Raw genomic sequence first — 57671 nt, forward strand, 5'->3', positions numbered from 1 at the left:
TGCTGGCCTTTTTAATGTATCCTATCACTATGTCTTACGACTGATCTTTTTTTTCTGTGTTTTGGGGGGGCACCTGGGTCCCCGCACCGCATGCGACACCCGTTTTTTGCAGTTGCGCTGACACCCATCATCATGAATTCGCACGCCACGCTCGGCATCCTGGGCGGCATGGGCCCCGCCGCCGGTATCGACCTCTGTCGCAAGATCGTCGACCAACACCCGGCCAACCGCGATCAGGATCACATCCCGTTCATCCTGTATTCGGTCCCCCAGATTCCCGACCGCACCGAAGCCCTGCTGCGCGACGGCGCCTCGCCGCTCGACGGTATGCTCGACGGTGTGCACGCGCTCGAACAGGGCGGCGCACTGTGCATTGCGATCGCCTGCAATACCGCCCACGCCTGGCTCGAGGCGCTGCGTCATGAAACGCGTCTGCCGGTGCTCGACGTGGTCGAAGCCGTGGCGGGCGAATTGGCCACCTGCGTCGCCCCCGGCGCGCCCATCGGCCTGATGGCCACCGAAGGCACCCACCACGCCAACGTCTACCGGCCTCGCCTCGAAGCCCTCGGCTATCGCTTTGTCTCGGCTGCCGAACCGTTGGCGCATCAGGCGCTCGTGAACGAAGGCATCCGGCTCACCAAGGCGGGCGACGTACGCCGTGGCGGTGAAGCCCTTGCCATGGCCATGGAGCAACTGCTCGCGGCCGGTGCGCAACGCGTCATTCTGGGCTGCACGGAAATTCCGGTGGCACTCGCCACCTGTGAAACACCCCTCGGCCGCTTCGGCCTCGACGCCTCTGCCGCGCTGGCTCGCACGTGCATCGCCTGGTCGCTCGCGCACGAGACGCCCGCTCACGTCTGACGGCCTCCCGACCTGCCAGTCGCCTTGCAACGTTGCGCCGCCCTCGGTCTGCCGACGGCGGCGATGTTGCAACGCAATGACAAAATCCACGATTGCCACCCCCGCAAGTGACCCGTGCTTGGGTAGACTGACGCTCGCGAGATGATCGTGCCGGCGGGTGTGCCGGTGTTTCGGCATGCACAGGGACCGTTCGACGGGGGTTTCCGGCGCAATATCGGCCAAACGCCAATGCCTGTGCAGGAAGAAAACCCGATCGCCTTGTCAGAAAAAAACCCACAAGGGAAAACCTGTGGAAAGCGGCATGAATCGAGGGTTGCGGCCACCAAAATCGCTGGCGTCTTTGGCTATAATGGCCCACAATCCATCGGACACCTGCCGGACCGAGGTCCGGCCATGAGCGCGTTTGCCTTAACGGGGAAGCACATGAGCGGCAGCGCGCTCGACGTGATGTATGCACAGACAACAACAATGAGTTCAGATCGACTCCCAGCCGGTGTGCCGCTGGTCGAACCTTCGACCCTGACACCGGTACACGCCGAGACCCATCTCTCGGCGCCGGCCCCGGCATTGTCCCGGGCGCTGGTCGAGCTGACCGGCGGACTCTCGGCCCATGTCGCTGCCGACGGCCGTTTCCTTTTCATTGCCGAAGCCTCCTTGCGTCTGCTCGAGTACTCGCGCGAGTACATCGACCACGCCACCCTCTTCGAGCTGACCGGCATCGAAGACGTTCCGCTTCTGCAAGATGCTTTCTCCGCTGCCCAGACGCTCGGCCCCCAACAATGCACGGTTCGCCTGCTGCGTGGCCTGACCGACCGGGTCTGGATGCGCCTGCGCATCGCCCAGTACACCCCCCGTATTGCTGGCGCGAGCGCGTCGTTCCTCGTGCACGGCGAAGACATCACCGCCTTCAAGGAAAACGAAGCGCGCCTGTCCGATCTGGCCGTGCGCGACGCCGTGACCGGACTGGGCAATCGTCAGTACATCCAGCAATGCATCGTCGACGCCATTCAGCACGCCCGTGAAGGCGGCCCGAATTTCGCCGTCGCGCTGCTCGATCTTGACGGCTTCAAGAAGGTCAACGACTCGCTCGGCCACGACGTGGGCGATCAACTGCTGCGCGACGCAGGTCAGCGCCTGATCGCACAGATTCGCGAGACCGACATGGCCGCGCGCATGGGCGGCGACGAGTTCGTGCTGGTACTGCCCGGCTGCGACAACGAGCAAGCGCTCGGCGGCATCATGAAGCGCCTGCTCTCGGCGGTGCAACAGCCGTTCCAGGTAGGCGACCAGCTACTGCACCTGACGACCAGTATCGGCGTATCGTTCTACCCGCAGCACGGCGACTCGGCCGGTTTGCTCATCAAGCACGCCGACGCCGCCATGTACTGCGCGAAGGATCGCGGTCGCAACGGCCTGTTCGTCTACACGGACGACCTGGGCGATCTGCACCGCAAGGCGTTCTCGCTGGAATCGGCCATGTTCGAGGCGATTCACAACGGCGAATTCAGTCTGCACTACCAACCAATCTGCGATCCGATCACGCTGAACGTGAAGGGTGTCGAGGCGCTCATGCGCTGGCATCCGGCACTCGGCCCGGTGTCGCCGGCAGAGTTCATTCCGTTGGCCGAAGCCAACGGTCTGATCAACCTGCTGGGCGGCTGGGCATTGCGTGCGGCCTGCATGCAGCTCGCACGCTGGGACCGCACGCGACTCGACGGCATCTACATGTCGGTCAACGTCTCGGCCCAGCAGTTCCACCATCCGTCGTTCCCGAGCCTCGTCTGGCAGGCGATTGCCGATTCGGGCGTGGAAGGTCACCGGCTGGTGCTCGAAATTACCGAAAGCGTGCTCATGCGCGACCCGGAGCAGGCCAATCTGGTGCTGCGCGAGTTGCAGACGCTGGGCGTGCGCTTTGCCGTGGACGACTTCGGTGCGGGCTATTCGAGTCTGGGATACCTCAAGCGTTTCCCGCTCTCGTCGCTCAAGATCGACCGCAGCTTCGTGAAAGACATGCCCACGTCACCGAACGACCGTACGATTGTGACGGCTGTCCTCGGATTGGCGCGCGAGCTAGGGCTATCGGCAATCGCCGAAGGCGTCGAAACAGAAGAACAACGGCAGATGCTGATCGATCGCGGCTGCCACTCCATCCAGGGCTGGCTGGTGTCGAAGGCCTTGCCTGCGGGAGAACTCGAGGCGGCCTTCGCGAGCGGGCGTCTCAATGTGGATGCCGGCCACTGACCGGACAACCCCGCTACCATGAGCCTGACCAAAGAAAAAACGCTCGAACTGTTATGGCAGCGCATGGCCGAGCGCGGCGACTTCCCGTCGCTGCAACGCTCGGTCACGGGCATTGTGTCCGCCATGCAGAGCGAGAACACGAGTACCGCGGACCTCGCGTCGTCGGTGCTCTCCGACTTCGCGCTCACGCAGAAGGTGATCCGCCTGGCCAACTCCGCCATGTATGCGCCGTTCGGCTGCAACGTGACGACGGTCTCGCGCGCGATCATGATTCTGGGCGTCGACACGATCGGCCACCTGGCCCTCAGCCTGAAACTGCTCGAAGGCTTCGGTGAAGTCGCGGCACGCCGCGACGACATGGCCCGCGAACTCGCACGCGCCACGCTGGCGGGTGCGTTCGCGCGCGACATCACCGCCAAGAACGGTATTCGAGACGGCGAAGAAGCCGTTGTCTGCACGTTGCTGCATCATGTGGCGCGTCTGCTGGTGACGTACTGCTTCCCCGACGAATGGGTGGAGATCCAGGAGGTCGCGGCGACGCAAGGCATCAGCGACAGCGACGCCTGCGAACAGGTGCTGGCCATCTCGTTCCCCGAACTGGCGGAAGCCGCCGCGCGCAAATGGGGCCTGCCGGAGTCGATTGCGACCAGCATGCGTCCGATCGATCTGGAGGGCGACGCCCCGCTCTCGCACGCCGACTGGCTGTGCGCCGTAGCCAACATGTCCAACGAGATGGTGACGGAGCTTACGCGCGGGGCCGACCCGGAGCGTCTGGCCGAACTCGCCGAGCGCTACGCCGACCGTCTGGCACTGGACATCCGCGAAGTCGTTTCCGTGGGCGAAGAGATGGCGCGCGACACGAGCCATCAGGAATTCATTGCCATCAGCACCGGGGCATCGAGCACGCGTCAGCCACCGGCGGGCAAGCCACTGGACTCGGCACGACGTCTTGCCGACGGCCTGTCCGAAGTGCGTGCGGCCACCAGCGAGACGGACGCCGTGGGCCTGCTCAATCTGACGCTCGAAGCGATTCTGCAGTCGCTTGGCTTCGTCAATTGCGCGGCATTCGTGCGCTCGCCTGCCAACAAGGTCTTCGAGATGCGCTTCGGCATTGGCCGCGACGTGCAGCCGTTGCTCGGCCTGACCTTTCCGGAAGCGTTCGAGCCCGATGTATTCCACCTCGCGCTCACCAACGGCCGGGCGATTCTGATCGACAATGCGCGTGAGCCGCGCATCGTCACGCGTATTCCGATGTGGCACCGTCAGCATTTCGCCAATGTGAAGTCCTTCTTCCTGTTGCCGGTTCGCCAGCGCAACCAGACCGTGGCCTTGCTCTACGGCGACTGGGGCGGTGCGCTGTGCGCGGGCGGTATCGGCACGAAGGAAATGGAGTTCCTCCATCACATGGGCGAGGAAATCTCCAGCAAGCTCGAGAGCGTGGCGCAGCAAAACGCCAACACGGGCAGCAATGCCGGGGACTCACTGGCCCGCAAGCCCACCGGCACTACCGGCGCGCGCTGAACGTTGGCGCAGCAAAGCGCCAAACCGCCGACTTCCGGCGGTTTGGCCTTGCGGATGTCCACGCTTGCGCCCATTTCCCCCTTTCATTTTTCGCCGTACCCGATACCCGGGTGCGGCCGTCATGCGTGCGCATTTCGCCGCGAGATCGCAAGCACCACGGCGCGTAGCCACATACGCCTGAGTGTCTCGTCGCCTCATACGACGAACGCAATCTTTAGTATTGCGGAATCGATATGATGCTTGGCGCGCGCACCTCGCCCGCGCTCGGCGCTTGGACAATTCGAACACACCCGCCGACGCCCGATCGCATGATCCCCACGACATCTGCGCGGCGACTTCATGCATCAAACCCTGACGGGACAAGCCTGTCGCGAGGATCCGCCAAATCGGCATACGCAGGCGTACCATGTCGCGATACCGCAGTTTTTCTCCACGGCACCCCGTCGATGGCCTGTCGCGAAGACGATGCCGCCATGCCCCGCGGCTTTTTGACTGCACTCGCTGCGCCCCGGTAAAAAATTTACGCTCGGTTTCGCCATGTAAATCAAATCGTACCGTTGGATCAGGAGAAGCCATGACGCAATCTGCTGCTGTGCCGGTGCATCCGGTCGACGAGCGCCTGCCGCTCCCGAAGTTGTTTACGCTGGGACTGCAACACGTGCTGGTGATGTATGCGGGTGCGGTTGCGGTGCCACTGATCATCGGCGGCGCGCTCAAGATGTCAGTCGATCAGGTGGCGTTTCTGATCAACGCCGACCTCTTCGCCTGCGGCATCGCCACCCTGATTCAGACGCTCGGCCTCTGGATCTTCGGTCTGCGCCTGCCGATCATGATGGGGGTGACGTTCACCGCCGTCACTCCGATGATCGCCATCGGCACCAATCCCGATCTCGGTTTGCTCGACATCTATGGCGCGACGATTGCCGCCGGCTTGATCGGCATTCTCATCGCGCCATTCATCGGCAAGCTGTTGCGGCTCTTCCCTCCGGTCGTTACAGGCACGGTCATCACGGTGATCGGCATCTCGCTCATGGGCGTGGGCATCAACTGGGCGGCGGGTGGCTACGGCAACCCCGATTTCGGCAACCCGCTCTATCTGGGAGTGTCGTTCGCCGTACTCCTGTGCATTCTGTTCATCACCAAGTATGTGCGTGGCTTCTTTGCCAACATCGCGGTGTTGCTGGGCATTCTGTTCGGCACGATCGTGGCGATCATGCTCGGCAAGGTGTCGTTCGCCGGTGTGTCGGAGGCGCCGTGGTTCGGCTTCGTCATGCCGTTCCATTTCGGCGCGCCGCGCTTTGATCCGATTGCCATCGCCACGATGACGCTCGTCATGCTCGTGACCTTCATCGAATCGACGGGCATGTTCCTGGCCGTCGGCGACATCGTGGGACGTCCGGTCGATCAGAAGACGCTTGTGCGCGGTCTTCGCGTCGACGGGCTGGGCACGATGATCGGCGGCATCTTCAACACATTTCCGTACACGTCGTTTTCGCAGAACGTGGGGCTGGTCGGCGTGACGGGCGTCAAGAGCCGCTGGGTGTGTGCGATGGGCGGGCTGATTCTGATCGTGCTGGGCCTCTTTCCGAAGGTGGCGCACGTGGTGGCGTCGGTGCCGCAGTTTGTGCTGGGCGGTGCGGGCATCGTGATGTTCGGCATGGTGACGGCCACGGGCATCAAGATTCTCTCGACCGTGGATCTTTCGAAGAATCGCTACAACCTGTACATCATTGCGATCAGCATCGGCGTGGGGATGATTCCGGTCGCGTCGGACAAGTTCTTCATGAAGCTGCCGCATGCCCTTGCCCCGTTCTTCCATAGTGGCATTCTGCTCGCATCGATCAGCGCAGTACTGCTCAACGCGCACTTCAACGGCTTGCGCAGCGAAGCGGAAGCCAGCGCCCTGGCGCAGGCGGCCGGCAAACAGGCCGACGCCGCACATTGATCGGGGCGTATCGCGTCAGTCGGGCGTTTGCCGGATGCCGGTGCCCGGCTGACGAAGTGACATCGTGAAGTCTTCGGCAGGGCGAGGTGTGATGCGCAATCACGCCTCGACAAGCAGGTCTTTCGCGCGTCGCTTGATCTGACGCAGCACGTCGGCCATGTTCGCGCGGGCGATCTCGGCGTCGTATTGATTTTGCAGATTGAGCCAGCTCTGCGCGTCGACATTGAAGAATGCCCCCAGACGCAACGCCGTGTCGACACTGATCGCACGCTTTCCCAGTACGATTTCATTGATGCGGCGAGGCGGCACATCGATCGCCTTCGCCAGCGCATATTGCGAAATGCCCATCGGGCCCAGCCACTCCTGCGCCAGTATCTCCCCCGGCGTTGCCAGCGGTACTTGTCGGGTCATCTTCAGCCTCTGCATTCGAAATTTTCAATCACAATTAATAACGCAACGCGTTATTAACGCATGACGTTAATGCTAGAGCGAGACGCCGGTCATGTCAATTGAGTGAGGCGGGGTCCACGCCGGGCAGGGGGCCGAAGACATTCCATCGTAGCGAAGTCCCCTTAGTGAAAGTTCCGACTCGATATCGTGAGTTCGCCGAGCATCGACGAGAGATCGACCAGACGGTGCGCGACCAGATGGGTCACGCGCTCCTCGCGTTGCCATACGCCCTCCACGCCCAACAGGGACGACGCCAGCAATTCCTTGCGCTGCGATTCGACCAGATCCGGCCAGACGATCACGTTGATGACACCGGTCTCGTCTTCCAGCGAGACAAATACCGTGCCGTTGGCCGTGCCCGGTCGCTGACGCCCCGTGACGATCCCCACCGTACGCACGCGGCGCCCGTGTATGCCATCGGTCTGCAACTCCTTCGCCGTTCGCACGCGCATTCTCGTCAACTTCTCACGCAGCAGCGACAACGGGTGACGCCGCAACGTCAGCCCGGTACTCGCATAGTCGGCCACGATGTCCTGCCCCTCGGCCATCGGGGGCAACGTCACCTGCTCGTCGGCACTGCCGGGCACCGCGTCGCGTAACGCCGTCGCCCCGAGCAGCGGGGTCGGCGGTTGCCACGCCGCCACCGCCCAACGCGCCTGGCGCCGCCCACCCAGCAACGACGACAGCGCATCGGCCGCCGCCAGCGCATCGAGATCGCGACGCGACAGCGCCGCGCGTGCCGTCAGATCGTCGATGTCGGTGAACGGTCGCTGGCGGCGCGCCCGCTCGATCGCCTCTGCGCCTTCGCCGGACAATCCCTTGACCAGTGAGAGCCCCAACCGCACCGCCGGCCGGCGGGCACTGCCGTAGCGCGTGATCTTCACCTCGGGGCGCGACTCGACATCGCTCACGCAGACATCGATGGCCCGCACCTCGACGCGATGCCGACGCGCGTCCTGCACCAGTTGCGACGCGGAATAGAACCCCATCGGCAGACTGTTGAGCAAGCCGCACAGGAACATCTCCGGCGCGTGACACTTGAGCCAGGCACTCGCATACGCGAGCAACGCGAAGCTCGCCGCGTGGCTCTCCGGAAAGCCGTACTCGCCGAAGCCCTCGATCTGCCGGCAGATGGCCTCGGCGAATTCAAGCGGATAACCGTTCTTCTGCATCCCGCTGACGATGCGTGTCTGGAACTTCTCGAGTCCGCCCTTGCGTTTCCAGGCTGCCATCGAGCGGCGTAGTTGATCGGCGTCTCCGGCCGTGAAGTCGGCCGCGATCATCGCGATCTGCATGACCTGCTCCTGAAAGATCGGCACGCCCAAGGTGCGCTCGAGCGCTTCCTTGATCTCCTCACGCGGGTAGATCACGTCTTCCTTGCCCTGCTTGCGGCGCAGATACGGATGCACCATGCCGCCCTGAATCGGGCCGGGCCGCACGATCGCCACCTCGATCACCAGATCGTAGAACCTCTCCGGTTTCAATCGCGGCAGCATGCTCATCTGCGCCCGCGATTCGATCTGGAAGACGCCCACGGTATCGGCGCGGCGAATCATGCCGTACGTAGCCGGGTCGTCGCGCGGAATGTCCGCCAGCTCCATCGGCTTGCCGCGCCACTCACCGAGCAGATCGAGCGTGCGGCGCAATGCACTGAGCATGCCGAGCGCCAGTACGTCGACCTTGAGCAGCTTGAGCGTCTCGATATCGTCCTTGTCCCATTGAATGACGTAACGCTTCTCCATCGCCGCCGGCGCGATCGGCACGAGCCGCGAAAGCCGGTCGCGCGAGATCACGAAGCCGCCGACGTGCTGCGACAGATGCCGGGGAAAACCAATCAGCCGCGCCACCAGATCGGCCCATAGCCGCGTGGTCGGTGCGTCCGGCGACAGCCCCTGCGCCGCCATGCGCGCGAGCAGATTCTCGCGGCCGTCCCACCACTGCTGGCTCTGCGCAACCTGTTCGACGATCGACAGATCGATGCCCAGCGCCCGCCCGACGTCGCGCACCGCGCTGCGCATGCGGTACGAGATGACCGTCGCGGCCAGCGCCGCCCTGTCGTTGCCGTACTTGTTGTAGATGTACTGGATGACGATCTCGCGCTTCTGATGCTCGAAGTCGACATCGATATCGGGCGGCTCGTTGCGCTCCTTCGACAGGAAACGCCCGAACAGCAACTGCACCTCGTCGGGATTGACCGCCGTGATGCCCAGGCAATAACACACCGCCGAGTTGGCCGCAGACCCCCGCCCCTGACACAGGATGTTCTCGCTGCGCGCAAAACGCACAATGTCGTAGACCGTCAGAAAGTACGGCTCGTACTCCAGCTCTCGAATGAGCTTCAGTTCGCTTTCGATAAGGTTGCGCACCTTCTGCGGCACGCCTTCCGGATAGCGTCGCTTCGCTCCCGCCTCGACTTCCTGGCGCAAATACGTCTCCGGGGTATGGCCGACGGGCACCAGTTCCTCGGGATACTCATAGCGAAGACTGCGCAGATCGAAATGGCAGCGGGAGGCAATGGCGATCGTCTCGGCCAACGCATCGGACGGGTAGCGCCAGGCGAGCCGCAGTCGTGTGCGCAGATGCTGTTCGGCATTGGCCGCCAGCGCCAGTCCGCAGGCCTGCACCGGCTTGCCCAGCCCGATGGCCGTGAGCGTGTCCTGCAACGGCTTGCGCGAACGCACGTGCATGAGGACGTGTCCCGTGGCGACGAGCGGCACGCCGCATTGTGCGGAAAGGCTCCGCAATCGGGCCAGTTGCGCATCGTCGTCGGCACGGTGACAGCGTTCGAGGGCGAGCCAGACACGTCCCTCGCCGAAGGTCTGCTTCGCCCAGCGCGTCTGGGCGAGCACGTGCTCGAGACTTGCGTCGGCGTCGGGCACGAGAATGATCAGGCAGCCCGGCAGGCCCCGCAGATGGGCGTGTTCGGCACGCGGTGCGCTGAAGTCTCGTGCATGCAGACGATAACTGCGATTCGGGCCACGCATGCGCCCGAGCGTAATCATCTCGGAGAGGTTGCCGTAGCCGTCGCGATGCTGCGCGAGCGCCACCAGATGGACGGTACCCAAGGCATTCAGATCGGCGTCGGTCGTCTCCCCCTCTCGTGTGTCCACTCGGGGCGCTGTCCGTGACCGGGACGGCTCGCGAGACGGCACCGCTTCCGGCGTCAGGCGAAACTCGCTGCCGACGATCAGTGACAGCGACGGGTACTTCAGTACCTCGGCCAATGCACGCACCACCCCGGCCAGCGAGCATTCGTCGGTCACCGCCAGCGCGGTGTAGCCCAGATGCGCCGCGCGGGCGATCAGCTCTTCCGGATGCGACGCGCCGCGCTGGAACGAAAAGTTCGACAGGCAATGCAACTCGGCATACGCGGGCAGGCTGCCGTCGTCGGCCTCGCGCAGGGCCGACGGTTCGGCATTGTCGTCATTGGCGGCCAGCCCTTCGGTCGGGCCTTGCCACGGCAGGAAATCGTCGAAATTCATAACATTGCGAACCGGCCCGGCTCAGCCGAACAGGCCATGCAAATACCATGCGGCGTCTGCCCCTTTGACAGGACGCTCGCGAAACACCCACAGCAATGCCCCCGTCGTATCGGCGGCAATGAAGTAGTCGCGCGTGACAGTGCCCGGCTCCCACCATCCCGCCTCGATGCGCTCCGGACCACTCACCAGTTGCAAGACGCCCTGCCGCCACGGACGCTCGTCATGCACGCGCAAGCGCTGCGGCGTGTCGAGCAACCACGCCGGGCGCGGCGGAATCGGCGCCTCGGTCTCGGGCAAATGACGTCCCGTACCGGCGGCGGCACCCTTCGTGGCGGACGCATGACCGCCGGAGACACCGGATGCCACAGCGGCACCGGACGAACCGCGCGAGGCCAATGTCGCTGATGCTCCGGTACCTCCTGCAGTCTTCGATGCGCCCGATGTCCCGCCTGATGTCCCGCTTGATGCGCCGCTTGATGCGCCATAAGGCAGGCTGACAAACGCCGCTTCCGGCCGGTGATCGCCACGGACCTGCAAACGTCGCACGTGCTCGTCGCCCAGACGCGCCGCGATCCGCTCCATCAACTGCACGAAGTCCTGCCGCGCGCGTCCCGGCTCCGGCAACAGCGAGCCGCTTTGCGGCTCGTGCCGGGCCGTCTGCGTGACATCGAGCCGCAACGTCAGCACCGGCGCGACCAGCGGCGAGCGCGCCAACCGCTCCTTGCACAGCGACAACAAGTGCGCCGGTGCCGCACTCGCTTCGGCCAGACGAATATCGAAGCGTGTCGGTGCCAGCGTCTGCCGCCCGAGCGGCTCGTGCTCCAGCACCAGCGTGAGCGCACGCGTGGCCAGTTGGCCGGCGGCGAGCCATCCGGTGAGTTGGGCCAGCAAACGTCGCAGACCGAAGAGCAGCACCTCGACATCGTGCGTAAGCGACGGCAATGGCAACACCGCCTCGAAATGCGGTGGCGCGCGATACCAGGCCGGGGCCTCCGGCGTCTGGCCATAGGCTCGGGAAAGCGCAGCAGGCAATTCGGCGCCGCAGCGGCGCCTCACGCCCGCCGAAGGTAACGCGCGCAACTCGGCCAACGTTGCACAGCCGATCTGCGCGAGCCAGTCGAGCCAAGGCTGCGCCTCGGGCAGCAGCGCAACCGACAGCGAGTCGAGTTGCTGCGGCAAGACGTCCGGCCCCGGCGGCAGCAGCGGCTCGCAGCATCCTACCGACGAAGGCATCCCCGGTAATGTCGATCTGCCCGACGCGGTCGACGTGACCGGCACGATCGAGCGGCGCGACGCCCGCGTCTGCATCGCGGCCTGCATCTGTTGCGGCGTCGGTGCATGCCGATCGACGGGGCTCGACATCGCTTCCCCGGCACGCGCGAGCAGCGCCGCTGCGCTGGCCGTCGCGGCAATGCCCAGCGACGCCCGGTGACCCAGCGCCTCGGCACTCTCGAGCACCTGCGCCGCGAGTGACGCCAGGCCGCCGAACAGCCGCAGACTCGGCGCGGCATCGATCAGCACGCAGGACGGCGAGGCAATCGCGACATCAGGGCCGAAGCGCAGCAACGCCAGCGCCAGCGCTTCGAGCGCGACCTGTTCCGCTGCCTCGTCGCGATCGTGAAAACGTGCCTGCGGCAGCAAGGCCAGCACACCGCCACGACGCATCCCGGTTTGTACGCCGGCCGCCTGCGCCGCTTCGCTCGCCTGCCAGACACGCGACTGCGCCAGCACGACCGTCGTGTCGGCAGACGTGTCGGTGCCGCGAGTCTCCGGCAACCCGGGCTGTGCATCAGCCGGCGTGAACCGGCTGGCCGGGGAGGCGATCTCGAGTGCCAGATACGGCAGATGCAGGGCGATCCAGCAAGCCATACGAGACTCCGGAAGCAGAAACGAAAGACACCGTGGACGGTGCCGGCGAAGGCGCAGGGTCCGGCATGACGGGCACGGCCATGCCGTCGTCCGCCACATCGGCGACACCCGTCACCGGCGGCACGACGCGCGCAAACGGGGCGGGCAGCGTCAGCCAGAGCGGCTCGAGCCGGGGCGGTCCGCGACGCTTGTGGAACTGCACGCCAAGGCGACTCCCCTCACCCACGCTCAGTCCCAGCCGCAGCGGTGCCGCCGAGGCCGTCGTCGCCGCCTCGGGGGGACGCATCACCCAGGCCAGCGTCTCGGCGCCTGCGGCCGCCACCTGAAGCCGCCGGATCTGTTCGGGCGTGGCGGCGGGAAGCCAGGTCAGCACGGCGCCGCAGCACGCACTCTTGAGGGCCTGCTCGACACACCAGAGCATGTCGCGATCTTCCGTCCGGAGACCTCGGGTGCCCCGGGCACCGCGCTGTCGCGTGCCCGGCGACACCTGCCGCGCCGGACGCATCACCACGCTGAGCCAGCGCAGATCGATGCCCCATCCCGCGAGTGCCGGGGCGTAGGGCAACATCGGGGGCGCAATCACCATCACCGGCTTGCCTGCCTGCGTGAGATCGCGCAACGCCGGAGCCAGCAAACGCCACTCGCCGATCCCCGGGCGATCGCTCAGCAACTCCGTCACCGCACCATGCGGCCACCCGGCGCCGGGCAACTCGGCGTCAAGCTCGGCAAAGCCGGAGGCATGACCGGCACGGTGGCAATGCGCCAGTTCGCTGGCACGCCACAGCCCGGCAGGCAAGGAAGAAAGCGGCAGCGTCATCGCACACCCGAATACTGTATGAATGTACAGTATAGCAGTTCGGGGACACTTGACGTGATACCCGTGACCTCGCTTTTCGTCACGCTGCCCCAGTCCCGGCACCTCCCGTGACGATCACGCTTGCGAGCTGGCGCGCGCCCGGCTAACGTTGCGTGATCGAACGAAAACCCGCCCGTCTACCGCATTCATGCCTCTGCCCACCACCGCCACCGCCCCCTTCTGTCCCTCCGAAGTCAAAGGCAGCATCATCGTCAACGCCAGCGATTCGCGCTGGCGCAAACTCAAACGCTTCGCCGGCCCCGGATTGCTCGTCGCCATCGGTTACATGGATCCCGGCAACTGGGCGACGGACATTCAGGCTGGATCGCAATTCGGCTACTCGTTACTCTGGGTCGTGGCGCTGTCGAGCCTCGCAGCCATCTTTCTCCAGATGCTCGCGGCCCGTCTCGGACTGGTTGCCGGACGCGATCTCGCACAAGCGAGCTACGAACGCTACGGTCGCACGGGACGTTTCGTACAGTGGATCACGGCCGAGATTTCGATCATCGCCTGCGACATCGCCGAGGTGCTCGGCTGCGCGCTCGCCTTCAAGCTGCTGCTGGGGGTGCCGATCGCATGGGGCATCGTGCTCACCGCCTTCGACACCATGATCGTGCTCGGCCTGCAGGGCAGGGGCTTCCGACAGATCGAAGCGATCGTCTTCGGGCTGATCGGCACCATGGCTTTCTGCTTCGTGGCCCAGGTCGCGATGGTGCCTCCCGACTGGCACGCCGTGGCCGCAGGTCTCGTGCCCGGTGCGCCCAGCCACGACCGGCGCGACGCCATCGTGCTGGCGCTCGGTATCGTGGGGGCGACGATCATGCCGCACAACCTGTACCTGCATTCGTCGGTCGTGCAGACCCGGCGCGTGGTCGGCGGCAAGCGCGGCGACGTGCACGATACCCTCGCACTGGTGCGTATCGATACCTGGGTCTCACTCGTGATCGCCATGTGCGTGAACGCGTCAATTCTGATTCTTGCGGGCTCGGTGTTCCATGCCAGCGGCCAGACCAACGTCACCGACATCGAGCAGGCGTATCAGCTCATCACGCCGATTGCGGGCAGCGCAGCGGCCTTCCTCTTCGGCATTGCCCTGCTCGCTTCCGGACAAAGCTCAACGCTCACCGGCACGATCGCAGGACAAGTCATCATGGACGGCTTCCTGCACATGAAGATTCCGTGCTACCAGCGTCGGCTGATCACACGCGCCCTCGCCCTCGTGCCTGCGCTGCTCGGTGTGCTGTGGCTCGGAGACGGCGCCGTGGGCAAGCTGCTGGTCTGGAGCCAGGTATTGCTCAGCCTGCAACTGCCGTTCGCCATGTGGCCGCTCATCCGCTCGGTCAGCGATGCACGCGTGATGCACGGCAACACGATCGGACGCCCTACGCAAGTCGTTGCGTGGGGTCTCTTCGTCGCGATCACCGCCACCAACCTCCTGCTCATCTTCGGACTCGACTGACCCGACTTGCCCAACTCGCGTGCTACCATCAGCACCCCTTACTAAGTATTACAACGAGAAGTTTGCACCATCGGTAAGGGGATCAGATGCCCGCAGCAGGCCGGTGCCATTGCATACCGGCCGCCGGGTGAAAAACACATTGAGGGGTATCACTGTGCAGAAAAGGAAGTCCAGCATCGCGCTGTTGAGCGCCGCCATGCTCGCCATCGGTGTGCTCGGCGGTTGTGCCACGGAAAGCTCGCGTACCGTGGAAGTCGCCAAGGTAGAAAGCGCCAGCCGTCCGTTCGTCGGTGTGCGCACGCCGATCGCCGTCGGCAAGTTCGATAACCGTTCCGCGTACATGCGTGGCGTTTTTTCCGATAACGTCGACCGCCTCGGCAGTCAGGCCAAGACGATCCTGATTACGCATCTCCAGCAGACCAACCGCTTCAACGTGCTCGACCGCGACAACATGGCCGAGATTCGTCAGGAAGCCAACATCAAGAAGACGCAGCAGACGCTCAAGGGCGCCGACTACGTGATCACCGGCGACGTCGTCGAGTTCGGCCGCAAGGAAGTGGGCGACAAGCAGCTGTTCGGCATTCTGGGCCGCGGCCGCGAGCAGATCGCCTATGCCAAGGTCAATTTGAACGTGGTCGACATCGCCACGTCGGAAGTCGTCTTCTCGAGCGGTGGCGCTGGCGAGTTCGCGCTGTCGAACCGCGAAGTGATCGGCTTCGGCGGCACGGCGGGCTACGACTCGACGCTCAATGGCAAGGTACTCGACCTGGCCATGCGCGAAGCCGTCAACAACCTCGTCGCCGGCATCGAAAGCGGCGCGTGGAAACCCGGCAAGTAAGCCACCGCCCCCCTTTTTTGCTGCATGCCGCCGCGCGTGACTCGTCCCGCGCCCGGTCTCGCACGTCACGTGCGGACGCGGCGCGACGCGTAACGCGCCGGCGTGCCAACAGGATTTCTACGCCATGAATCGCAAGTTCTCAATCGGCCAGACCCGTCGTGTGGTCGTGGCAGCCGCCGTGGGTGGCGCCATCGTCACGCTGGTCACCGGCTGTGCCACGCCGCCCAAGCCCCTCTACGACTGGGAGGGCTACCAGCCGCAAGTCTATGAATACTTCAAGGGCGAGTCGAAGGAAGCACAGATCATCGTGCTCGAGCGCGATCTGGAAAAGATCAAGGCAAGCAACAATGCTGCGCCCCCGGGCTACCACGCCCACCTCGGCCTGCTCTACGCGTCGGTCGGCAAGTCGGACAAGATGGTCGAGGAATTCCAGACCGAAAAGCAACTGTTCCCCGAGTCGGCCGGTTACATCGACTTTCTCCTGAAGAACAAGACCGCCCCGGAGGCCAAGCAATGATCGCCCGACTCTGCAAATGGATGACCGTGGCCGCACTGGCTGCCGTCGTGACGGGCTGCGCCACGCATCAGGCCAAGCCTTACGACTACACCGCGTTCAAGGAAAGCAAGCCCAAGTCGATTCTGGTGTTGCCCCCGCTGAACGAATCGCCTGACATCGACGCGACCTACAGCGTGCTCTCGCAGGTCACGGTACCGCTGGGCGAGGCGGGCTACTACGTGATGCCCGTGACGCTGGTCGACGAATCGTTCCGCCAGAACGGCCTGACCGTTGCCGGCGACATTCACCAGGTGAGCCCGGCCAAGCTGCGCGAGATCTTCGGTGCCGACGCCGCGCTCTACATCAAGATCACGCAGTACGGCACGAAGTACATGGTGGTCGACAGCGCAACCGTCGTCACGGTCACGGCCGATCTCGTCGATCTGCGCAACGGCGCCAAACTGTGGAGCGGCGCGGCCAGTGCGTCGAACAACGAAGGCGGTAACAACAGCGGCGGCGGCCTGATCGGCATGCTGATCACGGCAGCGGTCAAGCAGATCGTGAACAGCGTATCGAACGCCGGCTATACGGTGGCAGGCACGGCAAACGCCCGCCTGCTGTCGGCCGGTCGTCCCAATGGCATGTTGTACGGTCCGCGCTCACCGAAGTTCGGCACGGACTAAGACGGGTATTCCGGCGTTCCTCGCGGGCAGCCTGCCGCGGGAACGCCCGCACTGGGCAGACGTTCGTACGTCACCTATAGTGGTAACGCAACATCAAGTATCCCCGGACCGATAGCCACACTGCGTTCAAACGCGGGGCAACCCTCGGCGACGTGCTCGATCGAAGATCGCGCTACGTCGGCACGTCTGCCTGTACGCGACAGCAACAGGCTCTGTCCGGGAGTCACCATGACCGTTCCCATCTCCCCTCGCCGCCTTCGCTCTGCTCACCTGCGGCGCTCACTTCCCGCCCTGGCCCTCATCGCCGCAGCATCGCTCGCACCGTTGTCGGCCGCGTGGGCTGACCCCATGCATCTGTCGGATATCAAGAGTGCCAACGGACAACAACTCAGCGTCGACGAACTGCGTTCGCTAATGCCTGGTGCGCACGTGACCAACATCATCAACAACGGCAGCACCCGCAAGTGGATCAACGCGCCCGACGGCTCGCTCAACGCAACGAGCGACAACAAGGGCAATATCGGTTCGGGTGGCCGCAGCGTACAGGTCGCTCACGCGACCGGCACATGGTCGGTCAACGACAACGGCTCGTTCTGCGTCAATCTGGAATGGCGCGCGGTCACCGAGAACTGGTGCCGCTTCATGTTCAAGGTCGGTGACAAATACTTCGGTGTCACCTCCCTCGCCAATGGCGCTGCGATCGCCACGGAATTCACGATCGAGCGATAGCACGATGTGCGCGTCCCCGCCCGAAGCCCCGAGCCCCGGCCGGGGACGCCATCGTGACATCAGAAGTCGGTCGTCATCGACAGCAGGAACGTACGCGGCGCGCCCAACGTCAGGTAGTTGCTCGACGACACGCTCGACCAGTACGCCTTGTTCGCCACGTTGATCACGCTGGCACGGAACGTCGTCGGCTTGCCGTAGATCTGTGTCGTGTAGCGTGCCCCGAGGTCAAAGCGGTCCCAGGCCGGGATCGACGCCGTATTCGCAATATTCGCGTACTCGCGCCCCGTGTGAATCCAGCGGGCGTTGACCGTCAGGCCCTGCACCCACGGAATGTCGTACTCCACCCCGAGGTTGTACTGGAACGTCGGCACCCCCACCGGACGGTTACCGTTCGTGGCTGCGCTCGATTGGTTGAGCAACGTGCCATTGATGTACGACACCCCGGCGATCAACCGCACATCACGGACCGGGCTACCGTAGACGGAAGCCTCGACACCGCGATGGCGCTCGAGTCCATCCGCCACGTAGACATTGGCCGCGTTGGTGTACGCCGACGGCTTCTCGATCTGGTAGAACGCAAGCGACGCCCCGAAGCGAGCCGTGTCGTACTTCGCCCCGAACTCGATCTGCTTCGAACGATACGGCGGCAGCGACTGGCCATAGTTGAGCGTGCCCTGCGGTGCCGTGGTGCCGGCCGCGAGTCCTTCGCTGCGGTTGGCGAACAATGAAACGTTCTGCCACGGCTTGATGACGAGGCCGAACAACGGCGTCGTGATCGCGTCGTTATACGCAAGCGTTTGCACGCCCGTGTAGCTGTAGTTGTTCACGCCGATCGACTGGTGGCGCACCCCGACGGTGGCAAGCACGCGATCGTTGAAAAAGCCCAGCGTGTCGGAAGCGGAGACACTGCGCAGCAGCGTAAGCGCAGTCGTCTGCGGATCGTCGAGATTACCGCCCTGCGACGTCGTCGCCGGGTAGGGCACCTGCGGCGGCGTGACGAAATTCGTCGGGAACGCCGAGGCATAGGTGAATGCCGATTGCGCGTCCAGTCGCGTGCCCGACGCGCCAGCCGTCACGAAATGCGATACCGGTCCGGTCGTGAAACGACCGCGCACGCCGATCTCGCCCGAGAGTGCGTCTTCCTGGTGAGGTGCGTTCAGGCGCGTCGCCGTAATGGGGTTCAGCGCCCCCTTCCATGTCGGGTTCGAGTATTCGCCGTTCTCGTTGGTGTGTCGCACCCCGCCTGTGACGTAAGCTGTCCAGTGCGGCAGGAAGTCGTACTCGGCGCGCACGATGCCGACATTGTCTTCAAGTGTCGTGTAACTCCAGGACTGGGCGTAGTTCGACGTCGCCGCAGGCGGCGCGGGCAGCACGTCGCCCGTGAAGTTGTACAAGGCACGGCCGGCGCCGATGTGCTCCTTCTGATACAGGAAGTCGGCCGACAGACGGACCTTGTCGCCACGCCAGTCGAGCGCGACGGCGGTGGTCCTCGAGTTCTGATGTTCTCGATCGACGGCCGTCTCACCATCGCGCACGGCCTGATTCACGCGAATGCCGAACTGGCCTTCGCTACCGAACCGGCGGCCGATATCCACGTGCCCGCCAAATTCACCCGACCCGCTGCCATCGATGGTCACGCGCGTGAGCGGCGTTTCGTCGGCTCGCTTGAGCTGCAGATTGACACCGCCGCCAATGGACGACCCGCCCGGCGACGCGCCGTTCAGGAAGGCATTCGCTCCCTTGAAAAGCTCCACACGCTCCAACGCGTCGGTCGAGACGAGTTGGCGTGGCGTGATGCCGTACAAGCCGTTGAGCGAAATGTCGTCGCCCGCCAGCGCGAAGCCGCGGATCACGAACGTTTGCGCGAAGTTGCCGAAGCCGCGCGACATGCGAACGGACGGATCGTTGTCGAGCACGTCTGCCAGCGTGCGCGCTTGTTGGTCCTCGATCATCTTCGATGTGTACGCGCTCATGCTGAACGGCACGTCCAGATTCTTTTGATTGCCCAGCACGCCAAAGCTCATGCCCCGCGCGACTTGCCCGCCGACGTACGCGGGCGGCGTCTCGTTCGGCGAACTCTCTCGGGCGCCCTGCACCGTGACTGCGGGCAACGCGACATCGTTCGCCGTTGCGGTGGCAGCTGCGTTGCCAGTGTCGGCAGTCGTCGCCTGGGCTACGGCATTACCGCAGAAAATCAGCGAACCGAATGCCAGTGCCGAGGCGGCAACGATGGGACGCAGTCGCAGCGAATCAACAGACGCGACAGCGCAAGCGCGCGACGGCCGCGCGGAACGGGACGAACGGGAAACAGGCGACATGAAGAACAACTTGGAGGATTGGGTTCCGGCACCCCGAGGCATGCCTTGAACAGAGCTGGAGTCAAACTTGCCGGTCAGGGGCCGGCGCCTCTGGCAGGAGAGACAGACGGCGGACACCTTACGGCACCGTCAAGAGGCATCGCCACGATCAATGCGGCGCCTCAATTCGGCAGAAGCTTAAATGATAATAATAATGATTATCAATAAATATCTGAAGTAAGGCTTGGAAAGGCAGCTTGAAAATTTCTCGGGATCCCAATCACGGTAAGGATTTGCACCCGATTGACGCGACGTGCTCACCGGACCGTTGAGCAAACCTATCAAAATTGTGAGGGATTGCGTCACTCATCGATCGCGACGTGGCGAGTGTGCCATTGGGGGAATGACTGACGCAAAGGCGGGACGGCACCGAACATCGTTACAGCGCCTGGGAACGATGCCGCTTGCGCCGGGTAAACGACAAAGCCCGCCGAGGTGGCGGGCTTGCGCGAGCCAATCCCGGGAACAGCAGGATTGGCATCCGGACTCACGGCTGGGCGCCGTCGCACGTCATTACAACAATGACGGAAGATCGATTTGCTTGATTGCGCCAGCGACGACCGTTCGTCCGGAAGGACTTCTTGCAGACTTGCTTAGTAACCGGCGGTTTCGAGCGCGCGGATACGTTGTTCCAGCTCAATGATGTCCTTCGACTCAGCCAGGAACGCTTCGCGACGACGGCGCTCAGCAGTTTCAAACCAAGTGTTCACGACTTCAAACAGGGCGGCAAACATGACGTTTCTCCAGTTCATTTAGTGTGCTGCATCGCAGCAGTGCTTCGCATTATATAGGGTTTTCCCGGTAAGGGTTAGCCCCTATGTGCGTAAACACCACAAAATCTGCTAGAGGGCCGCTTCGAATGCAGTCAATTCCAAATAAAATTATTAAAAATCAGATAGATATGACAAACACGAAGCGCGAAACAGCACGCTTGCGACACACTGACACGGTGTTCAAACAAAATTCGAGAGACAAAAAAAGCGCCGCTATTGCGGCGCATCATTCCGAAATCCGGTCCCCAGGGGCAGGCAACATTGCCCGCCCACCGCGTCGTTCATCCCTGAGGTACGTGCAGGGCTTTGCCGTCACCTTCCCCGGCAGTGCCCCCTGCGCTCGGCGCCCCTGCGGTAGCGGCAGCCACACCGGCGTTCACGGTCGACGAACCACAGCACGCCGCCATCTCACCGGAGGCGCCATCCACCTTTGCCCCTGGCGTCCCCGTCAACCCTGCCGCCGCAATGCCCTCGAGAATCGGGCAATCGGGACGGTCGTCGCCGTGACAGTGCATGGCGAGATGCGAAAGCGTGTCGCGCATGGCGACCAACTCGCCGATGCGTTGATTGAGTTCGTCGACATGGGATTGCGCCAGCGCCTTGACTTGTGCGCTGGAGCGGTCGCGATCCTGCCAGAGCGCCAGCAGCTGTCGTATCTGATCGATGCCGAAACCGAGCCGTCTGGACTGGCGAATGAACCGAAGGAGGTGAAGATCCTGTTCGCCGTAGCGCCGGTAACCTGCCTCGGAGCGAGGGCTCGGAGGCATCAGGCCGATACTTTCGTAGTACCGGATCATCTTGGCCGTCACGCCGCTGGCCTGTGCCGCTTGTCCGATGTTCATAGCTACCTCACTGGGGGGAACGAGGGTTGAACGACGGGGTAATGGAACCATTCACCGCACGGTCCGCGTCCGACGGCACGAGTCGGGCACTGATCGGCGCATGATCGGAGATCCGTGACCAGGGACGCCCATGCAACACTTGCGCCCCTTCGATATGAAAACCGCGCGCGTAGATGCGGTCAAGTCGCAAAAGCGGCAATCCGCTCGGAAAACTGCGAGCCGGACGCCCGGAACTGTTCTGGAATACCTCCGTCAGCGCCAGCTTTTCCGCCAGCAGCCGGTCCGCCTGATTGCTCCAGTCATTGAAGTCGCCCGCGATGATCAATGGCGCGTCGGCCGGAATCGCGTCCGCCACTCGCTCCGTGAGCATCTCGAACTGGCGCCGGCGACCGTGGCCGGCCAGCGACAAATGGACGCACAGGCAATGCAATGGCTGTGCGAACCCCGGCACGGCGATCTCGCAATGAAGCATGCCGCGCTTTTCAAAACTATAGGTCGTGATGTCGTGATTGTCCGATCTTACGATCGGATAGCGGCTCAGGATCGCATTACCGTGATGCCCGTGCTCGTACACGACGTTTCGCCCATAGGCATGGTCATGCCACATGGCACCGGCCAGGAACTCGTGCTGGGGCTGCACCGGCCAGTTGGTGTGCCGTACCGCATGCCGCTGGTGCATGCCCTGCACTTCCTGCAGGAAAACGAGATCCGGTGCGAGCCCCTCCAGTCCCGCGCGCAATTCGTGAACGCGCAGGCGATTGAACGCAGAGAAGCCTTTGTGGATGTTGTAACTCGCGATATGCAGACTATTCATATTCGGCAGCATGAACTCCGTGCCGGAAGACAGACGATATCACCTAAATGAGGTCGCTTTCGGCGATTTTCAAGTCAGAAAATTTATGAGGGACGCATCGGAGGTTGCCTGTCCGTGCGTCGCCTCTGTGTCAACCGATCAATTCATTATGCGCCGTTCACCTGATGCTCGGGCGCATCAAACCCATTCCCATCAGGCGCGGGCCTTTCCGGCACTACCGGCCGGGTCGGCATGACGCGCTTCGCCCGCCGGAGCCGTTGCCTTCAGGCCGCTCTCAGCGCTTGCCGGACGCCACCGGCGCAGCAACAGCGCGTTGCTCACCACGCTTACGCTGCTGAGAGCCATCGCCGCGCCCGCGATCACCGGGCTGAGCAAGCCGAAGGCCGCTAGCGGAATCCCGATCACGTTGTACGCGAAAGCCCAGAACAGGTTCTGACGGATCTTCGACCACGTGCGGCGAGAAACATCGATGGCGTCGGCAACCCGCTGCGGGTCGCCCCGCATGAGGGTGATGCCCGCTGTCTGCATGGCGACGTCCGTACCCGAGCCCATGGCAATGCCGACATCAGCAGCGGCCAACGCCGGGGCGTCGTTAATGCCATCGCCGACCATGGCTACGACAGCGCCGTCGCCCTTGAGTTGCGTAATCACTTCAGCCTTGCGTTCCGGCAATACGTCGGCGTGTACCTCGTCGAGCCCGAGCGCATCGGCCACCGCCCTGGCGCTCCCGGCGTTATCGCCCGTCACCATCACGCAGCGTACACCCAGCGCATGCAGTCGTTCGATCGCCGCTCGCGCCGTGGGCTTGAGCGTGTCGCCGAAGGCCAGCAGACCGAGCAACCGCGCCGGCCGCCCCGCATTCGTCTCGATCAGCCACGAAACGGTGCGCCCCTCCGACGCCAGGCGCGTGGCTTCCTGTGCCAACGATTCCTGCGACACCCCAAGCTCGTCGAGCAAGCGCGTATTGCCAAGTTGCAACGTATGTCCTTCACCGGCTTCGCCCGATGCGGCAACACGTGCTCGCATACCTCGGCCCGGCAATGCAGCAATGTCTGACGCCACAGGTACCGATGCGCCCAGTCCCGCTTCGTCCGCTGCCGTCGTCACGGCCTTCGCCAACGGGTGCGAGCTGCCCGACTGAACCGCCGCCGCCAGACGCAACAGCGTCTCGGCCGACGTGCCGTTCGCAGGCAAATGCGCCACCAGACGCGGCTTGCCTTCCGTCAATGTGCCGGTCTTGTCGAACGCCACCACGTTGATGCGGTGCGCCAGTTCGAGAGCCTCGGCATCCTTGATCAGAATGCCCTGCCGGGCGGCCGCTCCGGTTCCCACCATGATCGCTGCCGGCGTCGCCAACCCGAGGGCACAGGGACACGCGATCACCAGCACCGCCACGGCGTTGAGCAATGCGGCCTCCATGCCAATGCCCAGCGCCAGTCCGGCCACCACCGTCACGATGGCGATCAACACCACGACCGGCACGAACACTGCGGCAACCCGGTCGACGGCACGCTGAATCGGCGCCTTGCCTGCCTGGGCGTCTTCGACCATGCGGATGATGCGGGCCAGCGCGGTATCGGCGCCGACAGCGCTCGTTTCCACCCGCAGCGTTCCCGCCCCGTTGATCGAGCCACCAACGACCGTGTCCCCGGCCGCCTTGTCGATGGGCAACGGCTCGCCGGTCAACAAGGATTCATCCAGTTGGCTGGCGCCATCGCGAATCACGCCGTCGACAGGCACCCTTTCACCCGCGCGCACGACCACCCAGTCGCCCACCTTGACCTGACCCAACGGCACGGTGACTTCGCTGGCCGAACCCTGCGGGTCGCGCAGCACCCGCGCGGTCTCGGGACGCAGCGCGGCCAGCGCTCGAATCGCTTCGACCGTGCGACGCTTTGCCCGCGCTTCGAGCCACTTACCCAACAGCACAAGCGTGATCACGACGGCCGCCGCCTCGAAATACAGATGCGGCATGCTGCCAGCGGGGGCGCGCCACCATTCGTAGAGGCTCAACCCATACGCTGCAGACGTGCCCAACGCGACCAGCAGATCCATATTCCCGCTACCGGCGCGTACCGCCTTGTAGCCTGCGCGGTAGAACCGTGCGCCGAGCCAGAACTGCACCGGTGTCGCAAGCAGCCATTGCACCCACGGCGGCGGCATCAGGTGAATGCCGAACGGTTCGAGCAGCATGGGCAGCAAAAGCGGAAGCGACAGGACCGCTGCAACCGCCACAGGCCACCAGGTCGGCCCCGCAGGTGCGGCGGCTGCCTGCGCCGGGTCGACGACCGGTGTGGCTTCATAGCCTGCCTTTTCGACCGCGGCGGCCAGCGCATCGACGTCGACGACGCCGCGCACGCCACGCACGGCCGCTCGCTCCGTCGCCAGATTGACGTTGGCCTCGACCACGCCCGGCACCTGACGAAGCGCCTTTTCCACACGACCGGCACACGACGCGCAAGTCATGCCGCCAATCGACAGCTCGTACGATTGCTCCGCCACCTGGTATCCGGCGTCACTCACCGCTGTCTCGACGGCCCCCAGCAGCGCCGCGGGTGTCACGCCCGCCGCCGCCTCGACGGCCGCCGTCTCCGTCGCGAGATTCACATTCGCGCTCGCGACGCCCGGCGCGCGCCGCAACGCCTTCTCAACCCGCGCCACACACGACGCGCACGTCATACCTTCGATACCGACCGACCAGTTCTGAGTCATTTATAGGCCTCCGGGAGGACTGTCATCATGTGTCACAGCTTAGAGGTTCCCATGACAGGAAGGTCAAGCACCTTTTGGTCGTCGAATCTCACGTCGTGCGCCCTCGCGTCAATGTGTCGCAGTCCCGCCTCTGTCAGTGCCGTCCCGCTTCATCCTCGTTATCTATCAAGATAGCGCGTCCGGAACCGTGCCGGTTTGGGCCGCGTCTGACCGGACACGCGAATCTGCCGAAAAAGTGCTTGAGCTTCCCGCAATAGGAAGGTCTATGATGCATTTCACAGATCAGTACCCCGAAACCGCTTTCAAGGAGAGCAACATGCAAGTCCAAGTCGAAGGAATGACCTGTGGTCATTGCGTCAAGGCCGTCACGCGTGCGATCACCGAGCTGGACGGTGCCGCCAAGGTCAATGTGGATCTGGGTGCCGGCCGTGTCGACGTCGAAAGCCGCCTGTCGCCGTCGGAAATCAGCGCCGCCATTACCGACGCAGGCTATACGGTCAAGGGCGCCACCGCCTGAGTCGCAGTCTTCTCTGCAGGCCAGCAGCACCTTGTGCTACGCTCTGTCTCGCCGAATACGTCAGGACGCCACACGATACGTAACCGTGTGACACCTGACGTGCGGCATACACGTCTTCAGGGCGGGGTGAAAGTCCCCACCGGCGGTATGTGACACGGCGCAGCGCGAGCTGCGTGCGTCATGAGCCCGCGAGCGCCTGCCAACGTTGCTTTCGCAACACCGGCAGGGTCAGCAGATCTGGTGCGAAGCCAGAGCCGACGGTCATAGTCCGGATGAGAGAAGATGCGTCGATACCCACGTGCCGCGGGAGGTTGTCCCGTGGTGTCGTCCGTTCGCATGCCCCGAAAACGTTTTTCGCCCGATTGACTTACGCGAGGAGCGTTTCATGTCCGTTATCACGAGCACTACCCAAGCTGTCCCGCAAGGCAACACTGCCGACGATCTGCATGCGTATCCGGCATTCGCCAACCTGGCCCCCGTCGACGTCCGTCTGGCCGCCGCGCTCGACGCGATGCGCGAAGGCCGCCCCGTTATCCTGATGGACGATCTCGATCGCGAGAACGAGGCCGATCTGATCGTCGCCGCCGAGAAAATCACGCCGGCCACCATGGCCATGCTGATCCGCGAATGCAGCGGCATCGTGTGTCTGTGTCTGCCCGACGAAACCCTGCGCCGTCTCGATCTGCCGCCCATGGTCGAGCAGAATCAGAGCCGCTACGGCACCGCCTTCACGGTGACGATCGAGGCGCGTCAGGGCGTGAGTACCGGCGTCTCGGCTGCCGACCGCGTCACGACCATCCGCGCAGCCATCGCCGACAATGCCCAGCCCTCGGATTTGTCCCGTCCGGGACACGTCTTCCCGCTGCGTGCGCAACCGGGTGGCGTGCTTACGCGTCGCGGTCACACCGAAGGATCGGTGGATCTGGCGATGCTCGCCGGCCTCAAACCGGCCGCCGTGCTTTGCGAACTGATGAATCCGGACGGCACGATGACTCGCGGCGCCGACATCGAGCGCTTCGCCGAGCAGCACGACCTGCCGATTCTGACCATCGACGAACTGGCCAACTATCGCCGCAGCCACGCGCAAGCGGCCTGAAACCCCCACTGGAACGGGACGTGGGAACGACGCCCGCCGTCGTCCCCCGCGTCCCGCCTCGACGCTTTCCTCTAACGCGGACGCCCCGAACGCTCGGCGTGACTTCTATAATCGGGAGACATCCCTAGCATCATAAAAGTTACGAGGAAGACGCGATGAATAGCAAACCCGATGCTGCCGCCGTGCTGGCGCAGTGGGAAGCCGAAGAAGCGGCGGTACGTGACCGGATCGAACGTCAAGGTCCGGCGCGCTACGGAGTTGCGACGCCGTCCGACGTCATCGGCCTGTCCGGCGGCGAAATCTTTCAGGCGATGTTCGACGGCAAGCTGCCGATGCCCCCGATCAGCGAGACGCTCGGCTTCATTGCGATCGAAGTGGCGAACGGTCGCGCTGTCTTTCAGGGTCGGCCAGCGCTGCCCTATTACAATCCTCTCGGCTCAATTCACGGCGGCTGGTTCGCCACGCTGCTCGACTCGGCAGTCGCCTGCGCCATTCACTCGACGCTGCCCGCAGGGCGCAGCTACACCACGCTGGAACTCAAGACCAACATGGTCCGCGCGCTCACGCGCGACGTGCCATGCGTGCGTGCCGAAGGCGAAGTCATTCAGGTCGGACGTCAGGTCGGCATTGCCGAAGGCCGTATCGTCGGGCCGGACGGCACGCTGTATGCGCACGCCACGACCACGTGCCTGATCTTCGACTTCCCCCCGCGCAAAGGCTGATGCGAAGGAAGTCGCACAGGTTTCACGGATCTCAGCGATCTCAAAGGTCTCAAGGGTCTCAAGGGTCTCAACTGCCTCAACGGCCTCAACGGCCCTCATAAAGAAAAAGCCCGCCCGGGAAACCCCGGCGGGCTTTTTCGTGTCGATGCCGACGCAGCCGATCAGTGCGACGGTCCGCCGCCGCCGTGCTCACCGTCCGGCTGATGCTCCAGCGTTTCCTTGAGCGCGATTTGCAGTTTCGCATGCATGCGAACGAACCAGCTGCGCATGACGATGGCCAGCACGACCGTGCCGGCGAGAATCAGCACGATCATTTCCGTCGACGGGAGAATGCTCGCCGACAGCGCCGCCACCAGCAGAATGACACCGACCATCGCCGCAAGCGGCAGGATCTCGGCTACCACGCGACGCACCTGGAACGTATAGCGTCCGGTCAGGCTCGGCGGCACCGACAGCTCGACGAGCAGCAACGAGAGCGACTTGAGCTTGCGATATACCGCGATCAGGAAAGGCAGCGACAACACCAGCGCACCGCCCCAGACCACGGCACTTTGCAGACTCGGATCGCGCACCCACGGCGACATCAGTTCGGCCAGCCGACGGTAGAAGAACGCGCCCCCGAGGAAGATCGTGACGACCAGCGCCAGATTGATGGCCACGCTCACCACGATACGACGCACGATGGTGACGATGGCCGCGCTATCGCCCGTCAGATGAATGCTTTGCAGCCACTGCGTGTACTGCCCGAGCACGTAGGACAGGCGTCCCGGCATCGCGCGTCCCAGCCAGCCCGTCACCGGATCGGCGCTCTTGATGAGGTAAGGCGTGAGCAGCGTCGTGATAACCGACACGGCCACGGCAATCGGGTAGAGGAAATCGCTCGTCACCTTGAGTGACAAGCCAAGCGACGCGATGATGAACGAGAATTCGCCGATCTGCGACAGTCCCATGCCCACGCGCATCGACGTGCGGCCATCCTGCCCCGAGAGGTATGCACCCAGACCGCACGACACGATCTTGCCGAGCACCACGGCCACGGTGATCAACAGGATCGGCCAGATGTAGGTGGCCAGCACATTCGGGTCGAGCAACAGGCCGATCGTGACGAAGAACACCGCGCTGAACATGTCGCGCAACGGCGCCACCAACCGCTCGATCGTGTGCAGCTCGCGCGCTTCGGCCATGATCGCACCGATCAGGAACGCGCCGAGTGCCACGCTGTAGCCCATCTGGATGACGAGCAGACAGAAGCCGAAGCACAGGCCGAGCACCACCACGAGCAGCATCTCGTCGCTCTTGAACTTCGCCACATACGCGAGAATGCGCGGCACCAGCAGAATGCCCACCACGAGCGACACCACCATGAACAGCAGCAGCTTGCCGAGGGTGAAGGTGGCCTCACCGGCGTCGACCGAACCGCTGATGGCAATGCCCGAGAGCAGCGCGATCATGCCGATGGCAAGCACGTCTTCCACGATCAGCACACCGAAAATCAGTTGCGCGAAGCGCTCCCGCTTCATGCCCAACTCGTCGAGCGCCTTCACGATGATGGTGGTCGACGAAACGGCGAGCATCGCACCGAGGAAGATCGAATCCATCGTCCCCCAGCCGAAGAAGCGCCCGATCTCGTAGCCGATCCAGAGCATCAGCACGATCTCGGTCAGCGCTGCCACGAAGGCGGTCACCCCCACGCGCGCCAGTTTGCGCAAGCTGAACTCCAGCCCCAGCGAGAACATCAGGAACACCACGCCCAGCTCGGCCAGAATGCCGATGGTCTTCTCGTCGTGTATCAATCCGAACGGCGGTGTGTACGGCCCGATGATCACGCCCGCCACGATATAGCCGAGCACGACCGGTTGCCGGAACCGGTTGAAGATGACCGTCACGATGCCGGCCAGCAGCATGATGACGGCCAGGTCCTGAATGAAGTCGATGGCGTGATGCATCCGATACGTTCTCCCCGCGGCGCGTTGCGCCGATTTTGCTGTTCTTGACGCCACGCCGGCCACGCGCTGCGCCCCTCGCGGGCCGCAACGGCAACACAAGACGTGATGCTTGATGAAGGTGGGAAGCCAGCCATGTGCCGCTGGCTTGATAGACGTTGCGTTCGTTCGCCCGGTCACCCCATGACCGGACCGCCATGCGGCTTGTCGGCTCCGCAGCCTCCCCCGGGAGGCCTCCGGTATCGCCACCGGATTGCAGAAATCGGACAAACCACCGGCCGAAAACGGGCGCCGAATCAATATACGCGATGGGCTGACGCGCGCGCAACCCAAGATTGACGGGGCTTTCGATAAAAAATTCCCGTTTTTCGCCTCTCATGCCGAAATTTTTTTTCTTGCTTTTTGTCGCTCGACACAGTGAAATATCACACAAATATCAAACGCATTTCACTAACCGCACTTTGCAGGAGCTGGCGCCGCATGCGTTCCCGTCTGCCCTATTCCGCGTCGCCCGCCCCCGAACACGACACGACGACAAACACCGGCGCCCGCATGGGCTTCCTGAACGCTGCCAGTTCGGCCGACCGCGACGGCACGATCCGGCACGGCTACGCCGCCATCGCCGACTGACACACCCCGCCCCGATGCCAAACCAGATTCACGAGACCCGCGAACTCCTGTCTGCCCCAAGTGCGCCCGCGCCCGCCGATACCCGCAGCCTGACCGAGCGCGCGTACGACGCGATCAAGCACGACATCATCACGCTGCGACTGCGCCCGGGCGAGACACTCAACGAAGCGCAACTGATGCAGTCGACCGGGTTGGGACGCACACCGGTGCATCAGGCCATGCACCGGCTGGCGCACGAAGGGCTGATCGTGATCCTGCCGCGCAAGGGTGCCCTGGTCGCGCCGGTCTCCCTCAACGACGCCCTCGAGATCATCGACGTACGCATGATCAATGAGACGTATTGCGTGGAACTCGCCGCACGCGCGGCGACGCCCGAGGATCTGGCCACCATCGCGGCGGTGCTCGCGCGCTCGCGTGAGGCCATCGCCTCGCGCGACGTCGCCGCGATGATGCGCATCGACCGTGACTTCCACCTGGCGATCTCCCACGCTTCGCGCAACCAGACGCTCGTCGAGCTACTGCGGGGTCTGCATGAGCGGTCGCTACGTTTCTGGTTTCTGGCCCTGTCGACGCCCAGCCATCTGGAAGGCGTCTACGAAGAGCATCTCGAGTTGTACGAAGCCCTCGCCGCACGCGACGCCGAGCGTGCGCGCCGGGCCATCGCCCGTCATATCGACGAATTCCGAACCCATATTCTGAAAGCGATCTGAACATGAGCACCGACGCCATCGATCTGCAACGCCCGCTGTCCGACCTCGCCGCCGCGCTCGACGCCGGACGTACCACCAGCCGCGCACTGACCGAGCAGGCCCTCGCGCGTATTGCCGACCCTGCGGGCCAGGGCAACGTCGTCTTCACCCAGGTCGACGCGCAGGCGGCACGCGACGCGGCCGACGGCCTCGACGCGCTGCGCCGCGCCGGTGCACGCCTCTCGCCGCTCATGGGTATTCCCGTCTCGGTGAAGGATCTCTTCGATGTGACCGGACAAGTCACGCGCGCGGGTTCCAAAGTACTGGACGACGCGCCGCCCGCCACACACGATGCCCTCGCGGTCGCGCGTCTGCGTCAGGCGGGCGCGGTGATCGTGGGGCGCACCAACATGACCGAGTTCGCCTTCTCCGGTCTCGGGCTCAACCCGCACTACGGCACGCCGCGCTCGCCGTGGCAACGGGAGATCGGACACATCGCCGGCGGCTCCTCGTCGGGTGCCGCAGCCTCCGTCGCCGACGGCATGGCGGCCGTCGGCCTGGGGACAGACACCGGCGGTTCGATCCGCATCCCGTCGGCCTTCTGCGGTCTCACTGGCTTCAAGCCGACCGCCGCACGTACGCCGCGCGATGGCGCCCTGCCGCTGTCCACGACACTCGACTCCGTCGGCCCGATCGGCCGTTCCGTCGACTGCTGCGCCTGGGTCGATGCCATCCTTTCCGGCAAGACCGTCGATGAAATCCCGGCCGCACCGCGTGACATGCGCGGCATGCGCTTCGGTGTGTTGACGAATTTCGTGCTGGATGGCGCGGAACCCGCCGCCCTCGCCATCTACGAGCGTGCGTTGGCCGCCCTTGCGAAGGCAGGCGCCACGCTCGTCGAGTTCACGTTCGCACCGTTCGACACGCTGCCCGCGATCAACCGCTTCGGTTTTTCCCCCATCGAAGCGTATGCATGGCACCGCAATTTGCTGGCCGAGCGCGCGCAAGATTACGATCCGCGTGTGCTTGTGCGCATCCGCAAGGGCGAACCGGCCAGCGCAGCCGATTACATCGATCTGCTGAACGCCCGCGCCGCGCTCATCGCCGCAGCGAACCCCGTCTGGCAGCGCTTCGACGCCGTGCTGTGCCCGACCGTGCCGCTGGCCCCGCCCGCCATCGCCCCGCTCGAAGCCAGCGACGACACCTTCACGGCTACCAACGCGCTCGTGCTGCGCAACCCCACGGCCATCAACATGATCGACGGTTGCGCGTTTTCGCTGCCTTGCCAGGGCAAGGGAGAAGCGCCGATCGGGCTGATGTTGAGCGGCGCGGCGGGCGACGACGCGCGTCTGTTCCCGGTCGCGCGTGCCGTCGAACATGCATTGCGCCTGGCGGGTCTCGGCGGCTGACGTCATACACGTGGGTGACGAGGTGGGACGACGATCCACCGCCTCGCATTCACCGATCGTCGCCGTAACAGGCGCGCGCGGCATGGCTCCCGCGCCAAATGCCGCGCAGCGTACGGAAATCAGGTGGAAAGTTCCCCCTCTTTTTCGCATCACACACGGCTCGGGCTGGGGTTACAATCCCAGCCCAAGTGCCCGTCGCCCGGTGTCATGCGGGGTGTGACGGGAATTGTGATGGCCCACCGCCCGAAGTGACATGAACGCTCAACTCGACCCGGCCCTGCGCCGCGAACGTCTGCTGTACCTCCTGCTTTCCGTGGTCTGCCTCGCACTGCTTGGCGGTGCGCTGTACTTCCAGTACGTGCTTCACGAAGACCCGTGTCCGCTGTGCATCCTGACGCGTTACGCGCTCGTGCTGACGGCGATCTTCGGTCTGTTCGGTGCCCTCTCGGGCGGCTGGGCCGGCATCCGGGTAGCACGTGTGCTCGCCGCCCTGTCGGCGATTGGCGGCATGGCCGCGTCCGCGTACCTAATCTACGTGCAGGCCAATCCGATGGTCAGTTGCGGCTACGACGTCGTCGAGGGGTTTGTCGATGCCCTGCCGACGTCGCGCCTGCTGCCGCAAGTCTTCCAGGTCCAGGGGATGTGCCAGACGATGTACCCGCCGATCCTCGGCCTGACGCTGCCGATGTGGTCGCTCGCCGCGTTTGTCGTGATTTTCCTGTCGCTGGCGCTGCATCGTCCACGTCGCGCCATCTCGCTGCGCTAAGCGTCTTGCGTCTCACCGGCCGTCCGCCATCGGCGACGGCCGCATCTTTTTCCTTCCCGGTCTTCCCGTTCAGGGCTTCGCCAACGCAGGCGCCTGCCCCGCCCCGCCGTTCGCCGCATCGAGTTCGGTCGCCACTTCCGCAACGCGCCGCCGCAGCCATGTCACTTCGGGTGCCGCGTGCGTGCGCTCGTGCCAGAGCTGATAGAAACGCATTGGCGGGAAGGCGAACGGCGACGGCAGCACCCGGATCGGCAGATAGCGCGCATAGTGTTGCGCGAACTGTCGTCCCGTCGTGAAGACCAGATCGGTGCGCATCAGCACATACGGCACCAGTCCGAAGTACGGCATCGTCATCTGGATATTGCGGCGCAGGCCCTGCTCGGCCAGACACCCGTCGATGAAGCTCTGCCGCTCGGCGACATACGGCGTCGGCGCCAGATGCGGCAATTCCAGATAATGCTTGAGCGAAATGCCCTTGTTTGCGAGCGGGTGCTGGGCGCCGAGCATGCAAACCACTTCGTCGTCGAACAGCCGTGACATGTGCAATTGCGGCGGCGGCTCCAGCCAGTTGCCGATCACCACGTCCAGCGAGCCGTTTTCCAGCGCCCCGGCATAGTCGAACCCCGCATTGATGGGCTGAACATGCAGGCGTGCCGACGGCGCGTCGCGGCGCAACACCTCGGCGATATTCGGCAGGAAGACGGCGTCGAGATAATCGGGCGCCCCCAGCCGGAACGCCCGCGTCGTGGTCTGCGGCGCGAATTCCGTGGTCGGATGCGTGATCCGGTCGATGGCCGCGAGCGCGTCGGTCGCATAGCCCAGCAGTTCCCGGCCGCGTTCGGTCGCGACCATGCCGCTCTTGCCGCGCACCAGAATGGCGTCGCCGGTGATCTCGCGCAGCCGCCGCAGCGAGTTGCTGATGGCCGGCTGCGACTGGCCGAGCTTGAGCGCGGCGCGCGAGACGCTTTGTTCGGTCAGCAGCGTGTGCAGTACCCGCAGCAGGTAGGCGTCGATCTGTTCGCGGGGTCTTTGCATGGGCTTCGGGGCGCTCGGATGGCGTGGGGAACACCGGATGACGGCGGGCTGAGCCATAGTTTATGACAATGCCACGTCATCGGGGCGCCCGAATAGGCATCATCATCGCCACGAAATATTTCCCCCGGCACCCGGTGCTATCTTCGGCTCATCCCTACGCCGTCAAAGACACGGCGCGTCTGCAATCCCACTGCACTACACTGAGAATCATGGAGACACAAGCCATCCGCTTCTTTTACCGCGGCAAGGTGCACGAGGTCACTGGCGAGGCCACGACCCGCACCGTGCTGCAGTACACGCGCGAAGATCTGCACTGCACCGGCACGAAGGAAGGCTGCGCCGAAGGCGATTGCGGCGCCTGTACGGTCGTCATCGGCGAGTTGGCCGACGATGGCAACGTGGCGTTGCGGGCGGTCAACGCGTGCATCCAGTTCCTGCCGACGCTCGACGGCAAAGCCCTCTTCACGGTCGAAGACCTGCGCGCTGCCGACGGCACGCTGCACCCGGTGCAGCAGGCGCTGGTGGACTGCCATGCCTCGCAGTGCGGCTTCTGCACCCCGGGTTTCGTGATGTCGCTGTGGGCCATGTACCTGAACCGTCCGGCCGAAGCCGGCTGCCCGAGCCGACGCGAAATCGACGACGTGCTCTCCGGCAACCTGTGCCGCTGCACCGGCTACCGCCCGATCGTCGACGCCGCCCAGCAGATGTTCAACCTGCCGCGTCAGGCATTCGACCGTAGCGCGCTCGCCCGGCAACTCCAGGCGTTGCAGCGCAGCGACACCCTGTCGTACGAACACGACGGTCACGTCTTCCACGCGCCGCGCACGCTGACCGAACTGGGACGCTTGCGTGCCGCCTACCCGGACGCCCGCATCCTGGCCGGCAGCACCGACGTCGGTCTGTGGGTCACCAAGCAGTTCCGCGAGCTGAAGCACCTGATCTACCTCGGACAGGTCGCCGAACTGCGCGACATCGCCGAAGGCCCCGATGGCCTCTACATCGGCGCCGGCGCCCTGCTCAACGATGCGTTCGATGCCCTCGTCGAACACTATCCGGACCTGGCCGAGCTGCGCCAGCGCTTTGCGTCGTTCCCGATTCGCAATGCGGGCACCCTCGGCGGCAACGTCGCCAACGGGTCGCCGATCGGCGATTCGATGCCCGCGCTGATCGTACTGGGCACGCGCATCGTGCTACATCGCGAAGGCGTGGTGCGTGAGATGCCGCTCGAGGACTTCTATCTCGCCTACCAGAAGAACGCGCTCGAACCGGGCGAATTCGTGCAAGGCATTCGCGTGCCGCTGCCCGGTGTCGCGCAGCGATTCCGCACGTACAAGCTCGCCAAGCGCTTCGATCAGGACATCTCGGCCGTGTGTGCCGCGTTCGCCGTCGAACTCGAGGGCGAGACGATCCGCTCGGCGCGCGTGGCTTTCGGCGGCATGGCCGCCACGCCCAAGCGCGGCAGCGCCATCGAAGCCGCCCTGACGGAGCAACCGTGGACCGAATCGACCGTGCGCGCCGCCATGGCAGCATTGCCCGCCGATTTCCAGCCGCTCTCGGACATGCGTGCGACCAGTGCCTACCGGCTCGCCGGGGCGCAGAATCTGCTGTATCGTTTTTTCCTGGAAACGCGTACCGATGCGCCGCTCGCGGCCCATGAAGTCAATGCGTTCGCGAACGTCTAACCGGAGTTGCCCATGAACACGCAAGTCGAAGGCTTCATGACGCAAACCCCGCAGGCCGACGCCGCCACGCCCGGCGCGCAGGTAGGACGCTCGCGCCCGCATGAATCGGCGGTACTCCATGTGGCCGGTGAGGCCACTTACACCGACGACATCCCCGAATTGCAGGGCACCCTGCACTGCGCGCTGGGCCCGTCGCCCAAAGCGCACGCCCGCATTCTCTCGCTCGATCTCGACGCCGTGCGTCGCGCGCCGGGTGTGGTTGCCGTGCTCACGGCCGCCGATATTCCCGGCGTGAACGACTGCGGCCCGGTCGTGCACGACGATCCGATCCTCGCCGACGGCGTGGTCCAGTACATCGGCCAGCCGATGTTCGCCGTGGTGGCCGAGTCGCACGACGCGGCGCGCCGCGCCGCACGTCTGGCCAAGGGCGAGTACGAAGACCTGCCCGCCATTCTCACGCCGCAGGCCGCCAAGGCGGCGGGCGCGGGCGTGATCCCGCCGATGCATCTGCGTCGTGGCGACGCCGACGCCGCGCTGCAGGCCGCGCCGCATCGTCTGACCGGCACGTTCGAGTGCAACGGGCAGGAGCAGTTCTACCTCGAAGGGCAGATTTCCTACGCCATTCCGAAGGAAAACGACGGCATCCATCTCTATTGCTCGACGCAGCACCCGACCGAAATGCAGGCGCTCGTCTCGCATGCACTCGGCTGGCACAGCCATCAGGTGCTGGTCGAGTGCCGTCGCATGGGCGGCGGTTTCGGCGGCAAGGAATCGCAATCGGGTCTGTTCGCGTGTGTGGCATCGCTGTGTGCGTCGCGACTCAAGCGTCCGGTGAAGCTGCGTCTCGATCGCGACGACGACTTCATGATGACCGGCAAGCGTCACGGCTTCTACTTCGAATACGACGTCGGCTACGACGACGACGGCCGCATCGTCGGCGCGAAGGTCGACATGACGTTGCGCGCGGGCTTCTCCGCCGATCTGTCCGGGCCGGTCGCCACGCGCGCCATCTGCCACTTCGACAACGCCTACTTCGTGCCTGACGCCGATCTGCGCGCGTTGTGCGGCAAGACCAACACGCAGTCGAACACGGCGTTTCGCGGCTTCGGCGGCCCACAGGGCGCGCTCATCATGGAAGTGCTGCAAGACGCCATCGCGCGACGTCTGGGCAAGGACGCCCTCGACGTGCGCCGCGTGAACTTCTACGGCAAGACCGAGCGCAACACCACGCCCTACGGCCAGCTGGTGAAGGACAACGTCATTCACGAACTGGTCGCGGAGCTGGAACAGACGAGCGACTACCGTGCGCGGCGCGACGCCGTACGCGCGTTCAACCTCACGAGCCCGGTGCTGCGCAAGGGGCTGGCGCTCACGCCGCTGAAGTTCGGCATTTCGTTCAACGTGCAGGCGTTCAACCAGGCGGGTGCGCTGGTGCACGTCTATCGCGACGGCTCGATGCTGGTCAATCACGGCGGCACCGAGATGGGCCAGGGCCTGAATACGAAGGTCGCGCAGGTCGTGGCCCATGAGCTGGGCGTCGACCTCTCGCATGTGCGCGTGACGGCCACCGACACGAGCAAGGTCGCGAACACGTCGGCCACTGCCGCCTCCACCGGCGCCGACCTGAACGGCAAGGCCGCGCAGAACGCCGCGTGGCAGATCAGGCAGCGTCTGGCCGGGTTCGCCGCGCAGAAGTACGGCGGCGCGCCCGACGACGTGCGTTTCGCCAACGACATCGTGAGCGCGAACGGCAACGACATCCCGTTCCCCGATCTGGTGGAAGCCGCCTACTGGGCGCGCGTGCAACTGTGGTCGGACGGCTTCTACGCCACGCCGGGCCTGTCGTGGGACGCCAAGACCATGAACGGCAACCCGTTCTTCTACTTCGCCTACGGCGCGGCCGTCTCCGAAGTCATTCTCGACACGCTGACCGGCGAGTGGCGTTTGCTGCGCGCCGACGTGCTGCACGACGCCGGCAAGTCGATCAACCCGGCGCTCGACATCGGACAGGTCGAAGGCGCGTTCATTCAGGGCATGGGCTGGCTGACGACGGAAGAGCTGTGGTGGAACAAGGACGGCAAGCTGATGACGCATGCGCCCTCCACGTACAAGATCCCCGGCATCAGCGATTGCCCGACAGACTTCCGCGTGGCACTGTTCGAGAACACCAACGTCTCGGACTCGATTCATCGCTCCAAGGCCGTGGGCGAGCCGCCGCTGCTGCTGCCGTTCTCCGTGTTCAACGCCCTGCGCGACGCCGTGGCCAGCGTGAACGACTACCGGGACGAACCGGTGCTCAACGCCCCTGCCACGTCCGAGGCATTGCTCATGGCCATCACCGAGTTGCGCACAAGGAGTCCTGCCTGATGCACGCCTGGGTCGACGCCGCCCACAAGCTGCTGGTCCGTGGCGAAGCCGCGGTGCTGGTCACGATCGCGCGCGTGGAGGGTTCCGCACCGCGCGAAGCGGGCACGCACCTGCTCGTGACACGCGAGCACGTGTGGGAAACCATCGGCGGCGGCCATCTCGAATGGAAGGCGATGGATGTCGCGCGCCAGTTGCTGCGTCAGTACGGCCAGCAAGGCGCGCGTCACGTTGAACGCTTTGCCCTGGGGCCGAGCCTCGGGCAATGCTGCGGCGGCGCCGTCACGCTCGCCTTCGAAGTGCTCACGCTGACCGATCTGGCATGGGTGAGCGCGCTGCACAAACGGCTTTCGGCAGGCGAAGCGAGCCTGCGCAGCGTGGCGTTCGGCGCCCCGGGGGCCAACGCTGCCGCGAGCCAGCAGCAGGGCGGCCCGGTCATGCTGACCGAGCTTGATCCGAACGAGCCGCTGGCCCACCCGCACACGCTTACGCGCGACGCCGACGATGCCGCCTGCTCCTTCTGGCAAGGCAGCGACGGCTGGCTCTGGCTGAGCGAGCGCCTCGCGCCGAGCGACTTCCACATCGTGCTGTTCGGCGCCGGACACGTCGGACAGGCCATCGTGCAGGTGCTCGCCACGCTGCCCTGCCGCGTGACGTGGGCCGACGAGCGCTCCGAGACCTTCCCGGCCGCCGTGCCGCCCAACACGGTCGTCGAGTCGACCGACACGCCCGAAGCCATCGTGGCCGAAGCGCCGCCGGGGGCGTATTTCCTCGTGATGACGCACAACCACGGTCTGGATCAGCGGCTGTGCGAGGAGATCTTCCGGCGCGACGACTTCGCCTATTTCGGCCTGATCGGCTCGATGACCAAGCGCCGCCAGTTCGAGCATCGTCTGCGCGATCGCGGCGTGCCGCCCGAGCGTTTCGAACAGATGATCTGCCCCATCGGCGTGGCAGGTATCACCGGCAAGGCCCCCGCGACGATCGCCATCGCGGTCGCCGCGCAGTTGCTGCGCGTGCGCGAACAGCAGATGCGGCTGGGCGCTCCGGCGCCGCTGCAGGACACCGGCACGCTCGCCTGAACCGGCACGGGCATGACCGGTGCACGTGACCGGCAAACGCGGGCGACGGTAGAATCGCGCCCATCCCCCCCAACGACAAGACCGATCCATGCCACTCACGCCAGAACTCGCCAAGACCCTTTGCGCCATGCCCAAGGCGGAACTGCATGTGCATATCGAAGGCACGCTCGAACCCGAGCTGATCTTCCGGCTCGCCGAACGCAATCAGGTCAAGTTGCCGTATCCGAGCGTGGAAGCCCTGCGCGACGCGTATGCCTTCACCGATCTCCAGTCCTTCCTGGACATCTATTACGCCGGCGCGAGCGTGCTGCTCACCGAAGACGATTTCTACGACATGACGCGCGCGTATCTCGAGCGCGCCGCCGCCGACAACATTCGTCACACGGAGATCTTCTTCGACCCGCAGACACACACGGCGCGCGGCGTGTCGATGGCGACCGTCGTGAACGGCATCGAGCGCGCGCTCGCCGAGGCCGAATCGCAGCACGGCATCACGAGCCGCATGATTCTCTGCTTCCTGCGCCACCTGTCCGAAGACGACGCGCTACAAACGCTCGAGACCGCGTTGCCGTACTTCAACAGCCACGGGCATCGGCTCGTGGGCGTGGGACTCGACTCCTCCGAGCAAGGACACCCGCCCGCCAAGTTCGCACGCGTGTTCGAACGTTGTCGTGCGCTGGGCCTGCGTATCGTGGCACACGCCGGTGAAGAAGGGCCGCCCGCCTACATCCACGAGGCGCTCGACACGCTTCGCGTGGAACGGGTGGATCACGGCGTGCGTGCCATCGAAGACGAAGCGCTGCTCGATCGTCTGGCGCGCGAGAAAATTGCGTTGACCGTGTGCCCGTTGTCGAACGTTCGCCTCAAGGTGTTCGACCACATGGGGCAGCACACGCTGCATCAGTTGCTCAAACGCGGGCTGGCGGTCACGATCAACTCGGACGATCCGGCCTATTTCGGCGGCTATCTGAACGAGAACTTCCTCGCCACGTTCGACGCCCTGGACATGACGCTCGACGACGCTTACACGATGGCAAGGAACAGCTTCGAAGCCTCGTTCATCGACGACAACGAAAAGCGCCGTCTGGTCGGCGAGCTGGATCAGTTCCGCGCCACCCACGCAGGGTAAGGACCCTTCGGCCATGCGCCGATGACTCGACAAAACGCCCGAAACCCTTCGGGCGTTTTTTTTGCCGTCGCCCAAACGGCAAACGGTCGGGCACGGCGCACCCCGGCACACCACATTACCCCGCGATGATGTGGAACATTCCTCATCAGGAATATTTTCACGGGGACCCGATGCTATTTTTCCAGCGTGCCCGCATAGGCTTCATCCGGTGCCCCCACACCGCCGACGCCACGGGCACACGACACCTAAGAACATCGGAGACAACACCCCATGGACTCATCGCTCAGCCCCCCGGCGGGTAGTGCCGCGCCCGAAGCGGCTCACGACAGCACGCGCGTGGAGGGCGCGCAACCTGTCTCGACCCTCGACCGCTATTTCGGCATCACCGCGCTCGGCTCGACCTTTCGCACCGAAGTGATTGCCGGTATCACGACATTCCTCGCGGCGATGTACATCATCGTCGTCAACCCGGCCATTCTGTCGAAGACCGGCATGGCCTTCCCGGCCGCGCTCACGGCCACGGTGCTCATCAGTTTCTTCGGCAGTTGCGCGATGGGTCTGTACGCCCGCAACCCGGTGCTCGTCGCGCCGGGCATGGGCCTGAACGCCCTGTTCGCGTTCACGATGGTGCACGGCGTCGGCATGCCGTGGCAGACGGCGCTCGGCTGCGTGTTCTGGTCGGGCATTCTCTTTGCGCTGCTCGCCGCACTCAACGTGCGCCGATTCGTCGTCGAGGCGATTCCGGCGAACCTGCGCTACGCCATTTCATGCGGTATCGGACTGTTCATTACCGTGATCGGTCTGGTCAACGCGAAGCTCGTGGTGAGCGATCCGGTGACGGTCGTGCGTCTGGCGCACCTGTCGCCGCCGACCGTCACGTTCCTCATCGGGCTGGCCATCACGACCGTGCTCGTGGCTCGCCGCGTGAACGGCGCGCTGATGATCGGCATCGTCGCCACCACGCTCATGGCCATTCCGATCGGCCGCCTGTGGGGCGATGGCAGCGGGTATTTCCCGAAGGAAATCGCCACCGCCACCCTGGTGAACTTCCAGGGCTTCTTCGCCGCGCCCGATTTCTCGGGCATCGGTCAGCTCGACCTGCTCGGCGCGCTGAAAGTCGCGTACCTGCCGTTCATCTTCGTGATGCTGTTCACGGCGTTCTTTGATACCCTCTCGACCTTCATGAGCATCGCGGAAGCCGGTAACATGAAGGACCGCGACGGCAATCCGCGCAATATGCGTCAGGCCATGATCGTCGATTCGTTCTCGGTGCTGATTTCCGGTCCGCTGGGCACGAGCCCGGCCAACGCCTACATCGAGTCGGCTGCCGGTATCGCCCAGGGCGGACGCACCGGACTCACCGCCGTGGTCTGTGCGCTGCTGTTCCTGCCGTTCCTGTTCCTCTCCCCGATGCTTTCGCTGGTGCCCGCCATCGCGACCGCCCCGGCGCTGATTCTGGTCGGCGTGTTTATGATGGAGTCTGTGGCACGCATCGAATGGCATCGCATGGACGAAGCGATTCCGAGTTTCATCGCGCTGGTGATGATCCCGATTTCGTATTCGATCACGGATGGCATCGCCTACAGCTTCCTCGCCTTCGTCGTGCTCAAGCTGTTCACCGGCCGCGTCAAGGAAATCAAGCCGGCGATGTGGATCGTTGCAGCGCTCGCCGTGCTGCTGCTCACGCAAATGTAATGACAGAAGGATTCCAGCCCATGTCCACCTCGAACCCGGCCCAATCGGCGGCGCGCGCCGTACGCGCACAACTGGTCTACTTCACGCACGATCCGGCACGCGCCTATCTCGACGGCACGCCCGGCACCGTCCACCATACCGACGGCATCGTCGCCTTCGAGAACGGCCGCATCACCGCCGTGGGCGACTATGCCAAGGTGGCGCCCACGCTGCCTGCGGGCACGCCTGTCGAGGACCTGCGCGACAAGATCGTCACGCCGGGCTTCATCGACACGCACATCCACTATCCGCAAACGGATATGATCGCGTCGCCGGCGCCCGGGCTGCTGCCCTGGCTCGAGAAATACACGTTCCCGACCGAGCGTCGTTTCGAGAATCCGGAGTACGCGGCCGACGTTGCCCAATTCTTCCTCGACGAACTGCTGCGCGGTGGCACCACGAGTGCGCTCGTGTACTGCACGGTGCATCCGGCTTCGGCCGACGCCTTCTTCCGTGCCAGCGACGCGCGCAACCTGCGCATGGTCGCGGGCAAGGTGATGATGGATCGCAACTGTCCCGACTTCCTGCGCGACACCGCCGAGAGCGGCGCTCGCGACAGCGAAGCGCTGATCCAGCGCTGGCATAACAAGGGGCGTCAGCTGTACGCGCTCACGCCGCGTTTCGCCCCGACGTCGACCGAAGCGCAGCTGGGCGTGTGCGGCGAACTGGCCGAGCAATACCAGGACGTGTTCATCCAGAGCCATGTGGCGGAAAACACCGACGAGGTCGAATGGGTGCGCTCGCTGTTCCCGGGCCATCGCAGCTATCTCGACGTGTACGACCACTACAAGTTGCTGCGCAAGCGCGCGGTGTACGGCCACTGCATCTGGCTCGACGAGCACGACCGTCGACGCATGTTCGAGACGGGCACCGTCGCGGCGCATTGCCCGACCTCGAACCAGTTCCTCGGCAGCGGTCTGTTCGACTTCGCTGCAGCGGAGGCCACGCGCATGCCGGTCACGCTCGCGACCGACGTCGGCGGGGGTTCGACCTTCTCGATGCTTCAGACGATGAACGAAGCGCACAAGGTGGCGCGTCTGTCGGGCTATCACCTGTCGGCGGAGCGCATGTTCTATCTGGCCACGGAAGGCGCGGCGCACGCGCTGGATCTGCACGGCACGATCGGCACGCTCGCCGTCGGCGCGGAGGCCGACTTCGTGGTGCTCGACCCGAAGGCCACGCCGTTGCTTGCGCGTCGGACGGCACTGGCCGAGTCGCTCGAAGAACTGCTGTTCGCGTTTGCGATGCTGGGCGACGATCGCGCGGTTTCGGCGACCTATGCTGCGGGCAAGCCGGTGCATCGACGCACGACACATTGAGGGACTGAGGTGTGAAGGCAAGGCGCAAACGCGCCAGTCCTTCGCACCTCACGCGCACTTCCCCGCATTTCTCCCGCTTTTCTCTCGCTCTTCAACGGTTTTTCAACCGTTTCTCACCCGCGTGATGCGTCCGCCTGGACGACACCGCTTACGCGAGGGAGCGTACGTCGTCGCCGCGATGGTCCTGGCTCGACATACGTCCTCTCGCGGTCGCCGACCGCGCGCAAGGGGCATGCGGTCGGGGATCTCCTTGGGCAGCCGATGGCTGCCCTTTTTTGTGTTCGTTGTCACCGTCCGAATGACTTGCATTGCCCGCCGTATCGGGCACTCTCGATAGCGTGCCGCCCGCATCGGCGACGAACGCGAGGGCGCTGCCGATGTGTCGATCCTGTTTCGGTTGGCCGATGTGCACGCGTCCCCCCTTCCCGTCGCTTACGACGAGCGCGATCGAGTTTCCCCCATCGAGATTGATCGAGACGTGGGGCGTCTCACCCAGTCGGTCGATCCGCGCCATCACGCTTGACCACGACGCCAGCGAATACCCTGAGCGCGTTTGCGCGCCGCGTCCGCAGGCCAAGCCGACAACGAGCCGCACCCACTCATCTCCTGACGTGACCGGCACACTGATCCCTGCGCGCGGGTTCGGATCTGCGGCGTGAAGCAACTCGCCTGGCCGAATACAACCGGTCTCGAACGAAAAGTCATCGGGCAAGCGATATCCGTCCGTCTGGCAACGCGTAGGGAAGAACACAGGCGCCCCGTTGATGGAAAGCAGTGGCGTGGACTCGATATACGAGTCGTCGCTCAGTCGCAGTCGAACGTAGTCACCGGCGTAGGCCCGTGGAATCGGCAAGCTGTCGTGCACGCACTGCGCCGTGCGTAATGCCCCGATGGGCGTATGCTCCGCCCTCGCCGCATCGGCGCGCCGCTGAAAGTTGAAAAATGCGCCGTTGATAAGCGCCCCGGCACGCCGGTTCGAAGCGCCCAGCATGTCGTCGGCGAAGCACGTCATGGTTCGCAATGCGGTGTCGGAGGCCAACACGGTGCCTTCGTGGCGCGGCATTGCCGCCGCCACGTAAGCGAGTCGCTGATATCCCGCCTGCCCGACAAATGCCGCATCGAGTCCGACCCGGCGAAAGCACCCCTCGTCTCCGGCAACCCGCACCAACACCAACCCTGGCGCGACACCCTTCACGTGCAGATGGCGACGCGTCGCCACGCCCGTGAGCAACGCCACGGTGCGCACCTCAGCGGGCGATTCGGGTGACCTCCCCCAGGCACTGCGTGCCGCTTCCGGTGCGGCAGTACACCCTCCCTGGCGCACCGCAAACAGGTCGTCCGCCACGGCGGCGACATAAACAGGTGACGAGTACGACGCACGCCGAAGTCCGGCACTGCCGACAGCCATGTCTTTGGAAATGGCAATGTTCATCGTTGTCCTCCATGTTGACGAACTGACCGATGGCGAGGGTCATCGTCCCGCGCCGCAGGCAAACCGGCCATCATCGCCAGCCTGTACCGGCATCGCTTTCGTATTCGTCACCGCCACTTCGTTCCGCATCTTCCATGCAACGCTTCTGCACCGGTTCCCATGCGCAGGCAGAGGCGTCAGCGCAATCGGCATTTCATGTCGAACGCATGTGACGCGCATTGCGTCATAGTCGGCAAGCAAGTCACGTCTCTTGCGATTCGGCGGCATCGCGTCATACGCCCCCCTTGAAAAATCCCGTTCCGAAGGAATTCATCGCTTGTCCTTTTCCAATGCTCACCACGAATCCGCCGGCACGGCGCTCCAGCGGCTTGCTCACGCATTGCGTGTCGAAGGCCAGGCGCCGGCGCACGCGCTCGCCGTGACCGGCGACGATGGTCGAATCTGGCAAATCGACGCCATTGCCGGCGCCGACAGACTTTTCGTCCATACGCCTGTGGCACTGCCCGCCGTGTTGTCCGACGGCGCCACCAACGACTGCCTGTTGCGCATCAATGCCGAAGTGAATCTGACGCGCGGCGCGTGGTTGGCGCGGCACGTCCCCAGCGATACGGTGCGTTTGTTCGATGCCATCGACGCGAGCGATGCCACGCTGGACCGCCTCGCCGGCCACCTTTCACGACTGGCACGTGTGCTCGGGCAGATCAACGCGGCGTTCCGTGATATCGCGGACACACAAAGCGCACCTGCGTCGACATTCGCGCACGTGCCGATCGCCGCAGCGAGTGCCTAGATTCTCAGTGCACGACATCCCCCTCACATCCCCACCCTGCAACCACTCACTTCCCTGACTCATGCGCCCGCAACTCGAAACCGTTCTCAACTACCCCACGCTTTCGCGCTCCATCAGCAGTTACGCCACCTCCCCCACTTCCCGCACAGGGTCGCGCAGTCCCGACAGCGGCTGTGCTGACGCCTATTTGTTTGCAGGTGAAATCGCCACACCGCTACGCTCTGACACGTCGCTGGGCATCGCGTCCAACGCTGGGCTGGCGGACGTTGCCAACGGTCAGATCGATCTGCGTACCGCCACCGCGCAGCCGCACTCCATGCTGGATGCCGGATTCAGCGCCGCCAACGCCGACAACCGCGACGCCGACCGCCTGCACGACCACATCGTCGAACTCTTCAATACGTCACGCAAGGTACGCGCCGAGATTGGGCATGTCGCCCTGACGGACGCCACCAGACACTCACAGGTCATGCAGTCCGACGGTGCACAGCTCGACGCCGCCCGTGTACACGACAACCAGATGTTTTGCATCGATTCGGCAAACGGCAAAGGCCTGCCGTACCTCCATGAGCGCGACAAACCCTTCGCGGCCATGCTCGAAGACGGTGGGCGTAAAGTCTTCACTTTCCTCCCCGGGTACGCTACCGGCGACCGCTATACGCTGATCATTGCCGCGCTGGTCGAACCCCGTTTGAACGTGATCATCGGATATGCCGTTGGGGGCGCGTCGAAAGAAGTCGAGAAGCAAAAGCGTGACGCAACGACCGCTTACGACGTACTTGTGAACGCACTCGAGAAGAACGGCGTAGCGAATGCCCGAAAGCGCGTCACGTTGTGCGAGTTCGACGGCGACGCCCGCTCGCTCAAGCAGGCTCGCGAGTCGCTCGACAGCCCGGACACGCGCGAGCGCTTCGGCACTCCGGACGCTGGGGCGATTACCGCCGACATCAGCGGCGACGATCACATCTTCCATATCTCGGTCACGACGGAACTGATCCGGCGTCAATTCGCGCGCGACGACGTGTGCGCGAGCCAGCGTCACAATGAAATCCGCGACCGGCTATGGCATCTCGTCGACGCACCGACACGCGAGCGCATCGACAAGGCCGTCGATCACATCGTCGCCCACTACCAGCTCGACGACCGCTGCGTGGCGCTGTGGATCGCCGATCGCGAAGGCGCGAACGAACGTGAGTCGCAGGCCATCTCGCGACCGCTGATGTTCGAACAGATGGCCCAACGCTTCGCGCAGGACGGATTCAAGGTCTTCGATGTCGCCGACACGTTCATCAACCCGAGCCCCTCGATCCCCCGCGGCACGTTCGACCGGCATCCCTACCGACCCGAAATCCGTCCACAGATCGGACGCTTCTGGAACGGCACCTTCGACACCGAGAAACTCCTCGCGCCGCGAGAAAACCAGTGGTACTTCATGGATCGCCTGCTCTCGAAAACGGGATCGCGCCTGGCCGGCATTCGCAGCGGCGCACTCGAACCGTTCGCACTGTTCGGCCACACGGTCGTCTATCTCGAACACAAGGACATGTTCACTCCGGAGCGTCACGCAAGTTGGCAGGGCTACATTCCGTACCATCGCGTGATCACGGAGAAGACGACAGGCTATATGAGCACTGACATCAAACTTGATGTCAACGGCCAGTTGACGACATCGCGCGAAGCGCAAACCGAGCTAACGGCGGCGCGCCTGAAGCGCACCCTCGTTGACCACAACATGCAAAGCAAGCAGATCATGCAACGCGAGATGCGTCTGGATCAGGACGACCGCGGAGCCCCGGACGTTGACTCGCTGATCCGCACGCACGTCGGCGCGATGGTCGCTCACCAATCGCCGCTGTCTGATGCAAACCAGCCTTCGTGGCAACGGCTCGCCCGTTCGATGTCGGTCGACATGCAAGAACGCCTCAGCGCTGTCGAAACCTCGATTCGCGAGGGTGTGCTGCATCCGGCAGAACTGGATCTGATCGCCACGAAGCTGAATCTCCGGAACGACATCGACGCATCGGCAGCCGACCACGGCTGACGTCCAGCCTCTCCCCATTCCGTTTGCCGGGTGAATCGGAACCGATGCTATAATCCGCTCCGATTCATTGGGGAGTAGCCGCCCTGTCATAGACAGCTGTCTTTGGCAGGGGCGTACGTCAACAGACTTGGCCGGTTCCGGCTATGGCGTGCGCAGCCCACGGGCCTGGCGAGACCGATGACGATGCTTCCGCCAACCGGGCCGGGATGCATTGTCATTGGCTCGCGTATTCACGGCCCGGCGGAGAAATAATAAGGTGTCCCCATTCCTCGTCTCGACCGGTGTGGTCGCGCTCGCCGAAATCGGCGATAAAACCCAACTGCTTTCCCTCGTCCTCGCTGCGCGCTTCAAGAAGCCCGTGCCGATCATTCTCGGGATTTTCGTCGCCACGCTCGTCAATCACGGTTTTGCCGGGGCGCTGGGAGAATGGCTCTCGACGGCCATCAGTCCCGATGTCATGAAATGGGCGATCGTCGCGTCGTTCATCGGTATGGCGATCTGGATTCTGGTTCCCGACAAGCTCGACGACGAAGAAGCGGACACGCGCCGCAAATTCGGCGTCTTCGTGACAACCATCATCACGTTCTTCATCGCCGAGATGGGCGACAAGACGCAGATCGCGACCGTCATGCTGGCTGCACGCTATCAGGACTTTTTCGGCGTGGTCGCGGGCACGACGCTCGGCATGATGCTCGCCAACGTGCCCGCCGTGCTCATCGGACACAAGTTCGCCGGCCGGCTGCCCACGCGGGCCGTGCATGCGGTGGCGGCGGTGATCTTCCTGGTGCTCGGCATCATCACCCTGCTGCAGTAAACGCAAAAACGCCGGAGCGACCCTCCGGCGTTTTTTTGATACCTGACTGACGCGTGCCTGCCCCTGCCCGGCCGAATCCGGCTATTGCCCGACCTTCTGCTGCACGTTGACCGTGCGCCCGCTCGGGAACGGCAACTGCTTGAGCGCCGCATCGATCAGGAACGGCATGGCCGATGCGAGCGATGTCCCGGCGTCGCTGGTGCTGGCCTGCACGCGATACACCTCCTTGCCGCTCACGCGGTCCGTGAAACGCAATTGCAGTCCGGCCAGCCCGTAAGGATAGTCACGCTCGACATACATGGGCGGCGGCCCGTACGGATAGCCGTACCAGCCCCACGGACGTCCCCACGGCCCCCACGGACCGGGCGCGAACATCGGATCGTAGGCAGGCTCGGCGACGCGCATGACCTGCTGGGTAATGCCGTAGCTCATGCCGATCAGATAATGCGCCGTCGTCGGACTCTGCTCGCTGAAGCCATCGGCCGCCAGACGATTGCGCAACCACTGCTCGTACGTGGCGTGTTCCTGATTATTCTGCTGCTCTGCGGTACGCGTGAGCGCAAACGTGCGAGGCCCCTCAAAGCCGGGGCTGTCGCCGAACGCCGTCACCTGACTCGTTACCGTGCTGGCACATCCCGCCAGCAACACGCTGGCGACGGCCAGTGTCGCCATTCCCCATCGTTTCCACATGATTGCCCGCTCCAGAGATTGGCTGGACGCCCGGACGCGCGTCCTTCGCGTCGATTTAAGCATAGGACGGCACCTTGCGCACATCCGGACTATTTGACGGCCGCGATGCGCCAAAATTCAGTGAATTTCTCGTTCGGACGCGAACCCGCCGCCACTCCGTTACAATTTACGAATCCTTGGCCGTCCGCAAAACACCGTCCATGCTCAGAACCGACCTCGCAGGTGTGATCCAACGCTCCGACTATACGCCGCCCGCGTACCTGATCGACACCGTTCAACTCGACTTCGACCTCGCCCCCGACGTCACCACCGTGACCAGCCGCATGCGGCTGCATCGCAATCCGGCCGGCCCGGGCGGCGACCTCGAGCTGGTGGGCCAGGGCCTGCAACTCGTGAGCCTCGAACTCGACGGGAAACCTTGGGCCGCCTACCGCACGGGAGACGAAACCCTCACCGTGGAAGGCCCGCCCGAGACCTTCGAACTCACGCTCGTGACGCGCTGCCGTCCGGCGGAGAACACGTCGCTCATGGGGCTTTACGTCTCCGGCGGCAACTTCTTCACGCAATGCGAGGCCGAGGGCTTTCGCAAGATCACCTACTTCCTCGACCGTCCCGATGTCATGGCGACCTACACCGTGACGCTGCGCGCCGATCGCGAAGCGTATCCGGTGCTGCTCGCCAACGGCAACCTGATCGACAAGGGCGACTTGCCCGACGGCCGCCACTTCGCCATCTGGGACGACCCGTTCAAGAAGCCGAGCTACCTGTTCGCGCTGGTCGCCGGGCGTCTGGTGTGCCGCGAGGAGCGCATCGTCGCAGGCGACGGTCGCGAAAAGCTGCTCCAGGTCTGGGTTCAGCCGCAGGACCTCGAGAAGACCGAGCACGCGATGCACTCGCTCATCAACTCGATCCGCTGGGACGAGGCGCGTTTCGGCCGCGTGCTCGATCTCGATCGCTTCATGATCGTCGCCGTGAGCGACTTCAACATGGGCGCGATGGAGAACAAGGGCCTGAACATTTTCAACACGAAGTACGTGCTGGCCGATGCCGCCACCGCGACCGACGACGACTTCGGCAACATCGAAGCGGTGGTGGGCCACGAGTACTTCCACAACTGGACCGGCAACCGCGTGACCTGCCGCGACTGGTTCCAGCTGAGTCTGAAGGAAGGCCTGACCGTGTTCCGCGATCAGGAATTCTCGGCCGACATGATGGGCTCCGAGTCGGGCCGCGCGGTCAAGCGTATCGACGACGTGCGCGTGCTGCGTCAGGCGCAGTTCCCCGAAGACGCCGGTCCGATGGCACACCCGGTGCGCCCGGAGAGCTACGTCGAGATCAACAACTTCTATACCGTCACCGTCTACGAGAAAGGCGCCGAAGTCGTGCGCATGTACCAGACGCTGCTCGGACGCGACGGCTTCCGTCGCGGCATGGATCTGTACTTCGAGCGCCATGACGGTCAGGCGGTCACGTGCGACGACTTCCGCGCCGCCATGGCCGACGCGAACCAGCGCGACCTCACGCAGTTCGGCCGCTGGTACAGCCAGGCCGGCACGCCGCGTGTGACGGTCGACGCCGCCTACGACGAGGCCGCCCGCACCTACACGCTCACGCTCACGCAACGTTGCCCGAAGGTGGGCGTCGAGTTGCAGGACGACACGCTGATCAAACAGCCGTTCCACATTCCATTTGCCGTGGGCCTGCTCGATCGCGACGGTCGCGACATGACGCTAGGTGTGGCAGGTGAGGCCGACGATGCGCCGGCTGTCACCACGCGCGTGCTCGACTTCACGCAGGAGCGGCAGAGCTTCACGTTCGTCGACGTGCCTCACACCCCGATGCCCTCGCTGCTGCGCGGCTTCTCGGCGCCGGTCATCGTCGAACACGAGTACACCATCGACGAACTCGCGTTCCTGATGGCGCACGACAGCGATCCGTTCAACCGCTGGGAAGCGGGGCAGCGCCTGGCGACACGACAGTTGCTCGCACTCGTCGAGTCGATCCAGATGGGGCAGTTGCCGAGCGTCGACAGCTATGTGCTCGAAGCCTTCCGTCAGGTGCTGCGCGACGAAACGCTCGATCCGGCGTTCCGTGCGCAGGCCCTCACGCTGCCGGCCGAGTCGTATCTCGGTGAGCAGATGACGGAGATCGACCCGGCCGCCATTCATGCGGCGCGTCAGTACCTGCGTCAGCGGCTGGCGGCGTCGCTGCACACCGAATGGCTCGCGGCGTATCACAATCATCGCGTGCCGGGCCCGTATCGTCCCGACGCCGCCTCGGCCGGCGAGCGCGCGCTGAAGAATCTCGCGCTGTCGTACCTGATGGAACTCTCCGACGCCGGCGTGGCGCAAACCGCCCGCACGCAATACGACGCGGCCGACAACATGACCGACCGCTTCGCCGCCCTCACGGCGCTCGTCCAGCGCGGCGGCGCCGCCTGCGAGGGCGACGCGGCGCACGGCCCGAACCATGCGGCCGAAGCGCTGGTGGACTTCTATCAGCGTTTTGAAAACGAGCCGCTCGCCATCGACAAGTGGTTCGCGCTGCAAGCCATGCAGCGCGGCGACGGCAGCCACTGCGTGATCGACGCCGTGCGTGCGCTCATGCGCCACCCGGCGTTCACGCTGAAGAATCCGAACCGCGCGCGTTCGCTGATCTTCAGCTTCTGCAGCGGCAATCCGGCGCAGTTCCACGCGGCCGACGGCTCCGGCTATCAATACTGGGCCGAGCAGGTGCTCGCACTCGACGCGCTCAATCCGCAGGTCGCGGCGCGTCTGGCACGGGTGCTCGACCGCTGGCGCAAGTACACGCCGTCGCTTCGCGAGCGCATGCGCGGCGCGCTTCAGACCGTGGCCGATCACAAGACTCTGTCGAAGGACGTGCGTGAAATCGTCGAGAAGGCACTGGCCTGAACGACCGCCGGTTCATGTGGCCTGACGCGTACGCGCGTCATGGCTGCCATCTGCATTGAGATTTGCTTCAACTGGCTGAGTGCGGGCGGCGATGCTCTCGAGCGCCGCAGCCCCGTCACACCGGCCGGCGCACGATGAGCCGGCAGACCCGCTTGCCCGAGCTGGCGCTCGTGACGTCTTCTTCATGCAGCACCACGCCGTCGTGCAACGCGGCGCGCACGACATCCGGCGCAAACGCACTGTAGAGACGGCCGTCCGGAAGCCGCGCGTCTTCCCCTTCGGTCGCTCGCCACGAGACGTAGAGCACACCGCCCGGGCGCACGAGCGTCCACAGGCGATCGGCCGCCTGCGCCACCTCACCGGCAGGCAGGTGCATCAGCACGGTCTCGCAGAGCACGTTGTCGAACTGAACGTCGACGTTCTCCAGCATCGGCAGACGGCCGACCTGGAATGGCACCCACGAGAAGGTCTTGCGCGCCAGTTCGACCAGCGCGGGAGCGTTGTCATAGCCGACCACGTCGAACCCCTGCCCGGCCAGCCAGGCGGCGTCACGTCCATTCCCGCAGCCGACATCGATGGTGCGCCCGCCGGGTACGAAGTGCCGCACGAGCAGCGCGTACATATCGTCGGGAGGCGGCTGGTTCAGCCAATCTTCGCTGTATCGAACGGCGTTGGCCTCGTAGGCCGCTTCGGTTTGCAAGTCCGCCATGATCGGAGTCTCCGATGGAACGTATGCGTGGCGGCACCCAACCGCCACGCGCCGACTGCCCGACTGACTACCCCGGCGTGTTGCCGGATGATGTCGAGATTACTGCGAGATCTTTTCCAGTGCGATATCACGCGTGCGCGGACCCATCAGACCGATGGACAGCATGACCACGAGCATGGCGCACGAGATGAAGACGAACACGCCGGTCACGCCGAAGTTGCGCAGCACGGACGCGATCAGGAACGCCGTGAAGATCGCCGAGAAGCGGCTCCACGAGTAGACAAAGCCGACCGCACGCGCCCGAATCCCGGTGGGGAACAGTTCGGTCTGATAGGCGTGATAGCTGTACGACATGATGTTGTTCGCGAGCGTCAGGCCGATGCCCATCGCGACGAGCAGGAACGACGACGTCACCTGCGAGAACACCAGCCCGCACACGATACCGATACCGGCTGTCCACACGATGGCGTGTTTGCGCTCCACCTTGTCGGCCATCCACAGACCGATCAGCGGGCCGACCGGTGCGGCCAGCGCAATCACGCTCGAATAGGCCAGACTCGTCGTGACCGTGATGCCCTGCTTGATGAGCAGCGTCGGCACCCAGTTGGCGAAGCCGTAGAAGCCGACGGTCTGGAAGATGTTGAACAGAATCATCATGATCGCGCGCTTGCGATACGGCGGCACCCACATGTCGCGAAACGCACTCTTGGGCACCACGGGCTCAGGTTCGCCCGGCGTCGGCAGCGGCTTGCCGTACTCGCGCTCGACCTTCGCCTCGAGCTCGGACAGCACTTGCTCCGCTTCGGCCAGACGCCCCTTCTGCGCGAGCCAGCGCGGGCTCTCCGGCAGCGCCCGGCGAATCCACCAGACGAAGACCGCGCCGTGCGCGCCGATGAGCACGACCCAGCGCCAGCCCTCCAGACCGAGGAACTCGCGCGGCACCAGCCAGAAGGCGAGGAACGCCACGACCGGCACGGCGGTGAAACCGACTGCCTGCTCGCAAGCGAAGGCGCGGCCGCGAATCTGTTTGGGCACCAGTTCGGCAATGTAGGTGCCGATCGTCACCAGCTCCACGCCAATGCCGAGGCCCACCACGAAGCGCCAGAAGTTCACGCCCGTGGCCGTCTCCTGGAACGCCATGATGACGTTGGCCACCGTGTACCAGAGCAGCGACCCGGTAAACACGGCGCGACGCCCGAAGCGGTCGGCAAGAAAGCCGCACGCAATGGTGCCGATGAACAGGCCCGAAAACAGCGCGGCAATGAAGCTGGCGACGCCCGTCGTGCCGAACAGGCCCGGCGTCGTGGGCGTGAGGATGCCGCTCTTGACCAGCCCCGGCGCAATGTAGCCCGTGTACAGCAGGTCGTAGAGTTCGAAGAAAAAGCCCAGGCTGAGCAGCACGACCAGTTTCCAGACGGTGCGGGTCGGCGGCAGGCGGTCGAGGCGGGCGGAAATGTCGCCTGCAGTCAGGCGGGTGGCCGTAGCGGAGGCTTGGCCGGTGTGAGGCATGGAAGGCATTGATACGTCGGGGGATGGCATGGAAATCGTCTCCGGGCCCGTTCGGTCATGGCCGAACTGCTCATTGGCCGAAGTCCCTGCCGCAACACTCGCCGGCGGGACGTCGGATACACCATGAATCGACAGGCGCGAGGCCGAAATTGTGCCACGAATGGCACCGCGCCAGTCACCTTTGCCACGTACTGCGAAAAATTACGATGTTTATCAACGACAGCAAACGGCGGCACGTTCCCTGCGCACGATCGGCATTGCGCAGCACATTCGTCCGGCATGCCGCGCAAAGACGGCACGCGTCTTTCTTGCCGAAACGGTCGATGCGGTGACCCCCATCGAGGGAAGCGCCAGCCATCGTCACAGCGATGTGGTGGCCGTCGTCTTCAGTTCGTCGAAGCTCACGATGCGCCCGGCGAGCGCACTCGCGGCAACCGTGTACGGACTGGCGAGCCAGACGCTGCCCGGTCCCGAACGTCCCGGAAAATTGCGGTTGATCGCACTGATCGTGACCTGATCGTCCGACGTCGACTGCCCCGGGCCGCAGTTCGCACACGCGCCGCAGCCGGGCATGATGAGCGTCACCCCTGCGGCTTCGAAGGTCGCGAGATAGCCCTGCGACTCGCAATAGGCGCGCACGTCCATCGTGCCGAACTGGAGAAAGAGCGAGCGGCCGTCGGCCACGCGCAGCCCGTGAGCCACGCCCCAGGCGAGTACGTCGTGATACGCGTCGAAGTCGTCGCGCTTTCCTGCGGTGCAGGAACCGCCGTAGGCAATGTCGATGGCCACGGGGGCCGTCAGTTCGGCGAGCGCCACGCCGTTGCCCGGATCGCCCGGACGCGCGAGCATCGGCGTGAGCGACGCGGCGTCGATACGGATCACGTCGCGATAGCACGCCCCCTCGTCGCTCGTCATCCACGGCTCGAGCGTGAAATCGACGCCGCGACGCGTCTTGAGGAATGCCACCGTCTTGTCGTCCGGCGCGACGATGCCGGTGAAGCCACCCAGCTCGGCCACCATGTTGGTGAGCGTGGCGCGCTCGTCGACCGACATGGCGCGCACCGCGCTGCCGGTGTATTCGAAGACGAGACCGATGGCGCCACCGCCGCGAATCGCATCGAGACGCAGCAGGTGAAGCACGACATCCTTGGCCGTCACACCCGGGGCGAGTTCGCCGTCGATCTCGACACGTAATGTCTCGGGCACTTTGCAGCGCACGTACCCGGTGGCCCAACTGTTGGCGATGTCGGTCGCGCCGGCGCCGAATGCGAGGCATCCCAATGCGCCCGCATGCGGCGTGTGTGAGTCGGTACCGACCACGATCTGCCCGGGCAACGCGTAACGCTCGGCCATCAACGCGTGACAAATGCCATCCGCGCCTGCGTCGTGGCCACTGCCCGTGGGCACGAGTTCGCCATGCGCCAGGACGGGATAACGCGCCACGAAGTCGCGGTGGCCATTCGTGAGATTTGCCACGCCCGGCAACAGCCCCTGCGAGACATGCGGGTGACTCTGCGACGCCAGCACGAGGTGATCCTGAAACGCGATGATGCGCGCCGGATCGTGCAATGCGGCCGGCTCGCCAAACGCGCGATGCATCAGGTGCGCGCACATGCCGGTGAAATAGTCGTGAGAGAAGCGCCAGTCCGCGCGCACGAATACACCGTCGCCATGCGAGACACCGGGCGTGGACGGATGCACACGCCGCGCCATGATCTTCTCGACGAGCGTGCGCGGCGGGGAGATCGTGTCGTTCGCCGCACGGGTCTGGGCGTCGGGTTCGGGCCAGTCCGCAAACTTGCTGAAGGCGAGCAAGCCGCCGCTGCGGATGATCTGCTGCGTGAGGGCGTCGCGCCCTTTGAGAAACTCGGAAATGGGAATGGCTTCGCCAGCGGCGATACGATCGAGCACGCCGAAGTCGGTCGTCGTCAGAATGCCGATGTTGTCGCAGTTCTGCTGATAGATGCGCTCGAAACTCTCGGCGACGATGAGCCGGATACCGGCCGACAGTTCGGCCAGCGGGCTGGACTCACGCGACGATCCCTTGCCGTAGCGTTTGCCCGCGACCGTGACCTGGAAGCCGCCGCGGCGCACGTCGTGCTCGCCGATGGGCATCTCGTTTCCCGCTTTGAAACCGACGTACGGGTAGCGCCCAAGCCGTTCGTCATAGGTGAGCATGACGGTGACGGGCGTGATCTCGTCGGTCGAGACGTTGTCGCGCAGTTGCCCTGCGTCGGCGCGGGTGATGGCCTCGCCCGCCAGTTGACGACGCACGATGGCGGGGTCGTCAGACAGGAACAGCATGCGGCCGTCGAAACGAATGGTGTCTTCCATGCGGCAATTACCTCCGGAAGACAGCATAGCGGCCGCCCTGCCCGCCAGCCGTGCCGTCTCGGCAAGCCCGGCGTGACAGATTGCGAAGGGACGCCACGCAATGACGACAGCCGACGGGGGCCATGGCCCGACAGGAGCGCGCGATGGGCGTCCCGGCACTCAGGCGTCGGCGGTTCCCTGCCCTTGCGCGAGGAAATTCACCACGGCCGAGGCCGTCGCACTCAACTGCTCGCGTGACGGGAATACGAGCCAGAGCTGGCGGTGTGCCCACTCGTCGGTGAGGGGCCGCACGACCACGTCGAGCTTGCCGACGTACAACTGCCCGACCTGCTCCGGCGCGATGGCAATGCCCAGGCCTGCGTGGGCCATGCGACACAGGGCGTCGAGACTGGACACGCGAATCTTGATGCGCAGCGAAGCTCCCGCAGCGCTCGCCTGCTGGCGCAGCAGCTGCGTGAGCGCGCTGTTGCCCTGCAGCCCCACGAGCGTCTCCCCGACGCACGCCGAGAACGGTATCTCACCGGTACGCGCGGCGAGCGGGTGTCCCACCGGCAAGATCACGGCCAGCCGGTCGCGGCGATACGGCACCATCGTGAAGGCCTCGATCCCGGCGACGGCATTGCAGATTCCCACGTCCACCGCGCGCTCGGCCACGCGCTGGAGGACTTCGTTGCTGTGCTGTTCGTCGAGTTCGACGTCCACCGCGGAGAACACACGGCCAAAGGCGGCGAGATCTTCCGGCAGGAACTGCACGATGGCGGAAAGATTGGCCGCAATGCGCACGCTGCCGCGCGCGCCTTCGTGAAACTGGGACAACTCGGCGCCCAGCGATTCGATGGTGCCCAGAATCCGTTCGGCGTAGCGGCGCACCGTCTCGCCGACCGGCGTGACAGTAATACCGCGCTGGTGACGCTGAATCAGGGGCAGGCCGACGATGGCCTCGATGTCGGCAATGCGCCGGCTGATGGCCGACGGCGCAATGAATTCGCGCTCGGCAGCGCGCGCCATGCTCCGCTCCTGGCAGACGGCCACGAAAAGGCGCAAAGAAGTGAGGTCAAGCTTGCGGAGAAGGTTTTCCATACCCGTCGTGCAATACATCGGAAATGCCGGAAACGCCCGGCTGGCGCGGCTCCGCACGGAGCACGTCTTTTGCTGGACAAACAACGAATCGACGCCTATTATACGCATCGCGTACACATTCCTGCCGACCCGACCATGAGTGCACAGCAGACTTTCCTGCGCGACGCGATGCGTCGCCTGAACATGACCCGCGACAGCTTCGCCGAGCGCATCGGCGTTCGCCGGCGCGCCCTCGACACCTGGCTGCTGCCGGAAGATTCGAGCGAATATCGCACGATGCCGAGCATCGTGGAGAAATTCGTGGGCGAAATCCTC

Annotated in this window: 43 protein-coding genes, 1 pseudogene and 2 riboswitches (1 of these 46 running past the window's edge); of the genes and pseudogenes, 27 read left to right on the forward strand and 17 right to left on the reverse strand. The window is 64.5% G+C overall.

Translation table 11 applies throughout. From position 1 onward, the window contains the following. Positions 1-132: 132 nt before the first annotated feature. From cuyB to ABWO90_RS20135, 4 genes are all read left to right on the forward strand, one after another. Entirely contained in the window at positions 133-861 is a 729-nt protein-coding gene (gene cuyB, locus ABWO90_RS20120) for a cysteate racemase (protein ID WP_353193002.1), read from the forward strand. Between the two features lie 468 nt (positions 862-1329). Further along, complete coding sequence (locus tag ABWO90_RS20125; protein ID WP_353193003.1) at positions 1330-3102, forward strand: putative bifunctional diguanylate cyclase/phosphodiesterase; 1773 nt, start codon at positions 1330-1332, stop codon at positions 3100-3102. Between the two features lie 18 nt (positions 3103-3120). Then, positions 3121-4623, forward strand: a complete 1503-nt coding sequence (locus ABWO90_RS20130; RefSeq protein WP_353193004.1) for an HDOD domain-containing protein — start codon at positions 3121-3123, stop codon at positions 4621-4623. Between the two features lie 574 nt (positions 4624-5197). Next, entirely contained in the window at positions 5198-6568 is a 1371-nt protein-coding gene (locus ABWO90_RS20135) for a nucleobase:cation symporter-2 family protein (protein WP_353193005.1), read from the forward strand. A 99-nt stretch (positions 6569-6667) separates the two neighbouring features. Here ABWO90_RS20135 and ABWO90_RS20140 read toward each other — a convergent pair whose 3' ends face one another. The 4 genes from ABWO90_RS20140 to imuA all read right to left on the reverse strand — a co-directional run bounded on the left by ABWO90_RS20140 (position 6668) and on the right by imuA (position 13186). Then, positions 6668-6979 (reverse strand): HigA family addiction module antitoxin, encoded by a 312-nt coding sequence (locus tag ABWO90_RS20140; RefSeq protein WP_353193006.1) that lies wholly within the window; start codon positions 6977-6979, stop codon positions 6668-6670. Positions 6980-7140: 161 nt separating this feature from the next. Next, entirely contained in the window at positions 7141-10500 is a 3360-nt protein-coding gene (locus ABWO90_RS20145; protein ID WP_353193007.1) for an error-prone DNA polymerase, read from the reverse strand. A gap of 21 nt (positions 10501-10521) precedes the next feature. Beyond that, complete coding sequence (locus tag ABWO90_RS20150; RefSeq protein WP_353193008.1) at positions 10522-12369, reverse strand: Y-family DNA polymerase; 1848 nt, start codon at positions 12367-12369, stop codon at positions 10522-10524. Further along, positions 12290-13186, reverse strand: a complete 897-nt coding sequence (gene imuA / locus ABWO90_RS20155; RefSeq protein ID WP_353193009.1) for a translesion DNA synthesis-associated protein ImuA — start codon at positions 13184-13186, stop codon at positions 12290-12292. The genes ABWO90_RS20150 and imuA overlap by 80 nt, the downstream gene beginning before the upstream one ends. Before the next feature lie 187 nt (positions 13187-13373). On the opposite strand from imuA, the gene ABWO90_RS20160 reads away from it, so the two are divergent. The 5 genes from ABWO90_RS20160 to ABWO90_RS20180 all read left to right on the forward strand — a co-directional run bounded on the left by ABWO90_RS20160 (position 13374) and on the right by ABWO90_RS20180 (position 17430). Continuing rightward, on the forward strand, positions 13374-14684 hold the full coding sequence (locus tag ABWO90_RS20160) for an Nramp family divalent metal transporter (protein ID WP_353193010.1): 1311 nt from the start codon (positions 13374-13376) through the stop codon (positions 14682-14684). Positions 14685-14880: 196 nt separating this feature from the next. Further along, entirely contained in the window at positions 14881-15522 is a 642-nt protein-coding gene (locus ABWO90_RS20165) for a CsgG/HfaB family protein (protein WP_353193058.1), read from the forward strand. 124 nt (positions 15523-15646) lie between these two features. Then, entirely contained in the window at positions 15647-16039 is a 393-nt protein-coding gene (locus tag ABWO90_RS20170) for a DUF4810 domain-containing protein (RefSeq protein WP_353193011.1), read from the forward strand. Then, complete coding sequence (locus ABWO90_RS20175; protein WP_353193012.1) at positions 16036-16701, forward strand: DUF799 domain-containing protein; 666 nt, start codon at positions 16036-16038, stop codon at positions 16699-16701. The genes ABWO90_RS20170 and ABWO90_RS20175 overlap by 4 nt, the downstream gene beginning before the upstream one ends. Before the next feature lie 228 nt (positions 16702-16929). Further along, on the forward strand, positions 16930-17430 hold the full coding sequence (locus tag ABWO90_RS20180; protein WP_353193013.1) for a DUF995 domain-containing protein: 501 nt from the start codon (positions 16930-16932) through the stop codon (positions 17428-17430). A gap of 59 nt (positions 17431-17489) precedes the next feature. Here ABWO90_RS20180 and ABWO90_RS20185 read toward each other — a convergent pair whose 3' ends face one another. The 5 genes and pseudogenes from ABWO90_RS20185 to ABWO90_RS20205 all read right to left on the reverse strand — a co-directional run bounded on the left by ABWO90_RS20185 (position 17490) and on the right by ABWO90_RS20205 (position 24928). Then, positions 17490-19748, reverse strand: coding sequence for a TonB-dependent receptor (locus tag ABWO90_RS20185; RefSeq protein ID WP_353193014.1), 2259 nt, complete (start codon positions 19746-19748; stop codon positions 17490-17492). A 632-nt stretch (positions 19749-20380) separates the two neighbouring features. Continuing rightward, entirely contained in the window at positions 20381-20521 is a 141-nt protein-coding gene (locus ABWO90_RS20190; RefSeq protein ID WP_072617503.1) for a DUF3563 family protein, read from the reverse strand. 485 nt (positions 20522-21006) lie between these two features. Next, positions 21007-21402: pseudogene (gene cueR, locus ABWO90_RS20195) on the reverse strand (Cu(I)-responsive transcriptional regulator); the annotation flags it as partial. Positions 21403-21409: 7 nt separating this feature from the next. Then, a complete protein-coding gene (locus tag ABWO90_RS20200; RefSeq protein ID WP_353193015.1) occupies positions 21410-22216 on the reverse strand; it encodes an endonuclease/exonuclease/phosphatase family protein in 807 nt (268 codons plus the stop codon). A 192-nt stretch (positions 22217-22408) separates the two neighbouring features. Next, the gene (locus ABWO90_RS20205) at positions 22409-24928 is read right to left on the reverse strand and encodes a heavy metal translocating P-type ATPase (protein ID WP_353193016.1); all 2520 of its coding nucleotides are present in this window, start codon (positions 24926-24928) and stop codon (positions 22409-22411) included. Positions 24929-25244: 316 nt separating this feature from the next. Between ABWO90_RS20205 and ABWO90_RS20210 the strand changes: the two genes are divergently transcribed. From ABWO90_RS20210 to ABWO90_RS20220, 3 genes are all read left to right on the forward strand, one after another. Next, positions 25245-25445 (forward strand): heavy-metal-associated domain-containing protein, encoded by a 201-nt coding sequence (locus tag ABWO90_RS20210; RefSeq protein WP_353193017.1) that lies wholly within the window; start codon positions 25245-25247, stop codon positions 25443-25445. Positions 25446-25553: 108 nt separating this feature from the next. Further along, positions 25554-25733: riboswitch (FMN riboswitch) on the forward strand. Between the two features lie 97 nt (positions 25734-25830). Beyond that, positions 25831-26541, forward strand: coding sequence for a 3,4-dihydroxy-2-butanone-4-phosphate synthase (gene ribB / locus ABWO90_RS20215; protein WP_353193018.1), 711 nt, complete (start codon positions 25831-25833; stop codon positions 26539-26541). Between the two features lie 155 nt (positions 26542-26696). Beyond that, positions 26697-27263: a PaaI family thioesterase gene (locus ABWO90_RS20220; RefSeq protein WP_353193019.1), complete on the forward strand. Its 567-nt coding sequence runs from the start codon at positions 26697-26699 to the stop codon at positions 27261-27263. Positions 27264-27424: 161 nt separating this feature from the next. On the opposite strand, the gene ABWO90_RS20225 is transcribed toward ABWO90_RS20220, so the two are convergent. Then, on the reverse strand, positions 27425-29209 hold the full coding sequence (locus ABWO90_RS20225; RefSeq protein WP_353193020.1) for a cation:proton antiporter: 1785 nt from the start codon (positions 29207-29209) through the stop codon (positions 27425-27427). Positions 29210-29686: 477 nt separating this feature from the next. Between ABWO90_RS20225 and ABWO90_RS20230 the strand changes: the two genes are divergently transcribed. The 4 genes from ABWO90_RS20230 to ABWO90_RS20245 all read left to right on the forward strand — a co-directional run bounded on the left by ABWO90_RS20230 (position 29687) and on the right by ABWO90_RS20245 (position 32700). Then, the gene (locus tag ABWO90_RS20230) at positions 29687-29836 is read left to right on the forward strand and encodes a hypothetical protein (protein WP_353193021.1); all 150 of its coding nucleotides are present in this window, start codon (positions 29687-29689) and stop codon (positions 29834-29836) included. A 14-nt stretch (positions 29837-29850) separates the two neighbouring features. Continuing rightward, on the forward strand, positions 29851-30546 hold the full coding sequence (locus ABWO90_RS20235) for a GntR family transcriptional regulator (protein ID WP_353193022.1): 696 nt from the start codon (positions 29851-29853) through the stop codon (positions 30544-30546). 2 nt (positions 30547-30548) lie between these two features. Beyond that, positions 30549-31934: an amidase gene (locus ABWO90_RS20240; RefSeq protein ID WP_353193023.1), complete on the forward strand. Its 1386-nt coding sequence runs from the start codon at positions 30549-30551 to the stop codon at positions 31932-31934. 253 nt (positions 31935-32187) lie between these two features. After that, positions 32188-32700 carry a disulfide bond formation protein B gene (locus ABWO90_RS20245; protein ID WP_353193024.1) on the forward strand — a complete coding sequence of 171 codons (513 nt, stop codon included), beginning with the start codon at positions 32188-32190 and terminating at the stop codon, positions 32698-32700. A 69-nt stretch (positions 32701-32769) separates the two neighbouring features. Here the strand turns inward: ABWO90_RS20245 and ABWO90_RS20250 are convergent, their stop codons facing one another. Then, the gene (locus tag ABWO90_RS20250) at positions 32770-33735 is read right to left on the reverse strand and encodes a LysR substrate-binding domain-containing protein (protein WP_353193025.1); all 966 of its coding nucleotides are present in this window, start codon (positions 33733-33735) and stop codon (positions 32770-32772) included. 209 nt (positions 33736-33944) lie between these two features. On the opposite strand from ABWO90_RS20250, the gene xdhA reads away from it, so the two are divergent. The 6 genes from xdhA to guaD all read left to right on the forward strand — a co-directional run bounded on the left by xdhA (position 33945) and on the right by guaD (position 43045). Next, a complete protein-coding gene (xdhA, locus tag ABWO90_RS20255) occupies positions 33945-35417 on the forward strand; it encodes a xanthine dehydrogenase small subunit (protein ID WP_353193026.1) in 1473 nt (490 codons plus the stop codon). A gap of 12 nt (positions 35418-35429) precedes the next feature. Next, positions 35430-37784 carry a xanthine dehydrogenase molybdopterin binding subunit gene (gene xdhB, locus ABWO90_RS20260; RefSeq protein WP_353193027.1) on the forward strand — a complete coding sequence of 785 codons (2355 nt, stop codon included), beginning with the start codon at positions 35430-35432 and terminating at the stop codon, positions 37782-37784. Then, the gene (gene xdhC / locus ABWO90_RS20265) at positions 37784-38863 is read left to right on the forward strand and encodes a xanthine dehydrogenase accessory protein XdhC (protein ID WP_353193028.1); all 1080 of its coding nucleotides are present in this window, start codon (positions 37784-37786) and stop codon (positions 38861-38863) included. Before xdhB ends, xdhC begins: the two co-directional genes overlap by 1 nt. 88 nt (positions 38864-38951) lie before the next feature. Next, positions 38952-39992: an adenosine deaminase gene (locus ABWO90_RS20270; RefSeq protein ID WP_353193029.1), complete on the forward strand. Its 1041-nt coding sequence runs from the start codon at positions 38952-38954 to the stop codon at positions 39990-39992. Positions 39993-40262: 270 nt separating this feature from the next. Further along, the gene (locus tag ABWO90_RS20275) at positions 40263-41687 is read left to right on the forward strand and encodes an NCS2 family permease (protein ID WP_353193030.1); all 1425 of its coding nucleotides are present in this window, start codon (positions 40263-40265) and stop codon (positions 41685-41687) included. A 20-nt stretch (positions 41688-41707) separates the two neighbouring features. Next, entirely contained in the window at positions 41708-43045 is a 1338-nt protein-coding gene (guaD, locus tag ABWO90_RS20280; RefSeq protein WP_353193031.1) for a guanine deaminase, read from the forward strand. Positions 43046-43193: 148 nt separating this feature from the next. Here guaD and ABWO90_RS20285 read toward each other — a convergent pair whose 3' ends face one another. After that, entirely contained in the window at positions 43194-44477 is a 1284-nt protein-coding gene (locus ABWO90_RS20285) for a hypothetical protein (RefSeq protein ID WP_353193032.1), read from the reverse strand. 316 nt (positions 44478-44793) lie between these two features. On the opposite strand from ABWO90_RS20285, the gene ABWO90_RS20290 reads away from it, so the two are divergent. From ABWO90_RS20290 to ABWO90_RS20300, 3 genes are all read left to right on the forward strand, one after another. Then, a complete protein-coding gene (locus tag ABWO90_RS20290; protein ID WP_353193033.1) occupies positions 44794-45267 on the forward strand; it encodes a type III secretion system chaperone family protein in 474 nt (157 codons plus the stop codon). A 61-nt stretch (positions 45268-45328) separates the two neighbouring features. Continuing rightward, positions 45329-47308 (forward strand): hypothetical protein, encoded by a 1980-nt coding sequence (locus ABWO90_RS20295; protein ID WP_353193034.1) that lies wholly within the window; start codon positions 45329-45331, stop codon positions 47306-47308. A 57-nt stretch (positions 47309-47365) separates the two neighbouring features. Beyond that, positions 47366-47550, forward strand: a riboswitch (yybP-ykoY riboswitch). Positions 47551-47564: 14 nt separating this feature from the next. Beyond that, the gene (locus ABWO90_RS20300; protein WP_353193035.1) at positions 47565-48122 is read left to right on the forward strand and encodes a TMEM165/GDT1 family protein; all 558 of its coding nucleotides are present in this window, start codon (positions 47565-47567) and stop codon (positions 48120-48122) included. A gap of 81 nt (positions 48123-48203) precedes the next feature. Here the strand turns inward: ABWO90_RS20300 and ABWO90_RS20305 are convergent, their stop codons facing one another. Then, the gene (locus tag ABWO90_RS20305; protein ID WP_353193036.1) at positions 48204-48812 is read right to left on the reverse strand and encodes a DUF4136 domain-containing protein; all 609 of its coding nucleotides are present in this window, start codon (positions 48810-48812) and stop codon (positions 48204-48206) included. A gap of 200 nt (positions 48813-49012) precedes the next feature. On the opposite strand from ABWO90_RS20305, the gene pepN reads away from it, so the two are divergent. Beyond that, complete coding sequence (gene pepN / locus ABWO90_RS20310) at positions 49013-51724, forward strand: aminopeptidase N (protein WP_353193037.1); 2712 nt, start codon at positions 49013-49015, stop codon at positions 51722-51724. 115 nt (positions 51725-51839) lie between these two features. Here pepN and ABWO90_RS20315 read toward each other — a convergent pair whose 3' ends face one another. The 4 genes from ABWO90_RS20315 to ABWO90_RS20330 all read right to left on the reverse strand — a co-directional run bounded on the left by ABWO90_RS20315 (position 51840) and on the right by ABWO90_RS20330 (position 57374). After that, positions 51840-52433 carry a class I SAM-dependent methyltransferase gene (locus tag ABWO90_RS20315; protein WP_353193038.1) on the reverse strand — a complete coding sequence of 198 codons (594 nt, stop codon included), beginning with the start codon at positions 52431-52433 and terminating at the stop codon, positions 51840-51842. 99 nt (positions 52434-52532) lie between these two features. After that, positions 52533-53951 (reverse strand): MFS transporter, encoded by a 1419-nt coding sequence (locus tag ABWO90_RS20320; RefSeq protein ID WP_353193039.1) that lies wholly within the window; start codon positions 53949-53951, stop codon positions 52533-52535. A gap of 351 nt (positions 53952-54302) precedes the next feature. Next, positions 54303-56276, reverse strand: coding sequence for an aconitase family protein (locus ABWO90_RS20325; protein WP_353193040.1), 1974 nt, complete (start codon positions 56274-56276; stop codon positions 54303-54305). 159 nt (positions 56277-56435) lie between these two features. Then, positions 56436-57374: a LysR substrate-binding domain-containing protein gene (locus tag ABWO90_RS20330; RefSeq protein ID WP_502922669.1), complete on the reverse strand. Its 939-nt coding sequence runs from the start codon at positions 57372-57374 to the stop codon at positions 56436-56438. Positions 57375-57491: 117 nt separating this feature from the next. Between ABWO90_RS20330 and ABWO90_RS20335 the strand changes: the two genes are divergently transcribed. Further along, a protein-coding gene (locus tag ABWO90_RS20335; protein WP_353193042.1) for an aspartate carbamoyltransferase crosses the window boundary here: on the forward strand, positions 57492-57671 show its beginning. Its footprint extends 1104 nt past the window's final position; 180 of the gene's 1284 nt are visible here — the first part of the coding sequence; the start codon lies at positions 57492-57494; its stop codon lies off the right edge, out of view.

The sequence above is a fragment of the Pandoraea pnomenusa genome (genome assembly GCF_040391475.1).
In the GTDB taxonomy this organism is placed as follows: domain Bacteria; phylum Pseudomonadota; class Gammaproteobacteria; order Burkholderiales; family Burkholderiaceae; genus Pandoraea; species Pandoraea pnomenusa_C.

Coding starts and splice junctions, on each gene's coding strand:
- ABWO90_RS20125 (WP_353193003.1), top strand. CDS start 1,330: ATGAGTTCAGATCGACTCCCAGCCGGTGTGCCGCTGGTCGAACCTTCG.
- ABWO90_RS20185 (WP_353193014.1), bottom strand. CDS start 19,748: ATGTCGCCTGTTTCCCGTTCGTCCCGTTCCGCGCGGCCGTCGCGCGCT.
- ABWO90_RS20305 (WP_353193036.1), bottom strand. CDS start 48,812: ATGTGGAAACGATGGGGAATGGCGACACTGGCCGTCGCCAGCGTGTTG.
- ABWO90_RS20230 (WP_353193021.1), top strand. CDS start 29,687: ATGCGTTCCCGTCTGCCCTATTCCGCGTCGCCCGCCCCCGAACACGAC.
- ABWO90_RS20235 (WP_353193022.1), top strand. CDS start 29,851: ATGCCAAACCAGATTCACGAGACCCGCGAACTCCTGTCTGCCCCAAGT.
- pepN (WP_353193037.1), top strand. CDS start 49,013: ATGCTCAGAACCGACCTCGCAGGTGTGATCCAACGCTCCGACTATACG.
- ABWO90_RS20190 (WP_072617503.1), bottom strand. CDS start 20,521: ATGTTTGCCGCCCTGTTTGAAGTCGTGAACACTTGGTTTGAAACTGCT.
- ABWO90_RS20205 (WP_353193016.1), bottom strand. CDS start 24,928: ATGACTCAGAACTGGTCGGTCGGTATCGAAGGTATGACGTGCGCGTCG.
- ABWO90_RS20320 (WP_353193039.1), bottom strand. CDS start 53,951: ATGCCTTCCATGCCTCACACCGGCCAAGCCTCCGCTACGGCCACCCGC.
- xdhA (WP_353193026.1), top strand. CDS start 33,945: ATGGAGACACAAGCCATCCGCTTCTTTTACCGCGGCAAGGTGCACGAG.
- ABWO90_RS20145 (WP_353193007.1), bottom strand. CDS start 10,500: ATGAATTTCGACGATTTCCTGCCGTGGCAAGGCCCGACCGAAGGGCTG.
- ABWO90_RS20240 (WP_353193023.1), top strand. CDS start 30,549: ATGAGCACCGACGCCATCGATCTGCAACGCCCGCTGTCCGACCTCGCC.
- ABWO90_RS20250 (WP_353193025.1), bottom strand. CDS start 33,735: ATGCAAAGACCCCGCGAACAGATCGACGCCTACCTGCTGCGGGTACTG.
- ABWO90_RS20180 (WP_353193013.1), top strand. CDS start 16,930: ATGACCGTTCCCATCTCCCCTCGCCGCCTTCGCTCTGCTCACCTGCGG.
- ABWO90_RS20200 (WP_353193015.1), bottom strand. CDS start 22,216: ATGAATAGTCTGCATATCGCGAGTTACAACATCCACAAAGGCTTCTCT.
- ABWO90_RS20270 (WP_353193029.1), top strand. CDS start 38,952: ATGCCACTCACGCCAGAACTCGCCAAGACCCTTTGCGCCATGCCCAAG.
- imuA (WP_353193009.1), bottom strand. CDS start 13,186: ATGACGCTGCCGCTTTCTTCCTTGCCTGCCGGGCTGTGGCGTGCCAGC.
- ABWO90_RS20275 (WP_353193030.1), top strand. CDS start 40,263: ATGGACTCATCGCTCAGCCCCCCGGCGGGTAGTGCCGCGCCCGAAGCG.
- ABWO90_RS20140 (WP_353193006.1), bottom strand. CDS start 6,979: ATGACCCGACAAGTACCGCTGGCAACGCCGGGGGAGATACTGGCGCAG.
- ABWO90_RS20175 (WP_353193012.1), top strand. CDS start 16,036: ATGATCGCCCGACTCTGCAAATGGATGACCGTGGCCGCACTGGCTGCC.
- ribB (WP_353193018.1), top strand. CDS start 25,831: ATGTCCGTTATCACGAGCACTACCCAAGCTGTCCCGCAAGGCAACACT.
- ABWO90_RS20225 (WP_353193020.1), bottom strand. CDS start 29,209: ATGCATCACGCCATCGACTTCATTCAGGACCTGGCCGTCATCATGCTG.
- ABWO90_RS20150 (WP_353193008.1), bottom strand. CDS start 12,369: ATGGCTTGCTGGATCGCCCTGCATCTGCCGTATCTGGCACTCGAGATC.
- ABWO90_RS20165 (WP_353193058.1), top strand. CDS start 14,881: ATGCTCGCCATCGGTGTGCTCGGCGGTTGTGCCACGGAAAGCTCGCGT.
- ABWO90_RS20170 (WP_353193011.1), top strand. CDS start 15,647: ATGAATCGCAAGTTCTCAATCGGCCAGACCCGTCGTGTGGTCGTGGCA.
- ABWO90_RS20130 (WP_353193004.1), top strand. CDS start 3,121: ATGAGCCTGACCAAAGAAAAAACGCTCGAACTGTTATGGCAGCGCATG.
- ABWO90_RS20315 (WP_353193038.1), bottom strand. CDS start 52,433: ATGGCGGACTTGCAAACCGAAGCGGCCTACGAGGCCAACGCCGTTCGA.
- ABWO90_RS20295 (WP_353193034.1), top strand. CDS start 45,329: ATGCGCCCGCAACTCGAAACCGTTCTCAACTACCCCACGCTTTCGCGC.
- xdhC (WP_353193028.1), top strand. CDS start 37,784: ATGCACGCCTGGGTCGACGCCGCCCACAAGCTGCTGGTCCGTGGCGAA.
- ABWO90_RS20160 (WP_353193010.1), top strand. CDS start 13,374: ATGCCTCTGCCCACCACCGCCACCGCCCCCTTCTGTCCCTCCGAAGTC.
- guaD (WP_353193031.1), top strand. CDS start 41,708: ATGTCCACCTCGAACCCGGCCCAATCGGCGGCGCGCGCCGTACGCGCA.
- xdhB (WP_353193027.1), top strand. CDS start 35,430: ATGAACACGCAAGTCGAAGGCTTCATGACGCAAACCCCGCAGGCCGAC.
- ABWO90_RS20245 (WP_353193024.1), top strand. CDS start 32,188: ATGAACGCTCAACTCGACCCGGCCCTGCGCCGCGAACGTCTGCTGTAC.
- ABWO90_RS20285 (WP_353193032.1), bottom strand. CDS start 44,477: ATGAACATTGCCATTTCCAAAGACATGGCTGTCGGCAGTGCCGGACTT.
- ABWO90_RS20210 (WP_353193017.1), top strand. CDS start 25,245: ATGCAAGTCCAAGTCGAAGGAATGACCTGTGGTCATTGCGTCAAGGCC.
- ABWO90_RS20220 (WP_353193019.1), top strand. CDS start 26,697: ATGAATAGCAAACCCGATGCTGCCGCCGTGCTGGCGCAGTGGGAAGCC.
- ABWO90_RS20330 (WP_502922669.1), bottom strand. CDS start 57,374: ATGTATTGCACGACGGGTATGGAAAACCTTCTCCGCAAGCTTGACCTC.
- cuyB (WP_353193002.1), top strand. CDS start 133: ATGAATTCGCACGCCACGCTCGGCATCCTGGGCGGCATGGGCCCCGCC.
- ABWO90_RS20135 (WP_353193005.1), top strand. CDS start 5,198: ATGACGCAATCTGCTGCTGTGCCGGTGCATCCGGTCGACGAGCGCCTG.
- ABWO90_RS20325 (WP_353193040.1), bottom strand. CDS start 56,276: ATGGAAGACACCATTCGTTTCGACGGCCGCATGCTGTTCCTGTCTGAC.